This is a genomic window from Streptomyces sp. NPDC088732, from assembly GCF_044751205.1.
In the GTDB taxonomy this organism is placed as follows: Bacteria; Actinomycetota; Actinomycetes; order Streptomycetales; family Streptomycetaceae; genus Actinacidiphila.
The window spans coordinates 56215-113225 of record NZ_JBIVLI010000004.1 but is presented as its reverse complement, the minus strand read 5'-3'; the positions used below and the strand labels follow the sequence as shown (position 1 = coordinate 113225).

Annotated in this window: 48 protein-coding genes and 1 riboswitch (2 of these 49 only partly in view); of the genes, 14 read left to right on the top strand and 34 right to left on the bottom strand. The window is 73.2% G+C overall.

Translation table 11 applies throughout. From position 1 onward, the window contains the following. The 5 genes from ACIP9H_RS08385 to ACIP9H_RS08365 all read right to left on the bottom strand — a co-directional run. Positions 1–195 carry the start of a helix-turn-helix domain-containing protein gene (locus ACIP9H_RS08385; protein ID WP_401958278.1) on the bottom strand. The gene continues 699 nt to the left of window position 1, outside the view, so 195 of the gene's 894 nt are visible here — the first part of the coding sequence; it begins with the start codon at positions 193–195; its stop codon lies beyond the left edge, outside the window. Positions 196–289: 94 nt separating this feature from the next. Beyond that, positions 290–964, bottom strand: coding sequence for a response regulator transcription factor (locus ACIP9H_RS08380; RefSeq protein ID WP_360902228.1), 675 nt, complete (start codon positions 962–964; stop codon positions 290–292). After that, entirely contained in the window at positions 961–2172 is a 1212-nt protein-coding gene (locus ACIP9H_RS08375) for a sensor histidine kinase (protein ID WP_401594969.1), read from the bottom strand. Before ACIP9H_RS08375 ends, ACIP9H_RS08380 begins: the two co-directional genes overlap by 4 nt. 231 nt (positions 2173–2403) lie before the next feature. Next, complete coding sequence (locus ACIP9H_RS08370) at positions 2404–2946, bottom strand: DUF3017 domain-containing protein (RefSeq protein ID WP_401594971.1); 543 nt, start codon at positions 2944–2946, stop codon at positions 2404–2406. Next, positions 2943–3797: a bifunctional methylenetetrahydrofolate dehydrogenase/methenyltetrahydrofolate cyclohydrolase gene (locus ACIP9H_RS08365; RefSeq protein WP_360902237.1), complete on the bottom strand. Its 855-nt coding sequence runs from the start codon at positions 3795–3797 to the stop codon at positions 2943–2945. The genes ACIP9H_RS08370 and ACIP9H_RS08365 overlap by 4 nt, the downstream gene beginning before the upstream one ends. Before the next feature lie 102 nt (positions 3798–3899). Between ACIP9H_RS08365 and ACIP9H_RS08360 the strand changes: the two genes are divergently transcribed. Next, on the top strand, positions 3900–4613 hold the full coding sequence (locus ACIP9H_RS08360; RefSeq protein WP_401594974.1) for an RDD family protein: 714 nt from the start codon (positions 3900–3902) through the stop codon (positions 4611–4613). Positions 4614–4665: 52 nt separating this feature from the next. Further along, complete coding sequence (locus tag ACIP9H_RS08355; RefSeq protein WP_401958273.1) at positions 4666–5232, top strand: hypothetical protein; 567 nt, start codon at positions 4666–4668, stop codon at positions 5230–5232. 75 nt (positions 5233–5307) lie between these two features. Here the strand turns inward: ACIP9H_RS08355 and purH are convergent, their stop codons facing one another. Next, positions 5308–6861, bottom strand: coding sequence for a bifunctional phosphoribosylaminoimidazolecarboxamide formyltransferase/IMP cyclohydrolase (gene purH, locus ACIP9H_RS08350; protein WP_401594979.1), 1554 nt, complete (start codon positions 6859–6861; stop codon positions 5308–5310). Continuing rightward, entirely contained in the window at positions 6858–7472 is a 615-nt protein-coding gene (gene purN, locus ACIP9H_RS08345) for a phosphoribosylglycinamide formyltransferase (protein ID WP_401594981.1), read from the bottom strand. Before purN ends, purH begins: the two co-directional genes overlap by 4 nt. Before the next feature lie 214 nt (positions 7473–7686). Here purN and ACIP9H_RS08340 point away from each other — a divergent pair, with 214 nt between their 5' ends. Further along, positions 7687–8400 carry a hypothetical protein gene (locus tag ACIP9H_RS08340; protein WP_401594983.1) on the top strand — a complete coding sequence of 238 codons (714 nt, stop codon included), beginning with the start codon at positions 7687–7689 and terminating at the stop codon, positions 8398–8400. A 68-nt stretch (positions 8401–8468) separates the two neighbouring features. Here ACIP9H_RS08340 and ACIP9H_RS08335 read toward each other — a convergent pair whose 3' ends face one another. Beyond that, complete coding sequence (locus ACIP9H_RS08335; RefSeq protein WP_401958270.1) at positions 8469–8630, bottom strand: hypothetical protein; 162 nt, start codon at positions 8628–8630, stop codon at positions 8469–8471. 59 nt (positions 8631–8689) lie between these two features. After that, on the bottom strand, positions 8690–10222 hold the full coding sequence (locus ACIP9H_RS08330; RefSeq protein ID WP_401958268.1) for a DUF6350 family protein: 1533 nt from the start codon (positions 10220–10222) through the stop codon (positions 8690–8692). 94 nt (positions 10223–10316) lie between these two features. On the opposite strand from ACIP9H_RS08330, the gene ACIP9H_RS08325 reads away from it, so the two are divergent. Continuing rightward, positions 10317–11318 (top strand): hypothetical protein, encoded by a 1002-nt coding sequence (locus tag ACIP9H_RS08325; RefSeq protein WP_401958265.1) that lies wholly within the window; start codon positions 10317–10319, stop codon positions 11316–11318. A gap of 89 nt (positions 11319–11407) precedes the next feature. Here the strand turns inward: ACIP9H_RS08325 and sucD are convergent, their stop codons facing one another. From sucD to ACIP9H_RS08300, 5 genes are all read right to left on the bottom strand, one after another. Beyond that, positions 11408–12292, bottom strand: a complete 885-nt coding sequence (sucD, locus tag ACIP9H_RS08320) for a succinate--CoA ligase subunit alpha (protein ID WP_360902261.1) — start codon at positions 12290–12292, stop codon at positions 11408–11410. 18 nt (positions 12293–12310) lie between these two features. Then, the gene (sucC, locus tag ACIP9H_RS08315; RefSeq protein WP_401594991.1) at positions 12311–13486 is read right to left on the bottom strand and encodes an ADP-forming succinate--CoA ligase subunit beta; all 1176 of its coding nucleotides are present in this window, start codon (positions 13484–13486) and stop codon (positions 12311–12313) included. Between the two features lie 284 nt (positions 13487–13770). Then, complete coding sequence (locus tag ACIP9H_RS08310; RefSeq protein ID WP_401958262.1) at positions 13771–14982, bottom strand: VWA domain-containing protein; 1212 nt, start codon at positions 14980–14982, stop codon at positions 13771–13773. Then, complete coding sequence (locus tag ACIP9H_RS08305) at positions 14979–17348, bottom strand: DUF5682 family protein (RefSeq protein ID WP_401958620.1); 2370 nt, start codon at positions 17346–17348, stop codon at positions 14979–14981. Before ACIP9H_RS08305 ends, ACIP9H_RS08310 begins: the two co-directional genes overlap by 4 nt. Next, positions 17306–18394 (bottom strand): AAA family ATPase, encoded by a 1089-nt coding sequence (locus ACIP9H_RS08300; RefSeq protein WP_401594998.1) that lies wholly within the window; start codon positions 18392–18394, stop codon positions 17306–17308. The genes ACIP9H_RS08305 and ACIP9H_RS08300 overlap by 43 nt, the downstream gene beginning before the upstream one ends. A gap of 166 nt (positions 18395–18560) precedes the next feature. Between ACIP9H_RS08300 and ACIP9H_RS08295 the strand changes: the two genes are divergently transcribed. Next, positions 18561–19919 carry an SWIM zinc finger family protein gene (locus ACIP9H_RS08295; protein WP_401958259.1) on the top strand — a complete coding sequence of 453 codons (1359 nt, stop codon included), beginning with the start codon at positions 18561–18563 and terminating at the stop codon, positions 19917–19919. Between the two features lie 56 nt (positions 19920–19975). Further along, on the top strand, positions 19976–21523 hold the full coding sequence (locus ACIP9H_RS08290; RefSeq protein ID WP_401595004.1) for a DUF5691 domain-containing protein: 1548 nt from the start codon (positions 19976–19978) through the stop codon (positions 21521–21523). Between the two features lie 42 nt (positions 21524–21565). On the opposite strand, the gene ACIP9H_RS08285 is transcribed toward ACIP9H_RS08290, so the two are convergent. Beyond that, positions 21566–21979 (bottom strand): cobalamin B12-binding domain-containing protein, encoded by a 414-nt coding sequence (locus ACIP9H_RS08285; protein ID WP_360902279.1) that lies wholly within the window; start codon positions 21977–21979, stop codon positions 21566–21568. Positions 21980–22220: 241 nt separating this feature from the next. Between ACIP9H_RS08285 and ACIP9H_RS08280 the strand changes: the two genes are divergently transcribed. Together ACIP9H_RS08280 and ACIP9H_RS08275 are read left to right on the top strand one after the other, a co-directional pair. Beyond that, the gene (locus tag ACIP9H_RS08280; RefSeq protein ID WP_401595007.1) at positions 22221–23039 is read left to right on the top strand and encodes an esterase/lipase family protein; all 819 of its coding nucleotides are present in this window, start codon (positions 22221–22223) and stop codon (positions 23037–23039) included. 141 nt (positions 23040–23180) lie between these two features. After that, positions 23181–24521 (top strand): peptidoglycan DD-metalloendopeptidase family protein, encoded by a 1341-nt coding sequence (locus tag ACIP9H_RS08275; protein WP_401595009.1) that lies wholly within the window; start codon positions 23181–23183, stop codon positions 24519–24521. Between the two features lie 65 nt (positions 24522–24586). Here ACIP9H_RS08275 and pcrA read toward each other — a convergent pair whose 3' ends face one another. Further along, positions 24587–27022 carry a DNA helicase PcrA gene (gene pcrA, locus ACIP9H_RS08270; RefSeq protein WP_401595012.1) on the bottom strand — a complete coding sequence of 812 codons (2436 nt, stop codon included), beginning with the start codon at positions 27020–27022 and terminating at the stop codon, positions 24587–24589. 273 nt (positions 27023–27295) lie between these two features. Then, positions 27296–27459, top strand: a riboswitch (cyclic di-AMP (ydaO/yuaA leader). Between the two features lie 7 nt (positions 27460–27466). Here pcrA and ACIP9H_RS08265 point away from each other — a divergent pair. Beyond that, positions 27467–28603 carry an NlpC/P60 family protein gene (locus tag ACIP9H_RS08265; RefSeq protein ID WP_401958254.1) on the top strand — a complete coding sequence of 379 codons (1137 nt, stop codon included), beginning with the start codon at positions 27467–27469 and terminating at the stop codon, positions 28601–28603. 26 nt (positions 28604–28629) lie between these two features. Here ACIP9H_RS08265 and ACIP9H_RS08260 read toward each other — a convergent pair whose 3' ends face one another. Then, the gene (locus tag ACIP9H_RS08260) at positions 28630–28983 is read right to left on the bottom strand and encodes a hypothetical protein (RefSeq protein ID WP_401595017.1); all 354 of its coding nucleotides are present in this window, start codon (positions 28981–28983) and stop codon (positions 28630–28632) included. 340 nt (positions 28984–29323) lie between these two features. Between ACIP9H_RS08260 and ACIP9H_RS08255 the strand changes: the two genes are divergently transcribed. Then, positions 29324–30397, top strand: a complete 1074-nt coding sequence (locus ACIP9H_RS08255) for an NlpC/P60 family protein (protein WP_401595020.1) — start codon at positions 29324–29326, stop codon at positions 30395–30397. A gap of 22 nt (positions 30398–30419) precedes the next feature. Here ACIP9H_RS08255 and ACIP9H_RS08250 read toward each other — a convergent pair whose 3' ends face one another. Both ACIP9H_RS08250 and ACIP9H_RS08245 read right to left on the bottom strand, forming a co-directional pair. After that, positions 30420–31091, bottom strand: a complete 672-nt coding sequence (locus ACIP9H_RS08250; protein ID WP_401595023.1) for a LuxR C-terminal-related transcriptional regulator — start codon at positions 31089–31091, stop codon at positions 30420–30422. Beyond that, positions 31088–32395, bottom strand: a complete 1308-nt coding sequence (locus tag ACIP9H_RS08245; protein ID WP_401595026.1) for a PspC domain-containing protein — start codon at positions 32393–32395, stop codon at positions 31088–31090. Before ACIP9H_RS08245 ends, ACIP9H_RS08250 begins: the two co-directional genes overlap by 4 nt. 109 nt (positions 32396–32504) lie before the next feature. Between ACIP9H_RS08245 and ACIP9H_RS08240 the strand changes: the two genes are divergently transcribed. Then, positions 32505–33797 carry a PspC domain-containing protein gene (locus ACIP9H_RS08240; protein ID WP_401958249.1) on the top strand — a complete coding sequence of 431 codons (1293 nt, stop codon included), beginning with the start codon at positions 32505–32507 and terminating at the stop codon, positions 33795–33797. Then, complete coding sequence (locus ACIP9H_RS08235; protein ID WP_401595031.1) at positions 33794–34054, top strand: hypothetical protein; 261 nt, start codon at positions 33794–33796, stop codon at positions 34052–34054. The genes ACIP9H_RS08240 and ACIP9H_RS08235 overlap by 4 nt, the downstream gene beginning before the upstream one ends. 66 nt (positions 34055–34120) lie before the next feature. Here ACIP9H_RS08235 and ACIP9H_RS08230 read toward each other — a convergent pair whose 3' ends face one another. The 3 genes from ACIP9H_RS08230 to guaA all read right to left on the bottom strand — a co-directional run bounded on the left by ACIP9H_RS08230 (position 34121) and on the right by guaA (position 37226). Then, positions 34121–34639 carry a DoxX family protein gene (locus ACIP9H_RS08230; RefSeq protein ID WP_401595034.1) on the bottom strand — a complete coding sequence of 173 codons (519 nt, stop codon included), beginning with the start codon at positions 34637–34639 and terminating at the stop codon, positions 34121–34123. A 123-nt stretch (positions 34640–34762) separates the two neighbouring features. Then, entirely contained in the window at positions 34763–35554 is a 792-nt protein-coding gene (locus tag ACIP9H_RS08225; protein ID WP_401595036.1) for a class II aldolase/adducin family protein, read from the bottom strand. 88 nt (positions 35555–35642) lie between these two features. After that, a complete protein-coding gene (gene guaA, locus ACIP9H_RS08220) occupies positions 35643–37226 on the bottom strand; it encodes a glutamine-hydrolyzing GMP synthase (protein ID WP_401958246.1) in 1584 nt (527 codons plus the stop codon). A gap of 270 nt (positions 37227–37496) precedes the next feature. Between guaA and ACIP9H_RS08215 the strand changes: the two genes are divergently transcribed. Continuing rightward, positions 37497–37784 carry a chorismate mutase gene (locus tag ACIP9H_RS08215; protein ID WP_401958243.1) on the top strand — a complete coding sequence of 96 codons (288 nt, stop codon included), beginning with the start codon at positions 37497–37499 and terminating at the stop codon, positions 37782–37784. Between the two features lie 475 nt (positions 37785–38259). On the opposite strand, the gene ACIP9H_RS08210 is transcribed toward ACIP9H_RS08215, so the two are convergent. The 7 genes from ACIP9H_RS08210 to ACIP9H_RS08180 form a co-directional block, all read right to left on the bottom strand. Further along, entirely contained in the window at positions 38260–40089 is a 1830-nt protein-coding gene (locus ACIP9H_RS08210; RefSeq protein WP_401595044.1) for a GMC oxidoreductase, read from the bottom strand. A 14-nt stretch (positions 40090–40103) separates the two neighbouring features. After that, a complete protein-coding gene (locus ACIP9H_RS08205; protein WP_401595047.1) occupies positions 40104–41723 on the bottom strand; it encodes a succinic semialdehyde dehydrogenase in 1620 nt (539 codons plus the stop codon). A 124-nt stretch (positions 41724–41847) separates the two neighbouring features. Continuing rightward, positions 41848–43287 carry a serine/threonine-protein kinase gene (locus ACIP9H_RS08200; RefSeq protein WP_401595050.1) on the bottom strand — a complete coding sequence of 480 codons (1440 nt, stop codon included), beginning with the start codon at positions 43285–43287 and terminating at the stop codon, positions 41848–41850. Between the two features lie 76 nt (positions 43288–43363). Continuing rightward, positions 43364–45235: a protein kinase gene (locus ACIP9H_RS08195; protein ID WP_401958617.1), complete on the bottom strand. Its 1872-nt coding sequence runs from the start codon at positions 45233–45235 to the stop codon at positions 43364–43366. 81 nt (positions 45236–45316) lie between these two features. After that, positions 45317–47176 carry a protein kinase gene (locus ACIP9H_RS08190; protein WP_401958239.1) on the bottom strand — a complete coding sequence of 620 codons (1860 nt, stop codon included), beginning with the start codon at positions 47174–47176 and terminating at the stop codon, positions 45317–45319. A gap of 121 nt (positions 47177–47297) precedes the next feature. After that, complete coding sequence (locus tag ACIP9H_RS08185; RefSeq protein WP_401595056.1) at positions 47298–48926, bottom strand: protein kinase; 1629 nt, start codon at positions 48924–48926, stop codon at positions 47298–47300. A 114-nt stretch (positions 48927–49040) separates the two neighbouring features. Then, positions 49041–50747, bottom strand: a complete 1707-nt coding sequence (locus tag ACIP9H_RS08180; RefSeq protein WP_401595059.1) for a glycerol-3-phosphate dehydrogenase/oxidase — start codon at positions 50745–50747, stop codon at positions 49041–49043. Positions 50748–51538: 791 nt separating this feature from the next. Here ACIP9H_RS08180 and ACIP9H_RS08175 point away from each other — a divergent pair. Then, positions 51539–52774 carry a nucleotide sugar dehydrogenase gene (locus ACIP9H_RS08175; protein WP_401958236.1) on the top strand — a complete coding sequence of 412 codons (1236 nt, stop codon included), beginning with the start codon at positions 51539–51541 and terminating at the stop codon, positions 52772–52774. Between the two features lie 12 nt (positions 52775–52786). Here ACIP9H_RS08175 and ACIP9H_RS08170 read toward each other — a convergent pair whose 3' ends face one another. From ACIP9H_RS08170 to ACIP9H_RS08150, 5 genes are all read right to left on the bottom strand, one after another. Continuing rightward, entirely contained in the window at positions 52787–53878 is a 1092-nt protein-coding gene (locus ACIP9H_RS08170) for a sugar phosphate nucleotidyltransferase (RefSeq protein WP_401958234.1), read from the bottom strand. After that, entirely contained in the window at positions 53875–54426 is a 552-nt protein-coding gene (locus ACIP9H_RS08165) for a GtrA family protein (RefSeq protein WP_401595066.1), read from the bottom strand. The genes ACIP9H_RS08170 and ACIP9H_RS08165 overlap by 4 nt, the downstream gene beginning before the upstream one ends. Before the next feature lie 89 nt (positions 54427–54515). Beyond that, positions 54516–55235, bottom strand: coding sequence for a polyprenol monophosphomannose synthase (locus ACIP9H_RS08160; protein ID WP_401595185.1), 720 nt, complete (start codon positions 55233–55235; stop codon positions 54516–54518). Between the two features lie 59 nt (positions 55236–55294). Beyond that, a complete protein-coding gene (locus ACIP9H_RS08155; RefSeq protein WP_401595188.1) occupies positions 55295–56617 on the bottom strand; it encodes a UDP-glucose dehydrogenase family protein in 1323 nt (440 codons plus the stop codon). A gap of 37 nt (positions 56618–56654) precedes the next feature. Beyond that, a protein-coding gene (locus ACIP9H_RS08150) for an ArnT family glycosyltransferase (protein ID WP_401595069.1) crosses the window boundary here: on the bottom strand, positions 56655–57011 show its 3' end. Its footprint extends 1404 nt past the window's final position; the window shows 357 of its 1761 coding nt (coding positions 1405–1761); its start codon lies beyond the right edge, outside the window; the stop codon is at positions 56655–56657.

Here is a 57011-nt window from a genome sequence, read left to right as displayed (position 1 = left end):
CGCGCCGCTCAACTGGCCCAGCACCTCGACCGCGTCGCGCGGCGGCACCCGGACACCGTTGAGGAACTGCTCCCACGCCTCGGTGCTCTGCGCCGTGCGCGCGGCCAGCGCCGGCACGCTCAGCCCGCTGCGGTCCTTCATCCGGCGCAGGTGCACGGCCAGCCGGCGCGCGGCGGCGTCAAGTGTCTCGGGCAATGGTTCCCATCGCGCCACCACGCACCCCCCGGTTCCGTCGGTCAACCCACGGTAGCGACGCACATACGCTCGACGCTCGAAATCCGGAGAATCCTCATCCTCTTCGCGGGGTCACGAGTCCCGTCTCGTATGCCAGTACGACCGCCTGCGCCCGGCTGCCCAGCCCCAACTTGGCCATGGTGCGGTTCAGATGGGTCTTCACGGTCGCCTCGCTGATGAACAGCCCCTCGGCGATCTCCGCGTTGGACAGCCCCTTGGCGATCAGCCGCAGCACCTCCACCTCGCGCGCGGTCAGCGCCCCGAGTTCGGCGGGGGGCGGCCGGCCCGGGTCCTGGGCGGGACGGACCGGCGCGTACGCCTCGATCAGCCGCCGGGTGACGCTCGGCGCGAAGAGGGTGTCGCCCCCGGCGACCGCGTGGACGGCGGCGATCAGCCGTTCCGGGCCCGCGTCCTTGAGCAGGAAGCCGGAGGCCCCGGCGCGCAGCGCGGTGTACACGTACTCGTCGAGGTCGAAGGTGGTGAGGATGAGGACCCGCGGCGCCCGCTCGCCGGCCGCGGCCAGGATGCGCTCGGTCGCGGTGACCCCGCTGATGCCGGGCATGCGGATGTCCATGAGGATCACCTCGGGCGCGGTCTCGGCGGCCCGCTCCACGGCCTCCTCGCCGTCGCCGGCCTCGCCGACCACCTCGATACCGGGGGCCGCGCGCAGCAGCCCGACCAGTCCGGCCCTGATCAGGAACTGGTCGTCGACGACGAGCACCGTGGTCATACGTCCAATGAGTCCCCTCGCCGCGCGGCCCCGCGCGCCGATGTGGGAAGCGTGAGGCGCACCTCGAAGCCATCGCCGAGCGGGCCGATGTCCACCGTCCCACCGTAGAGCCTGGCGCGCTCGCGCATGCCGATCAAGCCGTGACCGGCTCCCTGGGGGATTGTGGCCGGATCGGAACGACCGGGCGCCTCGCCCGGCCCGGCACCTGCGCCGTCGTCGGTGACCGCGACCCGCAACCGGTGGGGCTCGTACGCCACCAGCACGCGCGCCCGCGCGTGCGGGGCGTGCTTGAGGACGTTGGTCAGCGCCTCCTGCACCACCCGGTAGGCGCACAGCCCCACGCCGGGCGCGACCGGGCGCGGCGTGCCCTCGATGCGCAGTTCCACCGCGAGCCCGGCGGCGCGCACCCGCTCGATCATCTCCCCCATGCGGGTCACCGAGGGCATCGGGTCGTAGGAGGGCGCGCCGCCCTCGGGCTCCCCCGGTCCCGCGCGCAGCACCTTGAGCATGCGGCGCATCTCCTGAAGCGCCTCGCGCGTGGTGTCGGAGATGGTGTCCAGGGCCTTGCGCGCGCTCTCCGGCTCGCTGGCGAAGACGTACGAGGCCATGCCCGCCTGCACCGATATCACCGACATGTGGTGGGCAACGACGTCGTGCAACTCCCGGGCGATCCGGGCCTGTTCCTCCGCGACCGCCAGCTTGGCGGCGTCCTGCCGCTCCGAGCGCAGCCGCTCGGTGACCTCCCCGAGCCGGTCCGCGCGCTGCGCCGAGACTCGCGCGGAGTGCCCGAACCAGCACATGACCAGCGGGAACACCACCGCCTGCGCGACCACCGTGGCCATCGAACTCTGCGCGGCCGTCAGCCCCGCGTACACCCACACCCCGCCGGTCAGCGCCGCACAGCCCAGCGCGACGCGCACCGGGCGCACGGTGGCCACGCCGTACAGCGCCATCAGGGGGGCGAGGCTGTTGACGACCGGCCAGTAGCCCGCCGCCACGAAGACCGCCCACGCCGCGCAGACGAAGACGGCCACACCCACCGGGAAGCGGCGCCGGGCGGCGACGGGCAGGTTGACCAGCGCGGTGAGCGCGTAACCCGCGGCGTCCAGCCGCTGCCAGTCCGGCGGTGGCCGTTCGTGTCCCAGCAGCATGCTGGCCGCCGTGAAAGCCACCGCCAGCGCCACGTCCGCCAGCACCTTGTTCCGCACGCGCGAAGCGTAGACCGGCCACCGGGCACCCGCGTCAGCCCGTCGCCGTACCGCGAAAGTTGTACACCGGCCGAAAACCTCCACCCAGAACGGGACGCCCCGGCGGGCGGGCTGCCCGTAGCGTCGTGGCCGGGGAGCCAGAGGGGGGCGCCCTACGCGACGGTGTCCCGTCCTCCGACGGGGGGAGGACGGGACGCCAAGTGCTGTCGCGGGCCGGTACGCCCCGTGCGCTCAGCGCACGGAGAAGCGGACGACGTCCTCCAGGAACGGGATCTCCAGCACCGGATGCGGCTGCGCCATCAGCGCCAGCAGCACGATCACGGCACCCAGCACCCCGTAGGTGATCACGTCGGTGAAGCGGCTGCGCACCGCCAGCATGCCGACCGAGGGCAGCGCCCAGCGCATCAGCGCGCCCGCGAGCAGCGCCGCGCCGATCAGCACCATGCCCGACCGCACCGTGTCCGCGGCGATCAGCACGAGCCCGAGGGCCACCGCACCGCCGACCCCGAGAATCGGCCACTGACGGGCCGGCGCGGGCGCGTCGCCCGCCGCGGCCCGGCCGCCGCCCTCGGGCCGGGCCGTGCCCTCCGTGACGGCCTGGAAGCGGCGGCCGAGACCTGCCTGGTCCTGCTGCGGGGCCGGCTCGGCGGTCTTCGCGGCGGGAGTGGCCACCGGGGTGCCCTCGTCGCCGGTACCGGCGCTGTCGGTGCCGGTGTCGGTGCCGGTGCCGGTGCCGGTGCCGGCGGTGTTGCCCTGGCGGGGGCCGTCGGTCATGAGAAGCGGCCCTCCGCGGCCTCGACCACGTTCGCCAGCAGCATCGCGCGGGTCATCGGGCCGACACCGCCCGGGTTCGGCGAGATCCAGCCGGCGACCTCGGCCACGCCCGGGTGGACGTCGCCGACGATCTTGCCGTTCTCGTCCCGGCTCACACCGACGTCGAGCACCGCGGCGCCCGGCCGCACGTCCTCCGGCTTGACCAGGTGCGGCACACCCGCGGCGGCGACGACGACATCGGCCTGGCGCAACTGCGCGGCCAGGTCCCGGGTACCGGTGTGGCAGAGGGTGACCGTCGCGTTCTCGGACTTGCGGGTCAGCAGCAGGCCGATGGAGCGGCCCACGGTGACCCCGCGCCCGACCACGGCCACATGCGCGCCGTTGATCTCCACGCCGTGCCGCCGCAGCAGTTCGACGATGCCGTTCGGCGTGCACGGCAGCGGGCCGCGCTCGTTGAGCACCAGACGGCCCAGGTTGGTGGGGTGCAGTCCGTCCGCGTCCTTGGCGGGGTCCATCAGGCCGAGGACGCGGTTGGTGTCGATGCCCTTGGGCAGCGGGAGCTGCACGATGTAACCCGTGCACTGCGGGTCCTCGTTGAGCTCGCGCACGACCGCCTCGATGTCCTCCTGCGTTGCCGTCCCCGGCAGTTCGCGCTGGATGGACGCGATGCCGACCTCGGCGCAGTCGCGGTGCTTGCCCGCGACGTACCAGCGGCTGCCCGGGTCGTCGCCGACCAGCAGGGTGCCGAGCCCCGGCGTGACCCCGCGGGCCTTGAGCGCCTGGACGCGTACGGAGAGTTCTGACTTGATCGCGGCAGCAGTGGCCTTGCCATCGAGAATCTGGGCGGTCATACCTCCATCTTCTCAGGTCTCCCACCTGATGCTGGACAGCGGATGACACCGCCCAGGACGATGTGGGCCGTCCCCACTCGTATCAGCGCGAAAGAAGTCACCGTGAGCTACCCGCCCGGTCCCGGAAACCCGTACGGCCAGCCGCCCGTTCCGCCGCAGCAGCCGCAGCCTCAGCCGCCCTACGGGTACCCGCAGCAGCAGCCCCCGGGCCAGCCCGGTTACGGCTACCCCCAGCAGCCGCCGTCCCCGTACGGCAGCGTCCCGCAGCAGGCCCAGGGACCGTACGGCTACGGCGCCTACGGCCAGCCGGCGGGGCCGGTGCCCGGCATGCCGCCGTTCGCGAGCTGGGGCGCGCGGGTCGGTGCCACGCTGATCGACTTCCTGATCGTGGGACTCGTTCCGATGATCCTGGTCGGCATCGGCTACGGGCAGTTCATCTCCGTGGTCGTGGACGCGGTCAAGGCCTGCGACGCCAGCGGCGCCGCCACGTGCGACTCCCCGCAGATGCCGGGCGGCGCCCTCGCCCTGATCGGGCTCGGCGTGCTGCTGTCCTTCGTCGGCAGCCTCTTCCTCTGCTACCGCGAGGGCAGGACGGGCCAGACGCCCGGCAAGAAGGCCCTCGGCATCAGCGTGCTGCGCGAGGCCGACGGCCGTCCGCTGGGCTTCGGCATGGCCTTCGTGCGCCGCCTGTGCCACGGACTCGACGGCGCCGCCTGCTACATCGGCTACCTGTGGCCGCTGTGGGACGACAAGAAGCAGACGTTCGCCGACAAGATCCTCAACTCGGTGGTCGTCAAGACCCAGGCACCTCGGTGACCTTCGGCAGCACCAGCACCAGCAAGGCCCCGTCCGCGCGAAGGAATCCGAAGTGAGCCATCCGCCCGGCCCCGGCAATCCCTACAGCGGACCGCCCACGCCGCCGCAGCAGCAGCCGTGGGGCCGGCCCTCCTACGGCTTCCCCCAGCAACCGCACCAGCAGTGGGGCCCGCCGCAGCCGCCGTACGGCTACCTCGGGCCGCCGGGCGGTCCGCAGACGATGCCGTCGTCGGCGAGGACGGCGCGGGCGATGCTCTACGTACTGGCCGGCCTGTGGGTCCTCAGCGGCCTGCTGGTCCTGCTGATCGGCGTCGTCCTGGCGAACATCGAGGACGACACCGGCCTGGCCGCGAAGTACGGCGGCCTGCTGTGGGTCGGCGGGGTGCTCGCCCTGGCGCTGGCCCTGCTGGCGACCGGTGTGGCGGCGAAGTACCGGACGGGCGGCAGCGGCGTGCGCACGGGGTCCGTCGTGCTGGGCGCGCTGAGCGCGCTCGGCTGCCTGGCGAGTCTGGTCACGGGCGCGTTCCTGGCGGTCGTCCCGCTGGTGCCGAGCATCGTGCTGATCGTCTCCGCCGCGAAGGCGGAGACGGCTGCGTGGTTCAGGCGGCCGCAGTACTGAGCCCCCCGAGTCCCGCGAGCGCCGAAGGCCCCCGCTGCTGCGGGGGCCTTCGGACGTCAGGGCGCGGGTTCCGCCTCAGTGGAAGAAGTGCCGCGTCCCGGTGAGGTACATGGTCACGCCCGCCTGGCGCGCCGCCTCGACGACGGCCTCGTCGCGCACCGAACCGCCCGGCTGCACCACGGCCTTGACGCCCGCGCCGGTCAGCACCTCCAGGCCGTCCGGGAACGGGAAGAAGGCGTCGGACGCCGCGTAGGAGCCGGCCGCGCGCTCCTCGCCGGCCCGCTGGACGGCGAGCCGGGCGGAGTCGACACGGTTGACCTGGCCCATGCCGACGCCGACCGTCGCGCCGTCCTTGGCCAGCAGGATGGCGTTGGACTTCACGGCGCGGCAGGCCCGCCACGCGAAGGCGAGGTCGGCCAGCTCCTCCTCCGCCAGCGGCTCGCCGGTCGCCAGCGTCCAGGTCGCCGGGTCGTCACCGGTGGCCTGGAGGCGGTCCTTCTCCTGCAGCAGCAGGCCGCCCTCGACCGGGCGGAACTCCGTCACCGCGACGGGCGCCTCGGGGCAGCGCAGCACCCGGATGTTCTTCTTGCGGGCGAGGACCTCGACCGCGCCCTCCTCGAAGTCCGGCGCCACGATGACCTCGGTGAAGATCTCCGCGACCTGCTCGGCCATGGCCACGGTCACCGGCCGGTTCACGGCGATGACGCCGCCGAACGCCGACAGCGGGTCGCAGGCGTGCGCCTTGCGGTGCGCCTCGGCGACGTCGTCGCCGACCGCGATACCGCACGGGTTGGCGTGCTTGATGATCGCGACACAGGGCTCGTCGTGGTCGTACGCCGCCCGGCGCGCGGCCTCGGTGTCCACGTAGTTGTTGTACGACATCTCCTTGCCGTGCAGCTGCTCGGCGTTGGCGAGTCCGGGGCCGCCGTCGGTGTAGAGAGCCGCGGCCTGGTGCGGGTTCTCGCCGTAGCGCAGCACGTTCTTGCGCTCGTAGGTGGCGCCGAAGAAGTCCGGGAAGGGGCTGTCGTCGGCCGGCGCGTAGGACTCGGCGAACCAGCCCGCGACCGCGACGTCGTACGCGGCGGTGTGCTGGAAGGCCTCGGCGGCAAGGCGCTTGCGGGTGGGCAGGTCGAACCCGCCCCCGCGGACGGCGGCCAGCACGTCCGCGTACCGCTCGGGGCTGGTCACGACCGCCACGGACGGGTGGTTCTTGGCGGCGGCACGCACCATCGACGGGCCGCCGATGTCGATCTGCTCGACGCACTCGTCGTCCGAGGCGCCGGACGCGACGGTCTCGCGGAAGGGGTAGAGATTGACCACGACCAGGTCGAAGGGCTCGACGCCCAGCTCCTCCAGCTGCCGGCGGTGGTCCTCCAGCCGCAGGTCGGCGAGGATGCCCGCGTGCACCTTCGGGTGCAGGGTCTTCACCCGGCCGTCCAGGCACTCGGGGAAGCCGGTCAGCTCCTCCACCTTCGTCACCGGCACCCCGGCGGCGGCGATCCGCCCGGCCGTCGAGCCGGTGGAGACCAGCTGGACGCCCGCCTCGTGCAGGCCGCGGGCCAGCTCCTCCAGACCGGTCTTGTCGTAGACGCTGACCAGCGCGCGCCGGATCTCCCGCTTGGTACTCACGGCAACAGAACCTTTCGTCCCTCAATGCGATACCCGTCGCGGGACAACCGCCCCACGACGTCGACGAGCAGCCTTCGCTCGACTTCCTTGATGCGCTCGTGGAGAGCTTCCTCCGTGTCGTCCTCCCGCACCTCGACCACGCCCTGGGCGATGATCGGGCCGGTGTCGACGCCGTCGTCGACGAAGTGGACGGTGCAGCCGGTGACCTTCGCGCCGTACGCGAGGGCGTCGCGCACCCCGTGCGCGCCCGGGAAACTCGGCAGCAGCGCCGGATGGGTGTTGACGACGCGGCCGCCGAACCGGGCCAGGAACTCCTTGCCCACGATCTTCATGAAGCCGGCCGAGACGACCAGGTCGGGCTCGTACGCCGCGACCTCCGCGGCCAGCGCCGCGTCCCAGGCCTCCCGGTCGCCGTGGTCCTTCACCCGGCACACGAACGTCGGCACCCCGGCGCGCTCCGCGCGCTCCAGTCCCGCGATGCCGGAGCGGTCCGCGCCCACGGCGACGACGTGGGCCCCCGCGTCCAGCAGCGCCTGGAGGTTCGTGCCCGAACCGGAGACGAGCACGACGAGTCGGGCGGGGCGGGAAAGGGGCGGGAAGACTGCGGCCACTGCGGGTCAACTCTCGGGTCCGGCGCTTTGGAGGATCGTACGACTCGAAGATCCCCCCGATTACGGGGAACCCTACGAGCCCGTCGACCGTCAGCAACGATACCGGCACACCCGACCGCCCCCCACGGGACGGGGGAGCGCCCGGACGGTAGCGTCTGGGGGAGAGAACGGCGTAGCGACGCGTCCGACAACTCGAGGAGTCGACGGCAAGGGGATGACCCAGGCAACCATGAGCAGTGGCCGCGGCCATGAGCAGGACAATCCGTTCGCTCCGCCGCCGGAGAACGCTCCCGACCAGCCGTGGCAGCCGCGCAGGCCGCAGCAGCCCTCGGACGAGCAGGACTCCGACCAGCGGCCCACGCCACCCCCGCCGCCCTCTTGGGGCAGCCAGTGGAGCGACCGGCAGCCGGGGCGCGGCGGCGGTCTCGGCGACCGCCCCGGCGGAGACGGCGGCTACGGCGGCGGGCGCCCGAACGGGCCGCGGTTCGACCCGACCGACCCGGCGCAGCGGCGCGCCCGCTACGCCCTGCTGTCCGGCATGTGGGGGCTGTTCTTCGCCCTGCTGCTGGGCTGGACGTACCTCGCCCTGCTGCTCGGCGGACTCGCCCTCTACTGGGGCGTCAACGCGCTCCGCATGAAGCCCGAGGAACGCGCCAAGGCCCGCGCCGAGGCCGCCGCCCTGCTGGCCGACGGCCCCGCGCAGCCCCCGCCCCCGCCGGCCGACCCCAACGCCAAGCCCCAGCGCCCCGCGGCCATCGGCGGCATCGTCATGGGCGCCCTCGCGGTCGGCCTCGTCGGCGGCCTGCTCAGCAGCGAGTTCGCCTACCGCGACTACTACTCCTGCGTCGGCGACGCCCTCACCCAGTCGGCCCGCGACTCCTGCGCCCGCGACATGCCGGCCCCACCCGTCTGGCTGCGCAAGGCCTGACACCCACCCCCGCCCGCCGGGCCCGCGCCGTCCACGACGCCGCGGGCCCGGCGTTCGCGCGGGTCAGGTCAGACGGGGTCCGTGGCCGCGGACTGCTTGCGGCTGCCGCCCGCGCCGGCCTCCGCGTCGGGCCCGGTCTCGTCGCCGGGAGCGTCGTCGTCCTCGTCGGCCCGCGACTCATACCCCCGCGACTGCCGGCCCCACCGGTCCGGCAGCACAAATCCTGACACCCACCCCGCCCGCCCGGTCCACACCGCCCCCGACGCCGCAGACCCGGCGATCGCGACACTCAGACCGGATCCGTGGCCGCGGACCGCTTCCCGCCGTCGCCCGCGCCGGCCTCCGCGTCGGACCCGGCCTTGTCGTCGTCGGCGGCGTCGTCGTCCTCGTCGGGGTCTGCCACCGCTTCACCGTCCCAGTCGTCGGCGTCCTCGGCGTCCGCGTCCTCGAACCAGTCCTCGGCGCCCTCGGCGTCCGCGTCCTCGAACCAGTCCTCGGCGCCCTCGGCGTCCGCGTCCTCGGCCCAGTCTTCGTAGGCGTAGGCGTCCTCGTAGGCCGCACGGGCCGCGCGGAAGCGGCGGAGCCAGCGCACCACGAGGGCGGTGGGGACGCCGATGACGACGGTCCAGCCGGCGGCCGCGGCCGCGGCGAGCCAGCGTGACGGGCCGAAGTCGGCGAGCGCACCCGAGCCGAGGGGGCCCGCGGCGAGCTCCGTGAGCAGGCCGAGGGCCACGCCGCAGGCCGTACCGCCGAGCGCCGCGCGGGCCGCCGTGCGGCCCAGGCCCGCGGAGGCTTCCCGATCGACCGCGAACCAGCCCGTGGCCACCCCCGCGACGGCGGGCACCAGCAGCGCGAGCCAGGTCAGCACCGTGCCCGGGCCGGCCTGCGGCAGCGTGGCCAGGAGCGGGAAGTCGGGCAGTACGGGATCGCCGACCGCGCCGGCCGGCCGGACGACCGCCTCCGTACCCAGGGCGAACCCCGGCCCGAGGGCGTAGGCCGCACCCCACACCGCCGCGTTCGGGATCAGCGCGACCGACAGGGCGAGCACGGCCAGCCGCCCGGACAGCGCCTCGCTGAGCCGGCTGAACGATGCCCCGGTGGCGCCGGGATGCAGGACCAGCGCGACCGCCGTGAGGACCGCGCCGCCGGCCAGCAGCACCGCCACTCCGGCCGCCGCCGAACGCGTCACCGGCCCGATCTCCCCTGCCGGCACCCGGTCCGTCACCCGGTGGAACGCCGCCGGAAGGGGGATGTGCGGCCTCCCCCGTTCGGCCCACGCGCCGGCCGCCGCCGCCAGGGCGGCGACGAGGGGGACGTGCAGCCCGGCACTGAGGGCATCGCTCCGCACCGGTCCGTACGAGGTGAAGATGGCCGCGCCCGCGGCCACCGCGACATATCCGCCGATCAGCCAGGCCACGGCGGACGCCGCCGCCCGGTCGGTGGACGCGGGGGCGGCGGCGTCGGCACCGGCCCGGTACAGCAGCCAGACGGGGAAGACCGCCAGAAGGAGCGGCGTGACCCCGACGGGCGCGGGGACGCCGGAGACCGTCTCCACCCGCACCAGGTCCGTGCCGTGCGCCAGCAGCCAGCAGTCGGCGGCGATGTGCAGGGCCCCGTACAGCCCGCTGTCGGGGAACGGGGAGATGATCCAGAGGAACAGCACCAGCACGGCGAAGCCGCCGAGTCCCAGTCCGGCGGCGAGCACGCCGCCGGTGAAGGCGGGCACGGACTCCGCGGTGAGCAGGGCCTCGTGCGCGGCCCGGACACGGCGGAAGACGAGTCTCACAGCGCGGGCGGCGGTCACGGCACCCCATGCTGCCAAGAAGACCCCTTTTACCGTCGCAGCATGCGAATGTCCGTCGTGTCGCAGAACATGGCGGTATGCGTATCTTCACACGATCCGAGTGGTCGATCGCATGACCCGCACCCACCTGACGAAGACGGCAGGGACCGCTAGGAAGCGGCGGCCCCACCCGCAGCCCGCGGCGACCCCGCGGACCGCCCCGTCGGCTCCGCCCCCCGCCGGCCCCGAAGCGCCCGCCGGGGCCGCGGGGCCGCCTCGCGCGCCCCGCGCCGAGGCTCCCCAGGCCGCGCGGCCCGAGGGGCAGGACCGGTCCGCGCCCCCGGGGGAGCCCGACGACGCGGCGGCCGACGCCGCCGGGACGTCCGGGGCGACCGCGAAACAGGTCAAGGCGGCGGCGAAAGCGGCGGCAAAGGAGACCAAGGCAGCGGCCAAAGAGGCCGAGGCGGCCGCCGAGGAGGCGGAACTGCGCCTCGCCGAGGCCGCCGAAGCCGCCTTCGACCACCTCTACGCGTACGCGGCCCCCGCCCTGATCCGGCAGGTCGAGGTCCTCACCGGCAACGAGGAACTGGGCCGGCACTCCGTCCACCGCGCCTTCCACCGGGCCTGGCAGCGCTGGCCCGAGGTCGCGGCCGACCCCGATCCCGTCGGCTGGCTCCGCTCCCAGGCGTTCGAGCACGCGCTCGCCCCCTGGCAGCAGTTCGTGCCCTGGCACCGCACCGGGCGCCGCGCCCGCGGGGACCTCCAGCGGCTGCCGCGCGGGGCCCGGCACGCCGTGCTGCTCCACGAGGGCCTCGGGCTCGGCCTGCGGCACACCGCCGCCGAGAGCATGGCCAGCACCCCGACCACGGCCGCGCGCATCATCCGGGCCCGCGACGCGCTCGGCGAGGAGGCCGTCGCCGGGCTGGCCGGCCTCCTGAACGAGCCGCGTGTCCCGGAGTTCCCCGCGGAGCAGGTGCGGGAGATGAGCGAGGAACGGCTGCGGCACCAGACCTTCGGCTCGGTCGCCGCCACCGTCCTCCTGGTGCTGCTGACCGCGGGCGGTCTGGTCTTCGGCCCGCTCAGCGACCACTTCTCGGTGTCGACACCGCTGATCGACATCCGCTTCTCCCCCTGACGCCGCCCCCGGGCACACCGGCACACGGCAGCGGGCCCGCCCCCCGAAGGGAGCGGGCCCGCCGACTCACGGCGTACGCCTGGGCGAACTCAGCCCTGCAGGATGGCGCGCGCGAGGCGGGCCGTCTCCGACGGGGTCTTGCCCACCTTGACGCCGGCGGCCTCGAGGGCCTCCTTCTTCGCCTGGGCGGTGCCGGAGGAGCCGGAGACGATGGCGCCGGCGTGGCCCATGGTCTTGCCCTCGGGCGCGGTGAAGCCCGCGACGTAGCCGACGACCGGCTTGGTGACGTGCTCGGCGATGAACGCGGCGGCACGCTCCTCGGCGTCGCCGCCGATCTCGCCGATCATGACGATCAGGTCGGTGTCGGGGTCGTCCTGGAACGCCTTCAGCGCGTCGATGTGGGTGGTGCCGATGATCGGGTCACCGCCGATGCCCACGGCCGAGGAGAAGCCGATGTCGCTGAGCTCGTACATCATCTGGTACGTCAGCGTGCCGGACTTCGACACCAGGCCGATGCGGCCGGCGGTGCTGATGTCGGCCGGGATGATGCCCGCGTTGGACTGACCGGGGGTGATCAGACCGGGGCAGTTCGGGCCGATGATCCGGGTCTTGTTGCCCTTGCTGCCCGCGTACGCCCAGAAGGAGGCGGTGTCGTGGACGGCGATGCCCTCGGTGATCACGACCGCGAGCGGGATCTCGGCGTCGATGGCCTCGACGACCGCGTCCTTGGCGAACTTCGGCGGGACGAAGATGACGGTGACGTCGGCACCGGTCTTCTCCATGGCCTCGGCGACGGAGCCGAAGACCGGCACCTCGGTGCCGTCGAAGTCGACGCTCGTGCCGGCCTTGCGCGGGTTCACGCCACCGACGATGTTGGTGCCCGAGGCGAGCATGCGCCGGGTGTGCTTGGTGCCCTCGGAACCGGTCATCCCCTGGACGATGACCTTGCTTTCCTTGGTCAGGAAGATAGCCATGATGTGGTGACCTGTCCCTTACTTCGCAGCCAGCTCGGCGGCGCGCTCGGCGGCGCCGTCCATGGTGTCGACCTGCTCGACCAGCGGGTGGGCGGCGTCCGTGAGGATCTGCCGGCCCAGCTCCGCGTTGTTGCCGTCCAGACGGACGACGAGCGGCTTGGTGACCTCCTCGCCCTTGGACTTGAGCAGCTCCAGGGCCTGGACGATGCCGTTGGCCACCGCGTCGCAGGCGGTGATGCCACCGAAGACGTTGACGAAGACGGACTTGACGTCCGGGTCGCCGAGGATGATCTCAAGACCGTTGGCCATGACCTCGGCGGAGGCGCCACCGCCGATGTCGAGGAAGTTGGCGGGCTTGACGTTGCCGTGGCCCTCGCCGGCGTAGGCGACGACGTCCAGGGTGCTCATGACGAGACCCGCGCCGTTGCCGATGATGCCGACCTCGCCGTCCAGCTTGACGTAGTTCAGGCCCTTGGCCTTGGCCGCGGCCTCCAGCGGGTTGGCGGAGGCGTGGTCCACCAGCGCCTCGTGCTCCGGCTGGCGGAAGTCGGCGTTCTCGTCCAGGGAGACCTTGCCGTCGAGCGCGATGACGCGGCCGTCGGCGACCTTGGCGAGCGGGTTGACCTCGACGAGGAGCGCGTCCTCGGCGATGAAGGTCTTCCACAGGGTCTGCAGGATCTCGACCACCTGGTCGGCGACGTCGGCCGGGAAGGCGGCCGCCTCGACGATCTCGCGGGCCTTCTCCGGGGTGACGCCCTCGTTGGCGTCCACGGCGATCTTCGCGAGGGCCTCGGGCTTGGTCGCCGCGACTTCCTCGATCTCCATGCCGCCTTCGACCGAGGCCATCGCCAGGAAGGTGCGGTTGGCACGGTCCAGCAGGAAGGAGACGTAGTACTCGGAGGCGATCTCCGGCGCCAGCTCCGCCAGCATCACCTTGTGGACCGTGTGGCCCTTGATGTCCATGCCGAGAATCTGGCCGGCCTTGGCCACCGCGTCCTCGGGGTCCGACGCCACCTTCACGCCGCCGGCCTTGCCACGGCCACCGGTCTTCACCTGTGCCTTGACGACAGCCTTGCCACCGAGCCGCTCCGCGACCTCGCGCGCCGCCTCAGGCGTGTCGATGACTTCACCGGCCAGCACCGGTACACCGTGCTTGGCGAAGAGGTCCCTCGCCTGGTACTCGAACAGGTCCACGCGCGTCCGTCCTTGGTAATCGCGGGTTCGTTGTTGGCGTGAGCGTGCCGGGGGCGGTCGTCGCTGACGTCTTCGTAACGATCCATGCGTACGGTCGTACGGGGGGCGCACACGTCGGCCGAGCACGCGGCATGTCCGTCTCGCAGGTTAGCGCCGCGCGGGCGGCGCGACTAAATCCCAGCTCGTGGACGAGCGGTGAGAACAGTCACAGACGGCGCCCGTGACGGCGGCGCGGTTGATCCTTCCGGGTGATCCGGGCGGCGACGGTAAGGCCTTACCCCCCTCTACTCCTGCGGGACGGGCAGCGGCCGCCTCTCTATCGCCGCCGCCATGATCTCCGGGAACACGTCGGGTGTGCAGGCGAACGCGGGGGCGCCGAGCGCCGCCAGGGCCGCGGCGTGCTCCCGGTCGTAGGAGGGCGCGCCCTCGTCGGACAGCGCGAGCAGAGCGACGAACTGGACGCCGGAGGCCTTCATCGCCGCGACGCGCTTGAGCATCTCGTCCCGTATGCCGCCCTCGTAGAGGTCGCTGATGAGCACCACGACCGTGTCCGCCGGGCGGGTGATGAGCGACTGGCAGTAGGCCAGGGCCCGGTTGATGTCGGTGCCGCCGCCCAGCTGGATGCCGAAGAGGACGTCGACGGGGTCGTCCAGCTGCTCGGTCAGGTCGACGACCGCGGTGTCGAAGACGACCAGCTTGGTGTCGATGCTGCGCATCGAGGCGAGGACCGCGCCGAAGACCGAGGCGTGGACGACCGACGCGGCCATCGACCCGGACTGGTCGATGCAGAGGACGACGTCCTTCTTCACCGCCTGGGCGGCACGGCCGTGGCCGATCAGCCGCTCCGGGACGACCGTGCCGTGCTCGGGCAGGTAGTGCCGGAGATTGGCGCGGATGGTCCGGTCCCAGTCGATGTCCCGGTGGCGCGGGCGGTTGACCCGCGCCGAACGGTCCAGCGCCCCGGTGAGGGTGGCGCGGGTGCGGGAGGCCAGGCGCTTCTCCAGGTCCTCCACGACCTTGCGGACCACGGCCCGGGCGGTCTCCTTCGTCGTCTCGGGCATCGCCTTGCTGAGCGACAGCAGAGTGCCGACCAGATGCACGTCGGCCTCGACCGCCTCCAGCATCTCCGGTTCCAGCAGCAGCGCGGACAGGCCGAGCCGGTCGATGGCGTCGCGCTGCATCACCTGGACGACGCGGCTCGGGAAGTAGCCGCGGATGTCGCCCAGCCACCGCGCGACCTGCGGCGCGGAACCGCCCAGCCCGGCGGAGCGCGGCCCGCCCCGCGCCGGTGTCCCGCCCCCGGCGCGCGGGCCGGACCCGTACAGCGCCTCCAGCGTCCGGTCCATCGCGGCGTCGCGGCCGGTGAGCACCCGGCCGGTGCCGTCGGCGGGGCCCCCGCCCAGCACCAGCCGCCAGCGGCGGAGCCGCTCCTCGCCGTCGATGCCGGTGTCCGTCCTCGGGTCGCCGTTCACAGCCGCGTCCACAGCCCCGTTCATGTCGCCGCTCCCCCTGTCGGTCGGTCGTGTCCCAGCAGCAGCCGGACGGTGGCCAGCACCGCGCCCGCCCGGGCCTCGTCCAGCCCGGCGGCGAAGCCCGGCGCGCCCTCCGCCGCCGCCTCGAGCGAGCCCTCCGCGGGGCCGCGCCGCACCAGCTCCCCCACCGTGCGCCGCACACCCGCGTCGAACTCGCCGAACGTGCGCCGCAGCAGCGGCAGTACGTCGTCGAACGCGGCGGCCGGAACCGCCGACAGCCACTCGTCGACCAGGGCCAGCAGCCGCGCGTCGTGGACGAGCAGCATGCCGCCCCCGGCGAGGAAGCCTTCCGTCCAGGCGGCCGCCTCCTGCGGCGGTGTCCCGGCCGACAGGGCCAGCCCCATCAGACGGGCCACCTCCCCGGCTGCCAGCCGGCCGTCGTCCAGCAGCAGCCGGGCGGCGGTGCCGCGCAGCAGCCCCGGCATCCCGCGGTCGCGTACCGCCAGGGTCCGCAGGACCCCCGCCCAGCGCGTGCGCAGCCCGTCGTCGGCCAGCAGCACCACCGCCTGCTGCACGCCCTGGACATGGCCCCGCATCTCGGACGCGCCCTCGGCGTCCAGCCCCGCGCACGCGGGCGGGAGACCGACGCATATCCGCTCCGCCAGCCCTTCCGCGACCTCGCGCAGCGCGGCCGCGTCCGTGCTCCGGACGTCGCCGTAGCGGACGGACCGCACCAGCGCGGGCAGCGCCTGCGCGAGATGGCCGACATCGGCGTCGAGCGCGGCGCGGTCGGCGAGCACCCGCATCACGACCGGCAGCGCGTCCGGCAGCTCCGCCAGCAGGCAGCGCTCGGCGAGGCCGGTGACCTCGGCGAGCGCGGTCGCCCGCACCGCCTCGTCCTCCGCCCTGGCGGTGGCGGCCGACGCCACGGTGGTCCCCCACACCCCCGCCTCGGCGACCCGCACCGCCAACTCGGGCTCCCAGCGCAGCCGCCAGGTCTCACGGAAGGTGCCGGTACCGGCGCGGGACCGGGCGGGCTCGCCCCATCCGATGCCGAGCAGCCGCAACCGGTGCAGCAGGCGGCTGCGGCCGGCGTCGGTCTCCTTGCGCAGGTCGAGCTCCACCTCCTTCTCCAGTGCCTCCGGCTTCAGTCGCAGCCTGCGCTGCTCGCGCGCCAGGTCGCGGGCGAGCGGCACCGCCGGCGCGCCCTCGGGAACCCGGCCCAGCTCGTCCCCGACCACCAGGCGGTCCCGGATGAGTTCCATCGGCACGTCGGACCCGTCGCACATCACCGCCCGGATCGCGTCGGTGGTCTCCCCGAGGCCGGCCAGCGGGCGGCCGCGCATCGCGGCGAGCGCGCCCGCGAGCCGCACCGCCTCGATGACATGCGCGGAGGAGACCGGCAGGTCCTCCTCCCGCAGCAGTCCGGCGGCCTTGGTCATCCATCGCGCGACGGGCCGGTCCGGTGCGGTGAAGAGATGGCGGTACCAGCCGGGCGAGTCGATCCCGGCCCCGTACCCGCCGGCCCGGGACAGCCGCCGGTGGGTCCAGGGCACCCAGGTGATCTCGACCTTGGCCTTCGGCAGGCCCTTGAGCAGGGCCCGGTCGGCGGTCACACCGGTCGCGGCCGCGAGCGCGGGCACGTGCCAGGCACCGCAGACCACCGCCACGCGCTCGTACTCGCGGCGGGCGTCGCGTATCCGCAGCCGCATGTGCGCCTCCCGTACGGCGTCGTGGGGGTGCCCCCCGTCCCCGTACTCCGCGCGCAGCGCCCCCATGGCCTCGGCGACCGCTTCGAACGCCGCGAGCGGATCGTCCGCGTCGCCGGCGGAGTCCGCTTCCCCGTCGCGGCTCCCCCGGTGCTCCACGGCGTCCTCCCACCACCGCTCGGGGTCGTCGTAACCGGCGGTCCGCGCGAGTACGGCCAGCGGATCGATCCGCACGCGGGCACCCCCGGACCCGCCGTCCCCTTCTTCTCCTTCTGCTCCTTCTGCTCTCTCCTCCGTCCCGTCGTCCGCGGACTCCCGCATCAGCAGCGAATGCGCCGCCGGCAGGTCGATGAAGCGGACCGGCACCCCCCGCGCGGCCGCCCAGCGGATCGCCTCCCACTCCGGGGAGAAGTCGGCGAACGGCCAGAACCCGGCCCGTGACGGCTCGTCGACGACGTGCGCCAGCAGCGCGACCGGCGGACGCATGTCAGGCTCCGCGGCCAGCCCCACCACGGCGTCCGCCTCCGGCGGCCCCTCGATCAGCACGATCTGCGGCGCGTACCGGTCGAGCGCCGCGCGGACACCGCGGGCCGACCCCGGCCCGTGGTGCCGCACCCCCAGCAGCGCGGGCCCGTCCGTCACGGCGTCACCTCGCGGCAGGCGCGGTAGAAGTCCTTCCAGCCCTCCCGTTCCCGGACCACCGTCTCCAGGTACTCGCGCCACACCACGCGGTCGGCCGCCGGGTCGCGGACCACCGCGCCGAGGATCCCCGCCGCCACGTCCCCGGCGCGCAGCACGCCGTCGCCGAAGTGCGCCGCGAGAGCGAGCCCGTTGGTGACCACCGAGATGGCCTCGGCCGTGGAGAGCGTGCCCGAGGGGGACTTGACCTTCGTCCGGCCGTCGGCGGTGACCCCGCCCCGCAGCTCGCGGAAGACGGTGACGACCCGCCGGATCTCGTCCGCGCCCGCGGGCAGGGACGGCAGCTCCAGCGACCGGCCCAGCTGCCCGACCCGGCGGCTGACGATGTCGACCTCCTCCTCCACGGTCGCCGGCAGCGGCAGCACGACGGTGTTGAAACGCCTGCGCAGCGCGCTGGACAGCTCGTTGACCCCGCGGTCCCGGTCGTTGGCGGTGGCGATGAGGTTGAAGCCACGCACCGCCTGGGTCTCGGCGCCCAGCTCCGGTATCGGCAGCGTCTTCTCGGACAGGACCGTGATGAGGCTGTCCTGCACGTCCGCGGGGATGCGGGTCAGCTCCTCGACGCGGGCGATGCGGCCCTCGGCCATCGCCCGCATGACCGGGCCGGGCACGAGCGCCTCCCGGCTCGGGCCGTGGGTGAGCAACTGCGCGTAGTTCCACCCGTAGCGGATGGCCTCCTCGGGTGTGCCGGCCGTGCCCTGCACGAGGAGGGTGGAGTCGCCGCTGACGGCGGCCGCCAGATGCTCCGAGACCCAGGTCTTGGCCGTGCCCGGCACCCCGAGCAGCAGCAGGGCCCGGTCCGTGGCGAGGGTGCTGACCGCGACCTCGACGATGCGGCGCGGGCCCACGTACTTGGGTGTGACGACGGTGCCGTCGGGCAGCTCGCCGCCCAGCAGGTACAGCGCGACCGCCCACGGCGACAGGTTCCAGCGGGCCGGGCGCGGCCGGTCGTCGGCCGCCGCGAGAGCCTTGAGCTCATGGGCGAACGCGTCTTCGGCATGCGGCCGGAGTGCGGTGTCCGCGGACATGCTTCTCCCCCTGTTCTGGGCACGTCTCAGTGGAGCGGACGATCCGTCAGACCCCCTGCGCCGTCCGCGGTTCCCACCATGCACGAGCCCACTGACAGTCGCCCTCCGCGCACACACAACGCCAGGTCAGGACCGATTGTCAGTGCCCGCACCTACCGTCTTGGGCATGGACGGGATGGACGAACAGCGACCCGAGCGGTGGACCGCCGACCAGGTCCTGGCCCTCGCGCCCGACGCGTCGTCGCGGAAGGCCGGGACGGGTCTGGCGGCGGCCGCGCGCTGGTCGGGCACGGGGACGTCGGACACGGCGGTGTGGGGGCTGTGCGCGGGCAGCGGCAGCAAGCCGTACCAGACGGTGGTGGACACCGCCGGGCCCGCGGCCAAGTGCAGCTGCCCGAGCCGCAAGTTCCCCTGCAAGCACGCCATCGGACTGCTGCTGCTGTGGTCCGGGGGCGAGGTCGGGCCGGCCGCACACGGGGGCGGCCGGCCCGACTGGGTCACCGAGTGGCTCGACGCGCGGCACGCGCGTGAGGAACGCAAGGCGGCCCCCGCCGGCGGCGGGGACCCCGAGGCGGCGCGCAAGCGGGCCGGACAGCGGGCGCGCCGGGTCGCCGCCGGAGCGGTCGAGCTGGAGCAGCGGCTGACGGACCTGCTGCTCGGCGGGCTGGCCGGTGCCGACCGCGAGGGCTACCAGCGGTGGGAGGAGACGGCCGCCCGCATGGTCGACGCCCAGGCACCCGGGCTCGCCTCGCGGGTGCGCGAACTGGGCGCGGTGACGGCCGCGGGGGGCGACTGGCCGTCACGGCTGCTGGAGGAGACCGCGCTGCTGCATCTGCTGACCCAGGGCCTGCTGGGGCACGACCGGCTTCCCGAGGCCCTGGCCGCGACGGTGCGCGGCCGGGTGGGATTCACGGTGGACTCGGCGGAACTGCTCGCCGGGCCCACCGTGCGGGACCACTGGCTCGTGCTGGCGCAGCAGGACTCCGCCGACGACCGGCTCACCACCCGCCGCATATGGCTGCACGGCCGGGACACCGAGCGGCCCGCGCTGCTGCTGTCCTTCGGCGCGGGCGGCCGGGCGCCCGAGCTCGCCCTGCCGGTCGGGCTCGGTGTCGACGCCGAGGTGGCGTACCACCCGGGCGCCCGGCCGCTGCGGGCCGTGCTCGGCACCCGGCACGCCGCGCCCGGTCCGGCGCCCGTGCCGCCCGGACTGCCGGTCGGCGCGGCACTGGCGGCGTACGGGGAGGCCCTGGCGGACGACCCGTGGCTGGACGCCTGGCCCTCGGTCCTCGCCCAGGTCGTGCCGGTCCCGGGCGACGCGGGCTGGCAGCTCGCCGACGCCGAGGGGGCGGACGCGGTGCCGGTGACCGCGGGGGGCGGCACCGGCGCCGGGGGGCTGTGGCGGCTGGCGGCGGTCTCGGGGGGCCGGCCCGTGACGGTCTTCGGCGAGCTGGGACACCGCGGCTTCCGGCCGTACACGGTCTGGGGCGGGGCCGGGGCGGAAGCGGTCGCCCTCGTGGCGTAGCGCCACGACCGCCGACCGCACCGCGGACGGAGGCGAACGACACCGAAGGGGGACGCATGGAGACGGCGACCTGGGCCGAACTGGTCGGGACCGCCCTGATGGGCACCGAACGCAAGGGCGGGACGCCCACCGAACTGCTCGACGCCGCCGCGGTCGCCGTCCTGCGGCGTCGTGCGGGGCTGCGGCCGGCCGCCGCGGGGAAGCGGCCGGCCGCGGCCCCGGACGATCCGCGCCCCGCCCTGCCGGCCGCCGCGCGGCGGCGGCTCGCGCTGCTGCTGGCCGACCGGTCGGGCGGGAGCGGGGGTCGCCGGGGCGCCGCGCCCAATCTCGCCGAGCTGCTGCCGCAGTGGCTCGGCGAGGCCACCGCACGCGGTTACGCCGCCCCGCCGGAGATGCTGCCCGCCCTGCTCGACGCCGCCCGCGCCCGTACCGACCTGAGACCGGACGCGCTCGCCCTCGCGGGCCCGCGCGGACTGTGGCTGGCGGAGCTGAACGCGGACTGGCGGTTCGCGCTGCGGGCGGGCGCCTCCGGCGCCGCACCGGACGCCGGGAACGGGGCGGACGACCCGACGGTCCGGCAGCTGTGGGAGGAGGGCCTGTTCGCCGAACGGGTGGCCCTGCTGACGCGCCTGCGGTCCCGCGACCCCCGGGGCGCGCTGGAGCTGCTGCGGACCGGGTGGGGCGGTGAGCGGGCCGAGGACCGCCTGATGTTCCTGGACTCCCTGCGCGAGGGACTGTCCCCGGCCGACGAGCCCTTCCTGGAGCAGGCGCTCTCCGACCGCAGCCGCAATGTGCGGGCGACCGCCGCCGAGCTGCTCTCCGCCCTGCCCGGCTCCGCACTGGCCGGCCGGATGGCGGCCAGGGCCCGGACCTGCGTGGCCTGGGACGCCGCGGACAGCCGGATCGTGGTGGAGGCGCCGTACGAGTGCGACGCGGCGATGGAGCGCGACGGGGTGGTGGCGATACCCCCGGCCGGGCGGGGCGAGCGGTCGTGGTGGTTCGGGCAGGTGGTGGACGCGGCGCCGCTCGGGACCTGGCCGCAGCGGTTCGGCAGCCGCACACCGCAGGAGATCATCGCGCTGCCGGTCGCCGACGACTGGCAGGGCGACCTGCACGCGGCCTGGTGCCGGGCGGCGGTCCGCCAGCGCGACGAGGACTGGGCCCGGGCGCTGCTCGGGCCGATACCGACCACGGCGACGGCGGTCGCCCCGGTGGGCGACCCGGCGAAGCTGCTGGCGGTGCTCCCGGCCGGCGAGAGGGCCGCATGGGTGGCGCGCTTCATCGCCGCGCACGGCCTGTCGGAGGCGTTCCAGATGCTCGCGGTGTGCGCCGTTCCCTGGGCCGAACCCCTGGGGCGGGCGGTCGTGGACGCGCTGGACATCGCCCGGGACGCCGGCAGCTACCCGTGGAGCTTCAGCGGGGTCATGGGCCTCGCGGAGCGCTGCCTGGACCCGGCGGAGGCCGATCGCGCGACCCCGCTCACCGCGGTGCCCGCCGAGTCGGCGGACACCTCACCGGGCGCGGGCGCCTACTGGGCCGAGGCCTTCCAGCGCCTGGTGGGCACCCTGCGGCTGCGCGCGACGATGAGTGAGGAGCTGGCCTGAGCGGCCGCGGGAGCCCATGGCTCCCGCGGCCCCGGGCCGCGATCAGGCTTCGGCGGGCTGCCGGATGTTGGCGTTGACCCAGTCCACGACCTCGGAGGTCGTCGCACCGGGGGTGAAGATCGCGGCGACGCCCAGTTCGCGCAGCGGCGCCATGTCGTCCTCGGGGATGATGCCGCCGCCGAAGACCTTGATGTCGCTCGCGTCGCGCTCCTTGAGCAGCTCCAGCACCTTGGCGAACAGCGTCATGTGCGCACCGGACAGGATGGACAGCCCGATCGCGTCGGCGTCCTCCTGGATCGCGGTGTCGACGATCTGTTCGGGCGTCTGGTGCAGGCCGGTGTAGATGACCTCCATACCGGCGTCGCGCAGCGCGCGGGCGATGACCTTGGCCCCGCGGTCGTGGCCGTCGAGTCCCGGCTTGGCCACCACGACCCGGATCGGACCGGACACTCCCATCACTGCCTCCAACACGATTGCTGCGCTCAGCGGGCACTTCTGTGAACGAACGTTATCGCCAGCATCCCCCGACCGGACAGTTTCGCGAAGGCCCTCGAGGGGGAAATTACCCATTGGGACACGTTCACGTTAGAAACGCGTTCGGCCCGTGGTCGCCTCGGTCAGTGAGGCGACGCGGGCTTTCGCGTTCTCGGCGCACGGGGGACAGAGCCGTCTCCGTGTGCCGCACGGGAGGTAGGCCATGGGCGTCCTGTCTTTCGGTGTCGGAGACCGTCTGGTGCGTCAGGCGGCCTACGTACGAGCCGCGGCGATCGAGATCGCCATCCTGACCGGTCACGTTTTCCTGTACCCGACCGGCATCTTCCAGGAACGCGGGCCGGAGCCCCCGGTCGGCGAGCCGGAGGAACCGACGCGCATCCCCACCGCGGGCCGAAGCCACCCGCCGGTGCTGCTGCTGCACGGCTTCGTGGACAACCGTTCGGTGTTCGCCATGCTCCGCCGGTCTCTGCGCCGGCACGGCTGGCCGCATGTGCAGGCGGTGAACTACTCCCCTTTGACCTGCGACATCCGCACCGCCGCGGCGCTGCTCGGCCGTCACGTGGAGCAGATCTGCGAGCAGACCGGCCACAGCCAGGTGGACATCGTGGGCCACAGCCTCGGCGGGCTCATCGCGCGCTACTACGCGCAGCGCCTGGGCGGCGACAGCCGGGTCCGCACGGTGATCACCCTCGGTACGCCGCACTCCGGCACTCGTGCCGCGCCCCTGCTCAACCCGCACCCCATCGTCCGGCAGATGCGGCCCAACTCCGACCTGATAGAGGAACTGGCCGAACCGGCGGCGGGCTGCCGTACCCGTTTCGTGGCGTTCTGGAGCGACTGGGACGAGATGATGAGCCCGGTCGAGGCGGCCCGCCTGGACCATCCCGATCTCATCGCCCGCAATGTGCACGTCGCGGGCGTCGGTCATCTGACCATGCCGGTGCACGCGGCCATCGCGGCCGGGATCCGGCAGGCGCTGCTCGGGGAGGAACTGGCGTCCGGCGCCGTCGACGCCGCGTGACGGTCCTGCCCGCATAAGCATCGAAACGCCATCGAACACAAGGCATGGACGATGCCGGAATCCTGCCGAAGATTGTCGCCGTCGGCCGCAGGGGGATACAGTCGCCGCTAATTCTCCTGCTGCCGAGGCGAAAGAGAAGCGGTGAACACTCGTCACCCGTCGGGGTACGCCCCCGAGTACAACGCCTACGGGCACGAGGGCTATTCCGGCGCCTCGTACCAGTCCGCAGGCGCTGTCCACGCGGATGACGACCCGCTCTTCGGCACGTGCCAGGGCTACCCCGCGTACGACACCGGCACGCAGGCCACCGGTTCGTGGGGCACCACCGCGACCGCCTACTGGCAGCAGCCCCAGGACGCCGCCACCGGGTACGGCGACCCCGCCGCGGCGGCCACGGGCACCTGGTACACGCAGCCCGCGGCCGGGACGTACGACTACACGGGCGCGACGACGGCGTACGAGCACGCCCCGGTGTACGAGTACCACGAACCGGAGCCCGCCCTCCCGCACGAGCCGGCCCCGCACGAGCCCGTCGAGCCCCGCGCCTATGTGCCGCACGCCCGCGAGCCGGAGGAGTACGACTCCGCGCACGGCGCCGCCGCCGAGGAGTGGGCCGACGACGAGGGCGGCTACGCCTTCGACGAGCACGACGCCGCCCACGACCTGCACGGCGAGGACCCGCACGGCGACGAGCCGGAGGACGGCGCCGACGACGCGGGCCCGGACGGCGCGCCCGCCCTTCCCCGCCCGCGCGCCGGCAGCCGCCGGCGCCGCCCCGCCCGGCGTTCGGCGCTGCTGACCGTCGCCGTCCCCTCGGTCGCCGTCATGGGCGTCGCGGCCTGCGCCGCCGCCGTGACCGTCAACACCGAGGAGGGCGACACCACCACGACGCAGGCGGACGGCGTGGTCGACGCCGCCAAGACCCCCACGACCAAGCTCGACCAGCAGCTGGCCGGGGTGAACCGGGACGTCGACGATTTCGCCTCCCGTGCCAGCCGCACCCAGGAGCGCCTGGACATCAAGGAGCGCCAGGCCGCGGAGCGGAAGAAGAAGGCGGAGGAGGCGGCCCGCAAGGAGGCGCTGCGCCCGAAGTTCCTGCTCCCGGTGAGCGAGCACGGTCTGAGCGCCTACTTCGGCCAGGCGGGCGTGAACTGGATGTCGGTCCACACGGGCATCGACTTCCCGGTCAGTTACGGCACCCCCGTGATGGCCGCGACCGACGGCACCGTCCGCACGCAGTGGAACAGCGCCTACGGCAACATGGCCATAGTGACGGCGCCGGACGGCACGGAGACCTGGTACTGCCATCTGAGCAGCACCAAGATCCGCTGGGGCAGCGTCAAGGCCGGCGAGGTCATCGCCTATTCCGGCAATTCAGGCAACTCCACCGGCCCGCACCTGCACTTCGAGGTACGGCCCGCGGGCGGCTCGGCGATCGACCCGCTGCCGTGGCTGCTCAAGCACGGCCTCGACCCGCGCTGAGCCACCGGCCCCGGGGCGGCCCGTGCGGCTCCCTCACCGGAAGCCGCCACGCGACGCGCGTCCCGTCAGAGCTTCTCCACCGGCGCGTAGCGCAGCAGCAGCACCTTCGGCCGCTCGTCGCCGAAGTCGATGGTGGCCTTGGCCTTCTCACCGCTGCCGTCGACCGAGACGACCGTGCCCAGCCCGAACGTGTCGTGGTTGACCCGGTCCCCGACCGCCAGGGCGACGACCGGCCGGTCCTGGGTGCGGCGGGTGGCGAAGCCGGAGGGACCGCTCCTGGACGAGGACCGCGACAGCACCGAGGCCGCCGCCGACACCGAGGCGGACGGCGCCGGTGAGGACCCCGTACGCCGCCACTCGATGAGCGACTCGGGGATCTCCTCAAGGAAGCGGGAGGGCGGGTTGTACGACGGCTGGCCCCACGCGCTGCGCATGCTCGCCCGCGTGACGTACAGCCGCTGCCGCGCCCGGGTAATGCCGACGTAGGCGAGGCGGCGCTCCTCCTCCAGTTCCTTGGTCTGGCCGAGCGCGCGCATGTGCGGGAAGACCCCGTCCTCCATGCCGGTCAGGAAGACCACCGGGAACTCCAGGCCCTTGGCGGTGTGGAGGGTCATCAGCGTTATGACGCCGCCGCCCTCCTCGTCGTCCGGGATCTGGTCGGAGTCGGCGACCAGCGCGACGCGTTCCAGGAACTCGGCGAGCGTTCCGGGCTCCTCCTCGGTGCGCTCCTGCTCGAACTCCAGGGCCACCGCCGCGAGTTCCTGGAGGTTCTCGACGCGGGTCTCGTCCTGCGGGTCGGTGGAGGCCTGGAGTTCGGCCAGGTAGCCCGTGCGCTCCAGCACCGCCTCCAGGACGGTGGCGGGGCCGGCGCCGGACTCCACGATCGTGCGCAGTTCCTCCAGCAGTTCGTTGAAGCGCTTGACGGCGTTGACCGAGCGGGCGGCCATGCCGAAGGCCTCGTCGACGCGGCGCAGCGCCGCGGGGAAGGAGATCCGCTCGCGTGAGGACAGGGCGTCGATCATGGCCTCGGCGCGCTCGCCGATGCCGCGCTTGGGCACATTGAGGATGCGGCGCAGCGGGACGGTGTCCTCGGGGTTGGCGAGCACGCGCAGGTAGGCCAGGACGTCCCGGACCTCCTTGCGCTCGTAGAAGCGGACTCCGCCGACGACCTTGTACGGCAGGCCGACGCGGATGAAGACCTCTTCGAAGACACGGGACTGCGCGTTGGTGCGGTAGAAGACCGCGACCTCGCCGGGACGGGCGTCGCCGGCGTCGGTGAGCCGGTCGATCTCGTCGGCGATGAACTGCGCCTCGTCGTGCTCCTGGTCGGCGACGTAGCCGGTGATGACCGGGCCCTGGCCGGCCTCCGTCCACAGGTTCTTCGGGCGGCGCGAGGCGTTGCGCTCGATGACGGCGTTGGCGGCGGTCAGGATGTTCTGGGTGGAGCGGTAGTTCTGCTCCAGCAGGATCGTGCGCGCCTGCGGGTAGTCCTCCTCGAACTGGAGGATGTTGCGGATGGTGGCGCCGCGGAAGGCGTAGATGCTCTGGTCGGCGTCACCGACCACGCACAGCTCCGCCGGCCCTTCGCCGCCCTCCTCCGCGTCCCCGGTGCCGACGAGTTCGCGCACCAGGGTGTACTGGGCGTGGTTGGTGTCCTGGTACTCGTCGACCAGGACGTGCCGGAAGCGGCGCCGGTAGTGCTCGGCGACGTCCGGGAAGGCCTGGAGCAGGTTGACCGTGGTCATGATGATGTCGTCGAAGTCGAGGGCGTTGGCCTCGCGCAGCCGCGACTGGTAGATCGCGTAGGCCTCGGCGAGCTTCTTCTCGAAGGGGTTCTCGGCCTGGCCGGCGAAGGTCTCCTCGTCGATGAGCTCGTTCTTGAGGTTGGAGACCTTGGCGCTGAAGGACTTCGGCGGGAACTGCTTGGGGTCCAGGTCCAGGTCGCGGCAGACCAGGGCCATCAGGCGCTTGGAGTCGGCCGCGTCGTAGATGGAGAAGCTGGAGGTGAAGCCGAGCTTCTTGGACTCCCGGCGCAGGATGCGGACGCAGGCGCTGTGGAAGGTGGAGACCCACATCACGTTGGCGCGCGGGCCGACGAGTTGCTCGACGCGCTCCTTCATCTCGCCGGCGGCCTTGTTGGTGAAGGTGATCGCCAGGATCTGGCCGGGGTGCACCTGGCGGGCGCCCAGCAGGTGGGCGATGCGGTGGGTGAGCACCCGGGTCTTGCCGGAGCCGGCGCCCGCGACGATGAGCAGGGGGGAGCCGGTGTGCTCGACGGCGGCGCGCTGCTGCTCGTTGAGCCCGTCCAGCAGGGCGGCGGGGTCGACGGCGGGGCGCGGCGCGCCGTCCCGGTAGTACGCGTCCCGGTCGGCGGGCGCGTCGAAGCGTCCCTCGAAGAGGTCGTGCGGAACCGCCTCGGCCTCCTCCTCGGGGGGCGGCGGCGGGTGCTCCTCCCTCGGTTCGAAGCCGGCCAGGAAGCTGTCGTCAAAGAGGCTGCTCATCGCCTCCCGAGTCTAGGCGGTGGGACCGACAGCGGTGCACCGCTTCCGGATGCCGGTCGTCCGCGGGACGCACACCGCGGTGCCGCCGGGCGCCGCCGGGCCGCCGCCGGAACCCGTCCCGGCCCCGTCCGGGGAGCCGGACAACGGCACGGCTGCGTAAAGGTCACGAAATGATTGCGGACAATTCGAACACCAGCCTTCCCAGGAGCCACCCCAGTTGACTAGCGTGCCCCCTCAGGCGGTCCGCACCGAACGGCGGCGACCGAGCCGTCACGGCCGCCTCCGCTGAGTCCGGCAACCGCCGGAGCCGGGGACCCACCACTTTGGGGTGAATCGGTCCGTACGGGCGCACCGCACACGTGCCCGGACGACCGTAGGGCGGCCTTCCGAAGCCCGAACCCGACAGCTAACCCGGTAGGCGGTCCACGGAAGGAGCCGTCCGCCTTGGCGACGCACCGCAAGCCGCGCCCCCGCATGCTCACCGTTCCCGGCCCGCGCACGGCCGTGGGGCTGACGACCGCCGCACTGGCGACCGTCACCCTCTTCGGAGAAAGCGCCAGCGCGGCGCCCGCCTCCCCCGACAAACCCTCCATCACCGAGGTCAAGGCCAAGGTCGACGCCCTCTACCACCAGGCCGAGGCGGCCACCGAGCGCTACAACGGCGCCAAGGAGCAGACCGACAGGCAGCGGACGCACGCGGACGAACTGCTCGACCAGGTCGCCCGCAGGACGCAGACGCTCAACGACGCCCGCCGCACGATCGGCGAGTACGCCTCGGCGCAGTACCGCGGCGGCGGCCTGGACAGCACGACGACCTTCCTGCTCACCTCCGACCCGCAGCAGTTCCTGGACCAGGCGCACCTGATGAACCGCCTGTCCGACCGCCAGGAACACGCGATGGAGGACTTCCGCACGCAGCAGGCGGCGACCACGCAGAAGCGCACGGAGGCCGTCCAGAGTCTGGCGAAGCTCACCGAGGCGCAGACGCGGCTGGCCGCGGAGAAGAGGACGGTCAAGCAGAAGCTCGCCGCCGCTCAGCAGCTGCTCAACACCCTGACCGCCCAGGAGAAGGCGCGGCTGGCCGCCCTGGAGAAGAAGAAGCAGGAGGAGGCCGCGGCCGCGGCCAAGTTGATCGCCGCGAAGGAGAAGGCGGCGCAGGAGGCGGCCGGGACGTCCTCGGACACGTCGTCCGCCGGCGGCACCACGTCCTCGACGGCCTCGGGCAGCTACGCCGCCAAGGCCGAGAAGGCGATCGCCTTCGCCCACGCCCAGCTCGGCAAGCCGTACGTGTACGGCGCCACGGGCCCCAACTCCTTCGACTGCTCGGGCCTGACCCAGGGCGCCTGGGCCGCCGCGGGCGTCTCCATCCCCCGCACCACCTACGACCAGGTCGACTTCGGCACCCGCGTCACCGCGGACCAGCTGCAACCCGGCGACCTGGTCTTCTTCTACTCGGACGTGACCCACGTCGGCCTCTACATCGGCGGCGGCGAAATGATCCACGCGCCTCACACGGGCACTGTGGTGAAGGTCGCCCCCATCACCGAGATGCCGATCTACGGCTACGCCCGGATGGCCTGAGTCCCCCCGCCTCCCCGCGAAGGGGCTCAGGTCCAGAGCACCGCGATGAAGATGTCGGCGGTGGTCAGCGCACCCACGGTGCCGAAGGCCGCCGCCGACACCTTCTCCTCGTCGCGCTTGACGTAGACCAGGCCGAGGACCACCACCAGCACGGCGGGCTTCAGGCCGATCTTGGCGTTGTTCACCGGGTGGTCGTCGGCCTGGTTCAGGCCGACCGGCAGGGCGCCGGTCACCAGCATGGTGAGCGCCCCGTGCAGCATGCCCGGCACGAAGCGCGCCTCGCCGCGGCCCATGGCCTTCGTCCGGGTGAGGAAGCCGCCGAGCAGGGCGGCGATGCCGATGATGTGCAGGCCGACGACGAAGTCGATGGTTGCGTCCATGGCTCAGGACCCCAGCCAGGCCCGTATCAGCACCCGGCACCGAGGTGGGTCCCTTCCGGCACATCGGTCACGGCTGGACCGCAAGCGACCAGGTCACCCGTCGAACAGCGGTCATCGGCCGACAGGTAACGGCCGAATCGGACCAGTCCCGCACAGTGCCCCGCTGCCCGGCGACGCACAGGTTTAGCGTCCTGCCCCAGGTGGCCGATCCCCACTGCCGGCGGGACTCGCCGTCGGCATCGGCCACCCCCGCCGAAGGTCCGGCGGCGGCGCGGCTCCCCGTCCGTCCGCCGCCGGGCCGCGGGCAGCAGGCCCGGCAGCCCGGAAGGAGTGACGGCGCGTGGCGTCGCACAGAAAGCCCAAGGAGCGCACCCTCACCGGCTCCACCGCGCGCACGGCCGCCACCCTCGCCATCGCGGGAGCGGCCTCGGTGACGATGTTCGGTGAGACCGGGCACGCCGACCCCCGGCTGACCACCTCCGAGGCCAAGGCCCGCGTGGACCGGCTCTACGAGGAGGCCGAGCAGGCCACCGAGCGGTACAACGGGGCGAAGGAGAAGGCCGACACGGTCCAGCACCGGATCGACGACCTCCAAGGCGAACTCGCCCGCAGGACCGAGCGGCTCAACCGCACCCGCGACGGCCTCGGGTCGATCGCCACCGCCCAGTACCGCTCCGGCGGCGTCGACCCGGCGATGCAGCTCGCGCTCGCCTCCTCGCCGGACCAGTACCTCGAACGGGCCGGGCTGCTGGACCGCATGAGCAGCCGCCAGAACGCCGCGCTGCACGCCCTCGGCGCCCAGAAGCGCGAGATCGAGCAGCTGCGCACCGAGGCGGGCACCGAACTCACCGAGCTGCGCCGGTCCCGCGCCGAACTCGCCCGCCACAAGCGCACCGTGCAGGAGCGCCTGGCCTCCGCGCAGCGGCTGCTGGACGGGCTGACCGCGGGCCAGCGCGCCGCCGTCCTGGCGGACGGGGGCCAGGGCACGGCCCGCTCCGGCGACCGGGCCGGCCGCGCGGTGTCCGCGGGCTCACGCGCGGCCCTGGCGCCCGCGGCGGCCCCCAACGCCCGGGCCGCGCGGGCCGTGTCCTTCGCGTACGACTCCCTCGGCCTGCCCTACGTCTGGGGCGCCACCGGCCCGTCCTCGTACGACTGCTCGGGCTTCACGCAGGCCGCCTGGCGGGCGGCCGGGGTGGAGCTGCCGCGCACGACCTACACCCAGATCAACGCGGGCAGCCGCGTCTCCCGCGCCGAACTGGAGCCGGGGGACCTGGTCTTCTTCTACTCGGGGATCAGCCACGTCGGCCTCTACATCGGCAACGGCATGATGATCCACGCCCCGCGCACCGGCGACGTGGTGAAGATCGCCCCAGTCGACCAGATGCCCTTCGCGGGGGCCACCCGCCCCGTGTGACGCCGCCTTGCCCGGCCGGCCCTCAGACCAGCCGGCGGGCGGTGGCCCAGCGGGTGAGTTCGTGGCGGTTGGAGAGCTGGAGCTTGCGCAGCACCGCCGAGACGTGCGACTCGACCGTCTTGACGGAGATGTAGAGCTGCTTGGCCACTTCCTTGTAGGCGTAGCCGCGGGCGATCAGCCGCAGGACCTCGCGCTCGCGCTGGGTGAGCCGGTCCAGGTCCTCGTCGACCGGCGGGGCGTCGGTGGAGGCGAAGGCGTCCAGGACGAAGCCGGCCAGCCGCGGGGAGAAGACCGCGTCGCCGTCGGCGACCCGGAAGACCGAGTTGACCAGGTCGGGACCGGTGATGGTCTTGGTGACATAGCCGCGGGCGCCGCCGCGGATCACGCCGATGACGTCCTCGGCGGCGTCGGAGACCGACAACGCCAGGAACCGCACCGGGTGTTCGGCGGCCGCGCTCAGTCCCGCGCAGCGCTTGAGCACCTCGACCCCGCCGCCGCCCGGCAGGTGGACGTCGAGCAGGACGACGTCGGGCCGCGTCGCGGTGATGACCGCGACGGCCTGGTCGACGTCGGCGGCCTCGCCGACCACGTCGACGCCGGTCCGCTCGGTCTCGCCGATCTCCGCCTGGACCCCGGTGCGGAACATCCGGTGGTCGTCGACGAGGACGACCCTCACACGCCGTTCGGTGCTCATGACGGCCTCCCTGCTCCCGAGTCCTGCTGCCGCTCCATCTCCAGCTCCACTTCCGTCCCCCCGCCCGGCGCGGGGCGCAGCCGCGCCTCGCCGCCATTGCGCCGCATCCGGCCGATGATGGACTCCCGTACGCCCATCCTGTCCGACGGTACGTCGTCCAGGTCGAAGCCGGGGCCGCGGTCGCGCACGGACACGAAGACCCTGTCCCCCTCGACCTCTGCGTACACCTGCACCGGCTCGTCGCCACCGTACTTGGCGGCGTTGACCATGGCCTCGCGGGCCGCCTGCATCTGCGCGACCAGCCGCTCGTCCAGCGGGCAGTCGCCGACGCACACCACCTCGACCTGGACGCCGTGCGCGTCCTCCACCTCCGCCGCCGCGCGGCGCACCGCCTCGGCCACCGTGGCCGGCTCGTCCTCGCGGCCGTTGCCCTCGGGGCGGTAGAGCCAGGCGCGCAGTTCGCGTTCCTGCGCGCGGGCAAGCCGGGCCACCTCGCGCGGGTCGTCGGCGTGCCGCTGGATCAGGGTCAGGGTGTGCAGGACGGAGTCGTGGACGTGCGCGGCGACCTCGGCGCGCTCCTGGGCCCGGATGCGCGCGAGGCGCTCGGCCGACAGGTCCTGCGTCATACGCACCAGGTAGGGGCCGGCGATGAGCGCGACGCCGACGAGCACGGCGAGCGCGGCCTGCAGGATGGTGCCGAGGTGGCTGACCGAGCCCTGCACGACCAGGAAGCCGGTCACACCGACGCCCACCAGGATCACCCCGGCCGCGCCGCGTGCGACGGGCAGCAGCCGCTTGCCGCGGCTGAGTTCGGCCCAGCGGGCACGGCGCGCGTTGTCCGCCTGCCGCCACACCAGCGCGACGCCGAGGCCGATCAGCAGCAGCGGCCAGACATAGGCGTTGGCGGCCCCGAGGTCGAGGTTGTCCAGCAGGATGCCCAGGCCCGCGGCGAGCGCGAGCAGCGCGACGATCTGGCCGCGGTCGGGCCGGCGCCCGGCGAGCCAGGACCGGGCGTCACGCGGCTCCTTGGCCTCCACGACCCCGCCGACACCGAGCGGCACGACGAACCAGAAGACCGCGTACAGCAGGATGCCGAGGCCCTGGATGGTGGCCAGCACGACGAAGACGACCCGCACCCACGCCACCGGCAGCCCGAGGTGCCCGGCCAGACCGCGGGCCACGCCGCCGATCATGCGGCCCTCGGAGCTGCGGTAGAGCTTGCGGACCGGCGCCTCGGCCGGGTCCGGCGGGGCGAAGTACGACGCCCCGGTGGACGGGGGTGTCTGCGGGCCGGCGGGTGACATGCCCCGATCGTCACACGTTTCGCGGGCGGTGGGTATCAGGGTTGGCCCCCATGCGCGGTCAGGGTCGTTCCGGATACCGGCGGGGCCGGCGGGCCGCCACCATGGAGCCATGACGGAGCAGTACACGCAAGGTGCGCCCGAGGCGGCCCCGCAGCGGCGCAGGCTCACCCGCAGCCGCCGGCGGAAGGTGATCGCGGGCGTCTGCGAGGGGGCGGGGCGGTACTTCGACATCGACCCGGTGGTCTTCCGGATCGTGCTCGGTGTGCTCGCGCTCACCGGCGGTCTCGGGCTGGTGGCGTACGGCCTGGGCTGGCTGCTGATCCCGGCCGAGGGGGCCGGGGAGAACGACGGGCCCGCCGAGAGCGAGGCGCACCGGCTGCTGTCCGGCCGGGTGGAGGGCCCCGCGCTGACCGCCGTGCTGATGGCGCTGGTGGGGTGCGGGCTGTTCCTGTCGCTGCTCGGCAGCGGGGGCAACCTCGCGTTCTCGCTGGGGCTGGTGGCGGCGTTCGCCGGCGCCGTGTACTGGTCGCAGCACCGGGAGCGGACGGCCCAGGCGCCGGTGCCGGGCACCGCTCCGCCGCCCACCCAGCCGCCGCCCGCCCCGGCCACGGCGGCGTGGTGGAAGGACGCCCCGCCCTACGACGCGACGTCCGCGACGTCCTCGACGTCCGCGGCGTCCGCCGCGGGCGGCGGGGGCTACCTGTGGGGCCCGGACGACGGGCCGGCCGACGACGAGCGCGACCGCCGCGAGTGGCGGCGGCGCCGGCAGGCGGTCCGCCGCGAGGGGGCCTGGCTGGGCGTGCCGGTGTTCTTCCTGGCGGTGGCGGCGGCCACGGCCTGCGTCGCGGGCACCTGGAACTCCCAGCCGCTCGGCACCGCCCTGCAGATCGGGTTCGCCGCGGCGCTCGCCGTCTTCGGCCTGGGCTTCGCGGTGAGCGCGTGGTGGGGGCGGCTCGGCGGCGGCACGGTCTTCCTGGTGGTGCTGGCGGCCGCCCTGCTGGTCGGTGCCTCGGTGCTGCCGAAGTCCGTCGGTCACGAGTGGGAGCGCCGCACCTGGCAGCCGGCCGCGGTCGCCTCCGTGCAGAAGTCCTACGAACTGGGCGCCGGAAAGGCGACGTTGGACCTGTCCCGGCTGGACCCCGCGGGGCGCACGGTCGCGACCCGCGTCCACGTCGGCGCGGGGCAGCTCGTCGTCAAGGCACCGGCGGACGTCACCCTGGCGCTGCATGTGAGCGTGGGCCTCGGCGACGTCCAGTTGCCGGGCGACGCGCAGGAGGACGTGGACGTGCAGCCCGGGGTGGACAAGACCGTCAGACTGCAGCCGGTGGACGGGAAGAAGTCCGCCGGAACGCTGGAACTGGAGGTCGACATGGGCGTCGGACAGGTGCAGGTGACCCGGTGAAGCGGCACGGCTTCCGTTTCTCGGCCCTGTTCACCGCGCTGGTGCTGCTGGCGCTGGCCGCGGTGTTCCTGCTGGACGCCGTCGGCAGGCTCTCGCTGCCACCGCAGGTGGCCGTGCCCATGACCTCCGCGGGCCTCGGGCTGGCGGCACTCGGCGCGTTCATCGCGCGCTCCGCCCGCGCGCGGCGCGGCGGGCCGCCCTCGGAGCCCCCGGAGCCCGTGGACGCCCCGGCCCGCCACCACGGCGCCCGCCGGTAGCGGGACGCGGGGGCCGGCGAGGGGTGGTGTGCCCCTCGCCGGCCCCCGCGCGGCGGTCCGCCCGGGTCAGCCGAGGTACCGGCGCCCGCGCCGCCTGCGGCGGGCGATGGCCGCGTCCGCCGACAACTGCGGCGCCCCGGCGAGCACCAGCGGCAGCCAGGCCATCAGGTAGATGAGGTCGTTGCCGTAGTAGTACGGCTGGGTGGCCCAGCTGACGGTGAGCCACAGGCTCAGCGAGATGAGCGCGCCGCCCAGCGCGGCGATCCGGCTGAACAGCCCGATCAGGGTGCCGACACCCACCGCGATCTCACCGAAGGCGATGGCGTACCCGAAGCCGTGCGGGCTCTTGAGCGCCAGGTCGATCATCGCGGGGATGGCGGCGCTGCCGCGCACCCCGTTGAGCGTGCCGACCAGGGAGCCCGGTGCGGAGTCGGTGAAGAAGGTGTCCGACAGCAGTTTGTCGAATCCGGCGTAGACGAAGGTCACGCCGAGGAAGATGCGCAGGGGAAGCAGCGCGTAGCGCCGGGCGGTGTCCCGCCAGGGCCCCTGTGAGGGGTCCGTCCCCGAGTCCGGTGTTCCACTCATGCCCGATATACCCGTCACACTCATGACGTCCGCCCTCTCGCGTCCGCACCCGGTCCGATGCCCCCTCCCGGATCGGTTCTCCGGGAGCGCCATAGGCGGATACGTATGCCAACCGTCCACGGTTCAATCAAAAAGCTCGGAATCCTGGCGAACTATGCGCTCATATGTCGGCTGATAGTTGATCCACGCGACCAGATCATGACCCAGTTGCTCACGGGTGGCCACCGCGTCGTCGTGGCCGATCTGCACCGGGGTGCCCGCCGCCTTGGCGCTGAGCTGGACCTCGCAGGCCTTCTCCATGGTCATGAACCACCACGCCGCGGCGTCCACCGTCTCGCCGACCGTCAGCAGCCCGTGATTGCGCAGGATCACCGCCTTGTGCCCGCCGAGGACCACGGCGACGCGCCGCGCCTCGGCGTCGTCGACGACGACCCCGGTGTAGGAGTCGTACACCGCGTGGTCCTCGTAGAAGGCGCACGCCTCCTGGCTGATCGGCTCCAGCCGCTCGCCGAGCGCCGCGAGCGCCCGGCCGTACGTGGAGTGGCTGTGCACGACGGCCACCGCGTCGGGTCGGGCCAGGTGCACATGGGCGTGGAGGGTGAAGGCGGCCTGGTTCACGTGGTGGCGGCCCTCGACCACCGCGCCCTGCTGATTGACCAGGATCAGCTCGCCGACACCGACGTGCGCGAAGGGCACCCCGAAGGGATTGACCCAGTAGTGGTCGGCCAACTCCGGGTCGCGGACCGTGATGTGGCCCGACACGCCCTCCTCGAACCCCATCCGGCCGAACGCCCGCAGCGCCGCCGCCAGGCGCTCCTTGCGGTGCCGCCGCTCCGCGGCCGGGTCCTCGAAGGTCGGCGGCAGGGCGAAGTGCAGTTCGCCGGGGGGCACGGGCTGGGGCGCGGTGTCGGTCATGGCGCGGAAGTTACCCCGAGGTACCGGAGATGAACAGGGGCGATACGAGGTTTCCCCCGTACCGCCCCAAGCCGGCCCCACTAGGGGCTCACTCCCACTCGATGGTGCCCGGGGGCTTGCTGGTGACGTCCAGCACGACGCGGTTGACGTCCGCCACCTCGTTGGTGATGCGGGTGGAGATGCGGGCCAGCACCTCGTAGGGCAGCCGCGACCAGTCCGCGGTCATGGCGTCCTCGCTGGAGACCGGGCGCAGCACGATCGGGTGACCGTAGGTGCGGCCGTCGCCCTGGACGCCGACCGAGCGGACGTCGGCGAGCAGCACCACCGGGCACTGCCAGATGTCACGGTCCAGGCCCGCCGCGGTGAGCTCCTCGCGGGCGATGGCGTCGGCGTCGCGCAGCAGGTCCAAGCGCTCCTTGGTGACCTCGCCGACGATGCGGATGCCCAGGCCCGGGCCCGGGAAGGGCTGGCGCTGGACGATCTCCTCGGGCAGGCCGAGCTCCTGGCCGACCATGCGGACCTCGTCCTTGAAGAGCTTGCGCAGCGGCTCGACGAGCTGGAACTGCAGGTCCTCGGGGAGGCCGCCCACATTGTGGTGGGACTTGATGTTGGCGGTGCCGGTGCCGCCGCCGGACTCCACCACGTCCGGGTAGAGGGTGCCCTGGACCAGGAACTCCACCGACTCGCCGTGCGCGCCCGCCTCGGCGACGATCTCGCTCGCGGCCTGCTCGAAGACCCGGATGAACTCCCGGCCGATGATCTTGCGCTTCTCCTCGGGGTCGGAGACCCCGGCGAGCGCGGTGAGGAAGCGCTCCTCGGCGTCGACGACCTTCAGCTGCACACCGGTGGCCGCCACGAAGTCCTTCTCGACCTGCTCGGACTCGCCCTTGCGCATCAGGCCGTGGTCCACGTAGACGCAGGTCAGCTTCTCCCCGATGGCCTTGTTGACCAGGGCCGCGGCGACCGCGGAGTCCACACCGCCGGACAGGCCGCAGATCGCGCGCTTATCGCCGACCTGGGCGCGGATCGCGGCGACCTGCTCCTCGACCACGTTGTGCGTGGTCCAGTTCGGCGCGATGCCCGCGCCCCGGTAGAGGAAGTGCTCCAGGACCAGCTGGCCGTGCTCGGAGTGCAGCACCTCGGGGTGGTACTGGACGCCGTAGAGCTTCTTCTCGTCGTTCTCGAAGGCGGCCACGGGCACCAGGTCGGTGGCCGCGGTGACCGCGAAGCCCTCGGGGGCGGCGGTGCAGGTGTCGCCGTGCGACATCCACACCGAGTGCTCGGCCGGGGTGCCCTCGAAGAGCGTCGAGCCGGTCTTGCCGACGTGCAGCGGCGTGCGCCCGTACTCCCGGGCACCGGTGTTGTCCACGGTGCCGCCGAGGGTGATCGCCATCAGCTGGAAGCCGTAGCACATGCCGAAGACCGGGACGCCGGCCTCGAAGAGGGCCCGGTCCAGCCGCGGGGCGTGCTCGGCGTAGACCGAGGACGGTCCGCCGGACAGGATGATCGCGGCGGGCCGCTTGGCCAGCATCTCCTGGACGGGCATGGTGCTCGGCACGATCTCGCTGTAGACCCGGGCCTCACGCACACGACGGGCGATGAGCTGGGCGTACTGCGCCCCGAAGTCGACGACGAGAACGGTGTCGGGGGCGGCTGGGGTCGCTGATGCCACGGTGGGCCTTCCGGCGGGTCGAACGTGGGGTCCCTGCCGATTCTACCGGGGCCCGCGGCTTTACTTCCCCGCCCCGAGGAGTCAGACTGACCGCCATGTTCAGCAGCACGCATACCTATGGCACCGGCTGGTCCGGCTGCCATGGTCGTACTGTCTGATCGCGGAAACGCATTCCAGACGTCACCAGGCGCCCCGGGCCATACGGCCCGGGGCGTCTGGCGTATGCCTCCCCGGGCGGGCCAGGGGCCCCGACCAACCGAGGAGAGACCCATGAGCGGCACGGCAGCACCCACCGAGCAGGAGCACACTCCGGACGCCGAGACCGTGATCGCCGGCGGGCAGCAGCGCATCGACGACCTCGACGCACGGATCGTCGCGCTGATCCGAGAACGGATGACCGTCTCGGCCGGGATCCAGCGGGCCAGGATCGAGTCCGGCGGCCGCCGGGTGCACCTGGCCCGCGAGATGGAGGTCCTCGCCCGCTTCCGCGGTGAGCTGGGCAGGCCCGGCACCACCCTGGCGATGACCCTGCTGGAGCTGTGCCGCGGCCGCGTCTGACGCGGGCGGGTGAGCAGCCCCCGGGACGGGCCGAGTGACCCGTTCGGGGGGCATCACCCGTACGGCACGTGACCGCCTCCGGGTGCCTTCGTTGAATCCGGTGTCCGTGCCAGCCAGGCGCGGTCACCTTGGGCCAGGGGTAGCAGGGACAGCAGGAACAACAAGACGTCGAAAAGCAGGACACCGCGCGTGGACACCGCTCAGACGCAGCTGGGCGGGGTGGCACCGGAACGATGAGGCGCGCCCGCGTCTAGTGGAAGCACCGCGGGCTCGCCGTGGGACCTCGTTCCGGTGGAATGTGACCGGACGGCAGGGGACAGCAGCCCGGTCACGACTCAAAAGTGGCGGTCGGCTCCGGGGACGCCGGGGGCCGGCCGCTCTGCGAGGAACACACTACTCATTTCGCGGCACTTGGGCAGACATCCGGCCCACGATCGAGTGAGTCGCCGTCCGCCGCCCCGCAACGACGGGGCCGTCAGGACGTGGGCGGGACCTGCCGCACTGGCGGCACCGGCGGGACCGGGAGCAGCGGCAGGCGCAGGGCGCCGAAGGCGTCCCCCGGGACGACCGGCTGCTTCGGCTCGACCGGCACGACCCGGCGGTAGGGCTCGCCCTGGGCCGGACGCGGGTCGGCATCACCCTTGTTGGGCCACAGAGACATCGCCCGTTCCGCCTGCGCGGTGATGGTCAGCGACGGGTTGACGCCGAGGTTCGCCGACACCGCGGCACCGTCGACCACATGGATGCCCGGGTGCCCGAACAGCCGGTGGTACGGGTCGATGACGCCGTGCTCCGCGTCCTCGCCGATCGCGCAGCCGCCCAGGAAGTGCGCGGTGAGCGGCGTGCCCATCAACTCGCCGACGTTGCTGCCCGCGAAGCCGTTGATCTCCTCGGCCAGCAGCCGGGCCGCCTCGGCGCCCTCGGGGATGAAGTCCGGGTTGGGCGCGCCGTGGCCCTGGCGGGCGGTGAGCAGGCCCTTCCCCAGTCCCTTGGGCTTGCGGTACGTGGTCAGCGAGTTGTCCAGGGACTGCATGACCAGGCCGATGATGGTGCGCTCGGACCAGCGGCGGTTGGACAGCGAGCGCATCAGCAGCACCGGGTGGCGGGCGCAGTGCGCGAGGTAGGCCAGGCCGCGCGGCAGTCTCGTGCCGTGCGGGACCTGGAGGATGGACAGGCCGCCCATCGAGTTGGAGCCCTTGCCGTAGCGGACCGGCTCGATGTGGGTGCTGTCGTTCGGGTGGATCGAGGACGTGATGGCCACGCCCCGGGTGAAGTCGACCCGCTGCTGGCCGGTCCGCTTCCGGTAGCGGCGGCTGTCGGTCTGCGCGCCCACCAGGGCCTCGGAGTTGGTGCGGGTCAGCTCGCCGAGCCGGGCCGAGACACCGGGCAGCCGGCCCGCGTCGCGCATGCGGTGCAGCAGCGTCTGCGTGCCGTAGGTGCCGGCCGCGACGACCACGTACCGCGCGCGCAGCACGCGGGGGGCGGCCTTGCGGCGGTCGGTGGGGACGACGGAGACGTCGTAGCCGCCCCCGGGGTTCTCCGCCAGCGCCGTGACCGTGGTCATGGGGTGGATCACCGCACCCGCCTTCTCGGCGAGGTGCAGGTAGTTCTCGTTGAGGGTGTTCTTGGCGCCGTGCCGGCAGCCGGTCATGCACTCCCCGCACTCGGTGCAGGCCCGCCGGGACGGTCCGGCGCCGCCGAAGTAGGGGTCCGGCACCTCGCCGCCGGGCGCTGCCTCGGCGCCGCCGCCGGCCCCCTCCTCGACTGCGTCCTTGCCGTCGCCGAAGAACACGCCGACCGGGGCCATGTGGAAGGAGTCGCCGACGCCCATCCGCTCGGCGGCGGCCTTGAGGTGGATGTCGGAGGGGGTCATGGTCGGGTTGAGGCGCACGCCCAGCATCCGCTGCGCCTGGTCGTAGTAGGGGGCGAGCTCTTCGCGCCAGTCGGTGATCCGGCCCCACTGGCGGTCCTCGAAGAACGCCTTCGGCGGCACGTACAAGGTGTTGGCGTAGTTGAGCGAGCCGCCGCCGACCCCGGCGCCCGCCAGGATCATGACGTTGTCGAGCAGGTGGATGCGCTGGATGCCGTACAGCCCGAGGGACGGCGCCCACAGGTAGTCCTTGAGGTGCCAGGAGTTCTTCGGCAGGCTCTCGCGGGTCCAGCGGCGGCCCGCCTCCATGACGCCGACCGCGTAGCCCTTCTCGGTCAGGCGCAGCGCGGAGACGGCCCCGCCGAAGCCGGACCCGATCACGATCACGTCGTAGTCCCGGCCGTCGTCCCGGCCGTCGTCCTGGCTCTGCGTCATCGGCCCGTCCCCCATCAGCGGAGCCTCAGCGCCTTCATCGCGCGGAGGCTGCGGCTCATGAACGCCGCGTACTTCTCGTCGTCCATGCCCATCGACGGGGCCATCGGCAGCAGCCGCTGCGTGGCCACGGTCTGCGCCTCGGTGTACTTCAGGATGCCCTCGGAGCCGTGCCGGCGGCCGAGGCCGGAGTCCTTCATGCCGCCCATCGGGGAGCGCACGCTGCCGTAGGCGGCCGAGTAGCCCTCGTTGACGTTGACGGTGCCGCTGCGCAGGCGGGCGGCGACCCGGGCGCCGCGGCGGGCGTCCTTGGTCCAGACGCTGGAGTTGAGGCCGTAGGGCGTGGCGTTGGCGCGCGCGACGGCCTCGTCCTCGTCGGTGAAGCGGTAGACGGAGACGACCGGCCCGAAGGTCTCCTCGGTGCAGACCGCCATCGGCGCCTCCACCCCGTCCAGGACCGTGGGCTCGAAGAAGAACGGGCCGACGTCGGGCCGGGGCCGGCCTCCGGTGAGGACGGTCGCGCCCTTGGCGACGGCCTCCTCCACGTGCCGGGTGACGGTCTCCAGCTGGCGTTCGCCGGCCAGCGAGCCCATCCCGGCGCCGTAGGCGAGGGCCGTGCCGAGCCTCAGGGCCCTGGTGCGGGCGGTGAAGCGCTCCAGGAAGGCGTCGGCGACCGACGCGTGCACGAAGAGGCGCTCGATGGAGATGCACAGCTGCCCCGCGGAGGAGAAGCAGGCGCGGACCGCGCCCTCGGCCGCCTTGTCCAGGTCGGCGTCCTCCAGGACGAGCAGCGCGTTCTTGCCGCCCAGTTCGAGGGAGACGCCGACCAGGCGGGCGGCGGCGCGCGTCGCGACGTCGCGGCCGGTGCGGGTCGAGCCGGTGAACGACACGTAGTCGGCGTGCTCGACCACGGCCGGGCCGACGACCGGGCCCTCGCCGATCACGATCTGCCACACGTCGGCCGGCAGCCCGGCCTCGATCAGCTGCTCGCGCGCCCACAGGGCGGTCAGCGCGGTCTCCGTGTCGGGCTTCATGACCACGGCGTTGCCCGCGACGAAGGCGGGCAGCGCGTCGCCGATCGAGAGCTCCAGCGGATAGTTCCAGGGGGCGATCTGCCCGACCACGCCCCGCGGGTGGCGCAGTTCGGTGACCTTGGTCAGCACCGGGATCGCGCCCGTGTGCCGCTTGGCCCGCAGGTACGACGGGGCCTTCAGGCCGTAGTGGCGGGCGGCGACCGCGACGGCCTGCACCTCCTCGTGCGCGTGCAGCCGGGTCTTGCCGGTCTCCAGCTGGATGAGGTCCAGCACCTCGGCCTGCCGGCGCAGCACGAGGTCGTGGAACCGCAGCAGGACCGCCGCGCGGCGGCGGACCGAGGTGGCCGCCCACGCCCGCTGGGCCTCCCGGGCCCGGTCGTACGCCGCCGCCACGTCCTGCGGCGTCGACTCGGGAAGCTCCGCCAGCGTCTCGCCGGTCAGCGGCGTGTGGTTCGCGGTACGGCCGCTGCCGCCCACGCCCCGCGTGAGCCGTGCGACCAGGTCGGGGGTGACCACGTCAGCGGCCGTCCTGCTGCCGGAGGGGGCGACCGGATTGCCGTCGCCGGCCGGACCGGCGGGACCACTTGGGGGGAAGTCCGTCATGGCGGGAGAGTACGGCGGGACGACACCGCGTGCATACCCGTCAGTAGCTACTTTTCACAATTACGCCAGCAAAAGCTGGCAAGAACGCCTCAGGTGTCCCTGCGGGGGCTCCGGGACGCGTGGTTCAGGCCCCCGATCCGGTCCGCCAGGTCTGCAGCGCGACCTGGAAACGGGCGAGGGAGGCGGGCCAGTCGGCCGCCGGGGCGCCCATGTAGATCGCGTACTCGGTGCCGTCCGGGGCGCGGTACGCCTGGTCGACGGCGCGGCGCGGCCCGGGGTTCTCGTTCCCCGCGGTCCACGTGAATTCCCACAGCGCGCCGTCGCCCCCGCGGAAGGTGTTCTGGTGCAGCCGCACACGGCTGTAGCGGGGCAGCGCGCGCACGTCCTGTTCGAGCCCGAGCAGGTGCATGTACGGGTTGGGCTCCGCCGGTTGCCGCTCGATCCCGATGCGCAGGCGGTGCGCACCGTTGTCGGGCGTGTAGTCGATCTGGTCGCCGTCCAACTGCCGCTTCCAGCCGCGCGGTACGGCCACGCTGAACCCGGCCGGGTCGTGGACCCGCTCGTATCCGGCGGGGACCCCGGCCGTGGAAGCGGCCGCCGAACCGCCGTTGCCGCCGTGGCCGTGGTCGCGCAGCACAGTGACGAGGACCGCGGCGCCCGCGACCAGGGCGACCGCGACCGACACGGCGAGCGCGGCGCGGACGCGCCGCGGCCGGGGGCGTTCCTGGCGGGGCCCGCCCGCGGCGACGACCGACAGGGCGGCGGCGAGCCGGTCCGCGGGCGTCCGCGCGGCCGGCTCCTTCCGCAGCAGGCCCGCGATCACCGGCCCCAGCGGTCCGGCGCCGGCGCCCTCGGGCGGCTCCTCGTACACCACCGCCTGGAGCGTGCCGATCGCCGAGGTGCGGCGGAAGGGCGAGCGCCCCTCGACCGCGGCGTAGAGCGTGGCGCCCAGCGACCACAGGTCGGACTCGGGTCCCGGGCGGTCGCCGCGGGCCCGTTCGGGGGCCAGGTAGTCGACGGAGCCGACGAGTTCGCCGGTGCGCGTGATGGCCGCGTCGCCCTCGACGACGGCGATGCCGAAGTCCGACAGCAGCACGCGGCCGTCGCGGGCGAGCAGCACGTTGGCCGGTTTGACGTCGCGGTGCAGGACGCCCGCGGCGTGCGCAGCGCGCAGCGCGTCCAGGACCGCGGCGCCGACCCGGGCGGCCTCGCGCGGGGCGAGCGGGCCGTCCGCGCGGATCGCCTCCTCCAGGGAGCGGCCGTCGACGAGCTCCATGACGATCCACGGGCGGCCGTCCTGCTCGACGACGTCATGGACGGTGACCACCCCCGGGTGGCTGATCCGGGCCGCCGCGCGGGCCTCGTGCTGCATGCGGGTCTGGAGCAGCGCCCGGTCCTCCTCGGCGAGATGGGCGCCGAGGGTCAGCTCCTTGACCGCGACGGTGCGCCGCAGCACGACGTCCTGGGCCTCCCACACCCGGCCCATGCCGCCGCTGCCGATCAGGTCGCCCAGCCGGTACCGTCCGGCCAGCACGCTGCCGCTGCCGCTCGCGCTTCCGATCATTCCTCTGCCCCCACGGCCTGTTCGACGCCGGACCGCCCCGCTCCGGTTCCGCGCGGCGGGACCGGAGCGGGACGGATCAGGTGCCGTACGTCTCCGCCGCCTTCTCGAAGTACCGCTTCACGTCCGAGCGGCGGCTGTCCGGGCCGACGACCAGCACGACGTGGTACTTGCCGTCCCGGATCATCACCAGGTTGCGCGCGAACAGCTGCTGCCCCGAGGTGTCGCTCCAGCTGAACTCCCCCTCCGCGGCCGGCACTCCGCCCATGTCGAGACGGCGCAGCCCGGAGGCCGAGGACCAGCCGGAGGCGCGGAAGCCGGCCAGTTCCGGCTCGTCGTTCTGGTACGCCATGGGGTCGCTGCCCTTGTCGGCGACGGAGTCGCGGCCCGGGACGACGAGCAGTTGGTAGTCCCCGCCGGCATAGCGGATCTGGCCGTCGCCGTTCTTGCCGCTGCGCTGCCAGCCGTTGGGCACGGCCAAGTGGAAGCCCGCGGGGTCGGTGCGCAGCTGGAAGTCGCCGCCGAGGCCGGTGGTCACCGTGTTGTCGGGGGACGCGGGCCGGCTGGGCGGGGGGCTGCTCACCGGCGTCCGCGAGGGCGGGGCGTGCGAGGACGGGGCGTGCGAGCCCTGCGGCTTGTCGTCGCCACCGGGCATCTGCGCGGGCAGGGTCCGCGCGGGGTCCGCGCCGCCCTCGTCGGTGCCGCCGCCGCGGGGCAGGAAGACCACGGCGTAGACCACGGCGGCCGCCAGCAGTGCCATGACCAGGGCGACGAGCATCAACCCCAGCGTGCGCGGCCCCCGTTGAGGCTTGGTGCGCGCCTTGGACCGCTTGTGCCGGCCGTGGGCCGGGGGCGCCGGCACCGGATCGGCGGCGGCCTTGCGGCGCCGGACGAGCTCGCCCCGGCGCCGTACGACGGGCAGCTTGTGCGCGTCGTCGGCGGGCACCGGCACGGTGCGCAGCCCGAGGTCCGGCTCGGGCGCGGAGCGCACGAGGGAGCGCAGCCAGCCGCGCAGTTCCTCCGCGTCCGGCCGCTCCTCGGGGTCCTGCCGCAGCAGGGACTCCACGACGGGCCGCAGCGGGCCGCACTCCTCCGCGAACGCGGGGGGCTCGGCGACGACGAGCTGCACCAGTTCGGTGGTCGACTCCTCGGGGAACGGCGGGTGGCCCTGCACACTGCGGAAGAGCAGCGAGCCCAGCGCCCACAGGTCGGCGGCGGGGCCGACCGGCGGGGCCAGCTGCCAGTTCTCGTGGACCTCGGTGGCCTGCTCCGGCGCCCAGCGTTCGGTGACCGGGCCGACCACGGTGAGCCGGGCCTGCCGGGCGCGCTCCAGCTCCAGCACCGAGTGCGGGCCCTCCCAGCTGCCGCCGCCCGCGTCCTCCTCGCCGCCGCCCGCGAGCGCCGGCACCGGCAGCGTGTTGTAGCCGCACAGCGCCTCCTGGGCGGCGCCGACCGCGAGGCCGGACAGCATCGCGCGGCCGTCGTCGCAGACCAGCACGGTGCCCGCGGTGACATTGCGGTGGGTCCAGCCGTGGGCGTGCAGCACGCGCAGCGCGGTCAGGACGTCGTTGCCGACCTCGGCGGCCCGGTACGGGCTCAGCCTCTTGTCGGCCAGGAGCACGGCGAGCGGCCGGGCCGACACCAGCTCGCTCACTATCCAGACGCTGCCGTCCTCGACGAAGATGTCGAAGACCTGCACCAGCCGCGGGTGGTCGGGTATGGACGCCGCCGCGCGGGCGGCCTCGAGGGCCCGGCGCGCGGTGTCCCCGCCGTCACCGCGGTACGGCTCCGGCTCGGCGCCGACGACCTCCGGCAGCAGGACCTGGCGTACCAGCACCTCCTGGCCGCTGTAGGTGTCAAAGGCCCGGGTCTCCACGAGTTCGTACTCGTCGGCGGGCGGCCGCGGCAGGCGGTAGCGGTCGGCCAGTACCCGTCCCGCGTAGTCGTCCACCACGCCTCCCCAAAGCGTCAGATCCGGTCCGATCTGGATGCGGACAGTCCGCAATGATTCACGATACGTGCTCGGGCGGCGTCACTTGGCCGGTTTGAAGGTGTTGTACAGAGACGCCAGCATCGCCTTGGTCTCCGGGCTGTCCCACTCGGCGTCCGGGGCGGTGAAGAGGATGGCGTAGCCGTGCGTGTCGTCGGTGACGAAACCGCGGTTGACCGCCCGCATCCTGGTGCCGTGCGACGTGAAGGTGAACGTCCAGTCCGCGACGGTGCGGTAGCCGCGCCAGGACACCGGCTCGATGGCGATCCGCTGGTAACCGGGGTACGCACTGCGGGTGCTCGGCTCCTGGTCCCTCCACGCCTTCGCCGCGTCCTTGCCGGGCGTCTTCGTCCAGTCGATCTGGACGCGCGGGCTGTGGCTCGCGTTGAATATCCGGCCGCTGCCGTAGCCGTTGCCCTTGCTGTTCGCCTCCCAGCCGGCGGGCAGCGCGATCGAGAAGCCGCCCTCGGAGGAGGCGTAGGTCTGCCAGCCGGACGGCACCGAACCGGCGGAGCCGTCGTCCGAGCCGCTGCCGGAGCCCTTGCCGGAACCGGAGTTGTCGCCGGACGAGGGTGTGGAGCCGGATCCCTTGCCGGAGTTGTCGCTCTTGCCGTCGTCCTCGTTCTTGCCCTGGCCGTCACCGGACGTGTCGTCGCCCTTGCCGCCCTTGCCGTCCTGGACGCCGCCGTTGTCACCGGACTTGGTGCTCGACGAGGTGGAGGGGGCGGGGGACGCCCCCGAGCCCGTGCCGTCGTCGCCGCCGCCCGCGAGGACGCCGATGATCGTGCCGAGCACGGCCAGCACGACCACGCCCGCCACGATCAGCAGGGTCCTGCGGTGCCGCTCGTCCCGCAGGAAGGGCGGCAGGGCGAACGACGCCGGTGCGGCCGCGGTGGCCGCCGCGGGCGCCGGGGCCGGCTCGGGCTTGGTCTTCGCGGCGCGCAGCGCGGCCTGGTCGGCGGCGGCCTCGCGGGTCGCTGGCGGCGCGTCGGTGGGGGTCGGCTGCGGATCGGTGGGCAGTGCCATCGCGCGGGTGGCGTCGGGCGCGGGGCCGACGGGCACGGCCGGGGCGGTGGCCACCTCGGTGAGCATCGGCCGCACGGCCGCGTCGTCGAGGCGCTCCTCGGGGTCCTTGGCGAGCAGCCCCTGGATCGCTCCGGCCAGCGGGCCCGCGTTGGCGGGCGTCTTGAGCTGCTCGGTCATCACCGCGGTGAGGGTGGCGATGGCCGATCCCCTGTCGTACGGCGGCCGGCCCTCCACGCACGCGTACAGCAGCGCGCCCAGCGACCACAGGTCGGCGGGCGGTCCGGGCTTCTGGCCGCGGGCCCGCTCGGGCGAGATGTAGGAGGGGGCGCCGACGAGCATGCCGGTGGAGGTGACCGAGGGGTCGCCGTCGATCTGGGCGATGCCGAAGTCGCTGAGCACCACCCGGCCGTCCTTGGCGAGCAGCACGTTGGACGGCTTCACGTCGCGGTGGAGGATGCCCTCCTTGTGCGCGGCGCGCAGCACGTCGAGGACGGTCAGGCCCACCTCGGCCGCGCGCTTGGGCGTCAGCGGGCCGTCCTCGCGGATCGCGTCGGACAGCGAGCGGCCCTCGACCAGCTCCATCACGATCCAGGGGCGCTCGTCCTCCTCGACGACGTCGAAGACGGTGATCGCACCGGTGTTGCGGATCCGGGCGGTCGCCTTGGCCTCCCGCAGGGTGCGGGTGATCAGGCGGCGCTTCTCGTCCTCGTCGACGTTGCCCGGGAAGCGCAGCTCCTTGACGGCGACGGTACGGCCCAGGGTCTCGTCGACGGCCCGCCACACCGTGCCCATGCCGCCCTTGCCGAGCACGGCACCCAGCCGGTAGCGGCCGGCGAGGAGGCGGTGGTCGGTGTCGGTGTCGTGCGCCTGACCCATGAATTCCCTCTGCAGTCGCTGAAGATGAAGCTCCCTCATCGCCTGGTTTCGGCGACCGCGGGATGGAGAGCTCCATCATCCCTGACAATGCCCCGTGGTCCCACCCCGCCCTGACCCTGTGCTAGTCGTGCAGCACGAGTCCGGCCACGACGTTCTCGAACACCCGCCGGTCGGAGGCCCATTGGGCGGCCGGAGCGGAGAGGTAGACGGCGAACTCCCGCTGTCCGGGATCGCCGAAGCCGAGGTCGATCGCGCGGAAGGTGCGTGCCTTGCCCTCGAAGGTGAACTCCCATACGGCGGCGGGCCGTCCGCGCCACTGGGTGCTCTGCATCCGCAGCTGCTCGTAGCCGTCCAGCTTGGGGATCGTCTGCGCCTCTTCGTCCTTGAAGTGCTGGAGCGGGCTCGGCCCGGCGAAGTCCAGCGTGCCGATGCGCAGGCCGACCAGCTCGGTGGGGTCGACGTAGATGATCTGCTGGCCGTCGTCGCTGACCTGGCGCGTCCACCCGTCGGGAATCGGCACGGAGAAGCCCCGGTCCGGTTCGTCGACCATGTGGTAGCCGACCGGGACGGGGGACGGGCTGTACGAGGGCGGCTGCGAGGCGGGCGGCGACGTGGGGGCGGACGGCGTGCTGCTCGACGCCTGCGAAGACGGTCCGGTCGGTCCCGCGCCGGTGTCGTCCACGCCGCCGAAGTGCTGGGCCGCGTACGCCCCGCCCCCGGCGAGGACCGCGACCAGGACAGCGGCGGTGATCCACAGCGGGGCGCGCCGCCGGCGGACGGGCGGCGGCGCCTGGGCGGGCGCCGGAGCCTGCGGCATCGCGGTGACGGGGGCCGTCACCGGACCGGCCGGGGGGCGGACGACCGCGGTCGGCCCGGTCAGCGGCTGCTGCGGGTGGGACAGCACGTCCCGCGGCACGCTCGCCGTCGCGGTCTCGGCGGCGAGGCCGCGCAGCATCCGCTCCGCCTCCTGCGCCGGCAGCCGTCGCTCCGGCTCCCTGACCAGCAGCCCGGCGATGACCGGCCCCAGCGGGCCCGCACGGCCCGTGACGGGCACCTCGTCGGTGGCGATGGCGTACGCGGTCTCGATGGCGGTGTCCCGGCGGAACGGCGAGCGCCCCTCGACCGCCTGGAACAACGTCGCCCCCAGCGCCCACAGGTCCGCCTCGGGACCCGGCGTGCCACCCGTCAGCCGCTCCGGCGCCAGGAAGTCGATCGAGCCGATCAGCTCGCCGGTGCGGGTCAGCGTCGAGGTCCCCGACGCCTGGGCGATGCCGAAGTCCGTCAGCACCACCCGGCCGGTGTCGGACAGCAGCACATTGCCCGGCTTCACGTCCCGGTGCAGCACGCCCGCGGCATGCGCGGCACGCAGGGCGGCGATCATGCCGCGGCCGATGCGGGCGGCCTCCTCGGGCGCGACCGGCCCGCGCTCCTTCAGCCGGTCGCCCAGCGTCGTGGCCGGCACGTACTCCATCACGATCGACGGCAGGCCCTCGTCCTCCACCACGTCGTGGACCACCACGACATTGGGGTGGCTGATCCGGGCGGCGCTGCGCGCCTCGCGCCGGGTGCGCTCGAAGAGCGTCTCCAGTTCGTCGTCCTGCAGATGGGGCTGCGGCGGATGCAGCTTCTTCACGGCCACCGGGCGTCCGAGCAGTTCGTCCTCGGCCCGCCAGACAGTGCCCATGCCGCCGCGGCCTATCCGCTCGACGAGTCGGTACCGCCCTGCCACCAGGCGTCCGAGGTCGGACATCGCGCGCCCCTTCCTGCGATCTGCCAGAAGGAACGATATCCGGCCCCGTCACGGCACCTGCGGGCGCCGTGGTCCAGGCCACACGGAACCCCCGCCCACCTGCGCTCCCGCGCGCTACAGCGGCACGATGTCCGGGGCGCCCAGGCGGGCCGCGTCGGCCGTCTGGTCGTCCGGCTGCCGCTGCGACTCCCGCTCCGCCTCCACCCGCTTGCGGTAGTGCTCGACCTCCTTCTCCACCTGCTCCTTGTCCCAGCCCAGCACGGGCGCCATGAGTTCGGCCGCCTCGCGGGCGCTGAGGGTGCCGCGGTCGAAGGTCTCGATGGAGATGCGGGTACGGCGGGTGAGCACGTCGTCCAGGTGGCGCGCGCCCTCGTGCAGGGCGGCGTAGACGATCTCGGCCCGCAGGTAGTCCTCGGCATTGGCGAGGGGGCTGCCGAGGGACGGGTCGTCCTTGATCAGCGCCAGCACCTCCTCGGTCAGGGAGCCGTAGCGGTTGAGCAGGTGCTCGATGCGCGCCACGTGCACGCCGGTGCTCTCCGCCATGCGCGCCCTGGCGTTCCACAGCGCGTGGTAGCCCTCGGCGCCGACCAGCGGGACGTCCTCCGTGCAGCACTCCGCCACCCGCCGGTCCAGCCCGTGCACGGCGGCGTCCACCGCGTCCTTGGCCATCACCCGGTACGTCGTGTACTTGCCGCCCGCCACGACCACGAGCCCCGGCACGGGATGCGCCACCGTGTGCTCGCGCGACAGCTTGCTGGTCGCCTCCGACTCCCCGGCCAGCAGCGGCCGCAGTCCCGCGTACACACCCTCGACGTCGTCACGGGTGAGCGGCACCGCGAGGACGGAGTTCACATGCTCCAGCAGATAGTCGATGTCGGCACTGGACGCCGCCGGGTGCGCCTTGTCCAGGGACCAGTCCGTGTCGGTGGTGCCGACGATCCAGTGCCGGCCCCACGGGATCACGAACAGCACGCTCTTCTCGGTGCGCAGGATCAGCCCGGTCGAGGAGTGGATGCGGTCCTTCGGCACGACCAGGTGGATCCCCTTGGACGCGCGGACGTGGAACTGCCCGCGCTCGCCTATCAGCGCCTGCGTGTCGTCCGTCCACACCCCGGTGGCGTTCACGATCTGCCGGGCCCGCACCTCGTACACACCGCCGCCCTCGACGTCCTCGACCCGGGCGCCGACCACACGCTCGCCCTCACGCAGGAAACCGATCACCCGGGCCCGGTTCGCGGCGAGCGCGCCATACGCGGCGGCCGTCCTGACCAGCGTCATCGTGTAGCGGGCGTCGTCCATCTGCGCGTCGTAGTACTGCAGCGCCCCCACCAGCGCGTCCTTGCGCAGGCACGGCGCCACGCGCAGCGCGCCCTTGCGCGACAGGTGCCGGTGGTGCGGCAGGCCGCGGCTGTGGCCCGACGACAGCGCCATCGTGTCGTACAGCGTCACGCCCGCCCCCGCGTAGAAGCGCTCCCAGCCGCGGTGCTGCAGCGGATAGAGGAACGGCACCGGCTTGACCAGGTGCGGGGCCAGCCGCTGGATGAGCAGCCCGCGCTCCTTCAGGGCCTCCCGGACCAGGGCGAAATCCAGCATCTCCAGATAGCGCAGGCCGCCGTGGATCAGCTTGCTCGACCGGCTCGACGTCCCCGCCGCCCAGTCCCGCGCCTCCACCAGCCCGGTCGACAGTCCGCGGGTCACGGCGTCCAGCGCCGTCCCCGAGCCGACGACGCCGCCGCCGACCACGAGCACGTCCAGTTCCTGCTCCGCCATTCGGGCGAGCGCGGAGGCGCGCTCCGCCGGTCCCAATGTCGCCGTCAGCATCCGAGCCTCCCGTGGTGACGCCAGGTCGCGCCACAGCGCATTCCCCGTCCCCACGATCGTTACCCGCCCCGCCCGCCCCTGCTACCTGTGGGACCCGGCCCTTTCCCCGCCCTCCCACCCGTGTGCCCCGTGAAGTCCGGGCGCCCCGACGCAAGTGGTGTGGGGGCCGGGTGCGGGCCCTCCGGAGCTGCCATTCTGGACAGCACATTTAGGTGCCTCAGGAACTCTCGGCTGCGTGCCCCGGGTCACGCACCCAAATATGCTCCACAGTCCAGAACGCCACCCTCCCCCAGCTACCGCTGGGAGGTGCCCCCACCTCCCCCGCCCCCTCCGTCTCGTATCGCGCCTGATCCCCGGTGGGTGGTGTGAAGCGGCACCGTGCTCGGGCACCCGTAGGCGCCGCGCTGTCCAAGTGCGCAGCCGTCACCGCCCGCCGACACCCCACCGGCCGTCAGTCGCCGCAACCGGCCCGGGAGGGGGTGTGGCGGGGTGCGCCCGGAAGCGACGAGCGGCGACCGCGGTACACCAATTTCAGGGCCGACCCGCGAGCGCTGAGGACGTACCCCGGCGCGGCACCGACCCCACAGCACACGTGCGGGGCCCGCACTTACCGCGCCGGGCTGGGGGCACCCCCGGCCGAAGGTTGGGGGAGGGTGGGAGGGCGGGGGAAAAACCCAGGCCCGGTCAAGCGAAGCGCAGCGCCCCGCAGCGTGGCGTGCGGTCATATCAGCTATCTGTCTGGTTAGCCTGATTTCGAGCTGTTTGGGTACCGCACGCAGGAAGAGGCCCCCATGCCCGCAGACCTCGCAGTCATCGGACTCGGCCATGCCGGCCTGCCCTTCGCGCAGGCGGCCTGCGCCGCCGGGATCGGGGTGATCGGGTACGACCCTGACGAGGGGACCGTGGACGCGGTGAACGCGGGCCTGCGCGGGCCGTCCGGGGATCTCGCCGCCGCGGACGTCCGCAGGATGCTGGCGGCCGGCTTCCGCGCGACCTCCGACCCGGCCGCGCTGGGCCGCGTGAGGACCGCCGTGATCTGCGCGCCGGTCACCGTCGGCGAGGACCGGGAACTCGACCTGTCCGCGCTGGAGGAGGCCGGCCGCACGCTGGCCGCGCAGTTGCGTCCGCACACCACCGTGGTGCTGCAGTCGCCCGTGTACCCGGGCACGACGGAGGAGTTCCTGCGGCCGCTGCTGGAGAAGGGCTCGGGCCTGCGGGCGGGCCACGGCTTCCATCTCGCCTACTCCCCCGTCCGCGGCTTCGCCGGCCCCAGGGTGATCGGCGGCCTGACCCCCGCGTGCACGGAGGCCGCCGCCGCGTTCTACGCCCGCTTCACCGAGCGGATCGTACGGGCCAGAGGCCTGCGCGAGGCGGAGACCGTGCAGTTGATGGAGACCAACTACCGGCACGTCAACATCGCGCTGGCCAACGAGATGGCCGTCTTCTGCCACGACATCGGCGTCGACGTCTGGGACGTGATCCGCTGCGCCGAGACCCGGCCCTTCGGCTTCCAGGCGTTCCGGCCGGGCCCGGGGGTCGGCGGCCACACGATGCCGCTGGACCCCAACCACCCGCCGTACCAGGGCCGGATGCGCGGCCACCCGCTGCGGCTGGTGGAGTACGCGCAGGAGGTCAACGCCCGCATGCCGCGCTATGTGGTGCAGCGTGCCGCCGCGCTCCTCAACGAGCACGGCAAGTCGCTGCGCGGCGCCCGCGTCCTGCTGCTCGGGGTGACGTACAAGCCCGACCTGCCGGACCAGGAGGGCGCCCCGGCCCGGGAGATCGGCGCCCGGCTCATCGAACTCGGCGCGCAGCTCAGCTACCACGACCCCTACGCCCCCGAGTGGCGTGTGCTGGACCGCCCCGTGCCCCGCGCCGACTCCCTGTGGGAGGCGGCGGCGCAGGCCGACCTCACGGTGCTCCTCCAGCACCACCGCACCTACGACATGCAGGGCCTCTCCGCCAAGGCCCAGCTCATGCTGGACACCCGCGGCGCCACCCCGGTCGGTGCGGCCGCCCGCCTGTGAGCCACCCGGGCCTCAGACCGACGAGGTGGGCGCCGAGAGGCGGACCGCCCTCTCGGGGAGGCGGACGCCGCAGTCGACGCGCACGCCCGCCGGGAGCTCGTTGTGCGGGCCCACGTGGGCGTGGTCGCCCACCACCGCGCCGACCACGCTGGTGCGCTCACCGACGACGGCCCCCCGCCCGACCACGGACCGCTGCACCAGCGCCCCCCGCCCGATGCGCGCCCCGGGCAGCACGACACTGCCCTCGACCACGGCACCGGCCTCCACGACGGCGCCCTCGCACACCGCCGTGCCTGCCGTCAGCACTGCCATCGGGTCGACCCGCGCTCCCGGCAGGACCAGGGCCTCCCCCGCCGGACCGGGAAGCGCGGGCGAGGACACGTACCCGCGCACCAGGTCGGCCGACCCGGTGACGAAGGCCGACGGCGTGCCGAGGTCCAGCCAGTACGTCGTGTCAACGACGCCGCGCAGCAGGGCGCCGGCCGCCAGGAGGCCGGGGAAGGTCTCGCGCTCGACGGAGACCACCCGGTCCCCGGGGATGGAGTCGATGACGGACCGGGTGAACACGTAACAGCCCGCGTTGATCTGGTCGGTGACGATCTCCTCCGGCCGCTCCGGCTTCTCCAGGAAGGTGGTGACCCTGCCCGTGCCGTCGGTGGGGACCAGCCCGTAGGCCCGGGGGTCCGGGACCCGGGTCAGGTGCAGGGTGACGTCTGCACCGGTGGCGCGGTGGCCGTCCCGGAGGCCGGCGATGTCGAGGCCGCTCAGGATGTCCCCGTTGAACACCAGGACCGGCTCGTCGGGACCGCAGGTCAGATGGCGGGCGGCGTTGCGGATCGCGCCCCCGGTGCCGAGGGGCTCGGTCTCTGTGACGTAGACGAGTTCCAGGCCCAGTCCGGCACCGTCGCCGTACTCCCGCTCGAACAGCTCCGCGAGGTAGGACGTGGCGAAGACGATCCTGGTCACCCCCGCGGCCGCGGCGCGTGCCAGCTGGTGGGTGAGCAGCGGTACCCCGGCGACGAGCAGCAGGGGCTTGGGGGTGAAGGTGCACAGCGGATGCAGCCGGGTGCCCTTGCCGCCGACGAGGAGAATCGCTTCGCTCATGTCTTCTCCCAGTAAACGTTCAGGAGGGGTTCGGAGGACGGCGCCGCCGGCGCAGTTCGGTAGGCGGGCGCTCCGCCGTGCTGGACGGGGGCGGTTGCCTCCGTGCCGTCGGCGGCGGTCTTGAAGACCCACGTCCGGTAGGACCAGAAGCGGAAAAGGGTGGCAACGCCGATGCCGACGAACTTGAAGATGTTGTTGGCGAGCGTCCCGTCCCAGCCGAATCCGTAGGTGGTTGCGTAGAGCACCGAGTTCTCGATCACCAGGCCGACCGCGCTGAAGAAGAGGAAGAGCCCGAGCTCCCTCTTCTGGCCGTCCTGGCCTCGGTCGCGGTCGCGGTACGTGAAGTACCGCAGGCCGAGGTAGTTGGTCATGATCGCCACGACCGTCGCCAGGACGCTCGCCCGCACCGTCTGCCACTGGGCGACGTGCCTGATGAAGTTGAAGACCGCGAGATTGACCACGAAGCCCGAGAGCCCCACCAGGCCGAACTTCGCGATCTCGCGGTACAGGTGTCCCAACCGCGAAGGAAGCGCGTGCCGTCCGCTCATGGTGAAGTCATGTCCCTTGTCTCAGCAGTCTCGTGACTCGTGGTCCTCTGGGTCGTCCGTCGGCCGCGCCGCGGCCGACGGTCTCCGGTTCAGCTCCGGCGGTTGCGCATGCGCAGTCGCAGCGGCACCAGAGCCGACTCGATCTGCGTCGCGAGATTCATCTTGGAGACGCCCTCGGTGCGCTCCTCGAAGCGGATCGGGATCTCCACACCGTTGTGGCCGTTGCGCGCAGCAAGGAACTTCAGCTCCACCTGGAAGCTGTAGCCCGCGCTGTCCAGCGTCCGCAGGTCCACGTCGCGCAGCGTCTGGGCACGCCAGAGGTTGAAGCCGGCGGTGATGTCGCGGATCTTGGTGTCGAGGATGGTACGCGCGTAGCGGTTGGCGAAACGCGACAGCAGCTGCCGGTGCTTGCCCCATTCCTCGTCCAGGGAGCCGCCGTCCACGTACCGGCTGCCCACGACGAAGCCCGCCCCGGTGGCCAGCGCGGTGCCCAGCATCTGCGGGATGACCTCGGCCGGGTGGCTGCCGTCCGCGTCCATCTGCACCACGAACTCGGCGCCCTCGTCGAGCGCCGCCAGCATTCCCTCGGTGTAGGCCCTGCCCAGGCCGTCCTTGGTGGTCCGGTGCAGTACACTCATGCGCGGATACACACCGAAGTCGTTGTACTTCTCAGCCAGTTGCTCGGCGAGCGCACCCGTACCGTCGGGGCTCGAATCATCCACGACCTTCAGATGCAGGCCGGGCAGCGGCAGCCGCATCACGATATCCGCGATCCTTGGCAGGTTGGCCGCCTCGTTGTACGTGGGCATGACGACCGTCAGCGGAACGTTCCCCCACAACGGAGGGAAGTGGGCCGGATCGAGAGTGTTCACGGTCGCTCCTGTCTTGGTTGGGCCGGACGGCCCAGGGCGTGAAATTCCCAGCCGGCGGCGGCCCAGCGGGCGCCGTCCAGGAAGCCCCGGCCGTCGATGATCCGGGGACGGGGGGTTGCGGCGGCCAGTTCGGCCGGATCCAGTGCCGCGAACTGCGGCCACTCGGTGAGGTGCAGCACCAGGTCGGCGCCGCGCACCGCGTCCGGGGCCGAGACCGCGTAGCCCAGCGCCGGGTACGCCTTGTGGGCGTTGTCCATGGCCTCGGGGTCGAAGACGGTGACCTCGCCGCCCTGGAGGTGGATGCAGCAGGCGATGTCGAGGGCCGGCGAGTCACGGATGTCGTCCGAGTCCGGCTTGAACGCCGCGCCCAGCACGGCCACCCGCTTCCCTTCGAAGCTGCCGTCGCACAGCTCGCGCGACAGCTCCACGGTCCGCTCGCGGCGCCGCAGATTGATGGCGTCGACCTCGCGCAGGAATGCCAGCGACCGGCCGGTGCCCAGTTCCTCGGCGCGCGCGACGAAGGCCCGGATGTCCTTGGGCAGGCAGCCGCCGCCGAAGCCGATCCCGGCGCGCAGGAAGCGGGACCCGATGCGCTCGTCGTGGCCGATCGCCCGGGCCAGCACCGAGACGTCGGCGCCGGCAGCCTCGCACACCTCGGCCATCGCGTTGATGAAGGAGATCTTGGTGGCGAGGAAGGCGTTGGCCGCGGTCTTCACCAGCTCAGCCGTGGGAAAGTCGGCGGTGACCACCGGCGTGCCGGCGTCGACGACCGGGGCGTAGACCTTCCGCAGCAGCGCCTCGGCGGCCTCGGAGCGTACGCCGAACACCAGCCGGTCGGGGCGCAGGGTGTCCTGCACGGCGAAGCCCTCGCGGAGGAACTCGGGGTTCCAGGCGAGCTCGGCCTTCCCTTCCAGTCGTCCGGCGAGCCGCTCGGCCGTTCCCACCGGGACGGTGGACTTGCCGACCACCAGCGCCGGGGCGTCACCGAGGTGCGCGCGCAGCCCGTCCACGACCGCGTCGACATGGCGCAGGTCGGCGGCACCGGAGTCGGTGCGTTGCGGAGTGCCGACGCACACGAAGTGCACCTGGCCGAAGGCCGCGGCCTCCTCGTACGAGGTCGTGAAGCGCAGCCGCCCGGAAGCGGTGTGCTTGACCAGCAGTTCCTCGAGCCCGGGCTCGTAGAAGGGGACCCGTCCGGCGCGCAGCGCCGCGATCTTGTCCGGATCCACATCCACGCCGAGCACCTCGTGCCCCAGCTCCGCCATACAGGCGGCATGGGTGGCACCGAGATATCCGGTGCCGAAGACGGTGAGCCGCAGGGCCACGGTCTCTCCTCACAAAAATCCGTAGGTGCGGCTACTGCTTGATCCAGATGCGGTACTCGCCGTGGCCGGAGGAGTTCTTGAAGGGCAGGTTGCCCAGCAGCCGGTAGTGGGAGCTGCCCTTCATCTGTCCGGCGATGTACGCGTCCATCTCCGGGGTGGTCACCATGTCCAGGATCACCACGTCGAAGTAGCCGTCCTTGATGGCCTGGCGGTACCCGTCGCGGCCGGTATGGGTCGCACCCTTCTTGTCCTGATAGGAGATGAAGAAGGTCGACGTCCACTGGCGCTGGTTGGTGCGGTCCCTGAGGTAGTAGACGGGTACCTCGTAGGTCTCCGCGAGGTAGCGCCCCTCCTTGTTCACATGGGGCTTGATGGCCGACACGAGCTG

Bases quoted from the DNA above. Each gene is read 5' to 3' on its own strand.
- ACIP9H_RS08285 (WP_360902279.1), bottom strand. From the start codon at position 21,979: ATGGGAGTGTCCGGTCCGATCCGGGTCGTGGTGGCCAAGCCGGGACTC.
- ACIP9H_RS08200 (WP_401595050.1), bottom strand. From the start codon at position 43,287: ATGATCGGAAGCGCGAGCGGCAGCGGCAGCGTGCTGGCCGGACGGTAC.
- ACIP9H_RS08260 (WP_401595017.1), bottom strand. From the start codon at position 28,983: ATGGACGCAACCATCGACTTCGTCGTCGGCCTGCACATCATCGGCATC.
- ACIP9H_RS08310 (WP_401958262.1), bottom strand. From the start codon at position 14,982: ATGAACGGGGCTGTGGACGCGGCTGTGAACGGCGACCCGAGGACGGAC.
- ACIP9H_RS08160 (WP_401595185.1), bottom strand. From the start codon at position 55,235: ATGCCCACGTACAACGAGGCGGCCAACCTGCCAAGGATCGCGGATATC.
- ACIP9H_RS08250 (WP_401595023.1), bottom strand. From the start codon at position 31,091: ATGAGCACCGAACGGCGTGTGAGGGTCGTCCTCGTCGACGACCACCGG.
- ACIP9H_RS08380 (WP_360902228.1), bottom strand. From the start codon at position 964: ATGACCACGGTGCTCGTCGTCGACGACCAGTTCCTGATCAGGGCCGGA.
- ACIP9H_RS08300 (WP_401594998.1), bottom strand. From the start codon at position 18,394: ATGTCCGCGGACACCGCACTCCGGCCGCATGCCGAAGACGCGTTCGCC.
- ACIP9H_RS08370 (WP_401594971.1), bottom strand. From the start codon at position 2,946: ATGACCGACGGCCCCCGCCAGGGCAACACCGCCGGCACCGGCACCGGC.
- ACIP9H_RS08165 (WP_401595066.1), bottom strand. From the start codon at position 54,426: ATGAGCGGACGGCACGCGCTTCCTTCGCGGTTGGGACACCTGTACCGC.
- ACIP9H_RS08295 (WP_401958259.1), top strand. From the start codon at position 18,561: ATGGACGGGATGGACGAACAGCGACCCGAGCGGTGGACCGCCGACCAG.
- ACIP9H_RS08290 (WP_401595004.1), top strand. From the start codon at position 19,976: ATGGAGACGGCGACCTGGGCCGAACTGGTCGGGACCGCCCTGATGGGC.
- ACIP9H_RS08245 (WP_401595026.1), bottom strand. From the start codon at position 32,395: ATGTCACCCGCCGGCCCGCAGACACCCCCGTCCACCGGGGCGTCGTAC.
- ACIP9H_RS08340 (WP_401594983.1), top strand. From the start codon at position 7,687: ATGACCCAGGCAACCATGAGCAGTGGCCGCGGCCATGAGCAGGACAAT.
- ACIP9H_RS08230 (WP_401595034.1), bottom strand. From the start codon at position 34,639: ATGAGTGGAACACCGGACTCGGGGACGGACCCCTCACAGGGGCCCTGG.
- ACIP9H_RS08175 (WP_401958236.1), top strand. From the start codon at position 51,539: ATGCCCGCAGACCTCGCAGTCATCGGACTCGGCCATGCCGGCCTGCCC.
- ACIP9H_RS08205 (WP_401595047.1), bottom strand. From the start codon at position 41,723: ATGACGGACTTCCCCCCAAGTGGTCCCGCCGGTCCGGCCGGCGACGGC.
- ACIP9H_RS08190 (WP_401958239.1), bottom strand. From the start codon at position 47,176: ATGGGTCAGGCGCACGACACCGACACCGACCACCGCCTCCTCGCCGGC.
- ACIP9H_RS08280 (WP_401595007.1), top strand. From the start codon at position 22,221: ATGGGCGTCCTGTCTTTCGGTGTCGGAGACCGTCTGGTGCGTCAGGCG.
- ACIP9H_RS08210 (WP_401595044.1), bottom strand. From the start codon at position 40,089: ATGACGCAGAGCCAGGACGACGGCCGGGACGACGGCCGGGACTACGAC.
- ACIP9H_RS08325 (WP_401958265.1), top strand. From the start codon at position 10,317: ATGACCCGCACCCACCTGACGAAGACGGCAGGGACCGCTAGGAAGCGG.
- ACIP9H_RS08240 (WP_401958249.1), top strand. From the start codon at position 32,505: ATGACGGAGCAGTACACGCAAGGTGCGCCCGAGGCGGCCCCGCAGCGG.
- ACIP9H_RS08180 (WP_401595059.1), bottom strand. From the start codon at position 50,747: ATGCTGACGGCGACATTGGGACCGGCGGAGCGCGCCTCCGCGCTCGCC.
- ACIP9H_RS08170 (WP_401958234.1), bottom strand. From the start codon at position 53,878: ATGAGCGAAGCGATTCTCCTCGTCGGCGGCAAGGGCACCCGGCTGCAT.
- ACIP9H_RS08215 (WP_401958243.1), top strand. From the start codon at position 37,497: ATGAGCGGCACGGCAGCACCCACCGAGCAGGAGCACACTCCGGACGCC.
- ACIP9H_RS08365 (WP_360902237.1), bottom strand. From the start codon at position 3,797: ATGACCGCCCAGATTCTCGATGGCAAGGCCACTGCTGCCGCGATCAAG.
- ACIP9H_RS08185 (WP_401595056.1), bottom strand. From the start codon at position 48,926: ATGTCCGACCTCGGACGCCTGGTGGCAGGGCGGTACCGACTCGTCGAG.
- sucD (WP_360902261.1), bottom strand. From the start codon at position 12,292: ATGGCTATCTTCCTGACCAAGGAAAGCAAGGTCATCGTCCAGGGGATG.
- ACIP9H_RS08225 (WP_401595036.1), bottom strand. From the start codon at position 35,554: ATGACCGACACCGCGCCCCAGCCCGTGCCCCCCGGCGAACTGCACTTC.
- pcrA (WP_401595012.1), bottom strand. From the start codon at position 27,022: ATGAGCAGCCTCTTTGACGACAGCTTCCTGGCCGGCTTCGAACCGAGG.